This window comes from Paenibacillus sp. J22R160, from assembly GCF_059692135.1.
The window spans coordinates 57,672-115,342 of the sequence record NZ_JCAUAU010000022.1; the positions used below are offsets into that span (position 1 = coordinate 57,672).

48 protein-coding genes and 1 riboswitch (2 of these 49 cut by a window edge) are annotated in these 57,671 nt (G+C 49.9%); of the genes, 6 read left to right on the forward strand and 42 right to left on the reverse strand.

All coding sequences use genetic code 11. The annotated features are described in order from the left end of the window. Nucleotides 1-4,195, reverse strand: the 5' portion of a protein-coding gene (locus tag AC58UW_RS28205; protein WP_497423884.1) for an S-layer homology domain-containing protein. Its footprint begins 1,223 nt before the window's first position; only the first 4,195 of its 5,418 coding nucleotides appear in the window; its start codon is at nt 4,193-4,195; its stop codon lies beyond the left edge, outside the window. A 30-nt stretch (nt 4,196-4,225) separates the two neighbouring features. After that, a complete protein-coding gene (locus AC58UW_RS28210) occupies nt 4,226-5,410 on the reverse strand; it encodes a HupE/UreJ family protein (RefSeq protein WP_497423885.1) in 1,185 nt (394 codons plus the stop codon). A gap of 308 nt (nt 5,411-5,718) precedes the next feature. On the opposite strand from AC58UW_RS28210, the gene AC58UW_RS28215 reads away from it, so the two are divergent. Beyond that, entirely contained in the window at nt 5,719-7,869 is a 2,151-nt protein-coding gene (locus tag AC58UW_RS28215) for a helix-turn-helix domain-containing protein (protein ID WP_497423886.1), read from the forward strand. Nucleotides 7,870-7,904: 35 nt separating this feature from the next. Here the strand turns inward: AC58UW_RS28215 and AC58UW_RS28220 are convergent, their stop codons facing one another. Both AC58UW_RS28220 and AC58UW_RS28225 read right to left on the reverse strand, forming a co-directional pair. Beyond that, nucleotides 7,905-9,299, reverse strand: a complete 1,395-nt coding sequence (locus AC58UW_RS28220; RefSeq protein WP_497423887.1) for an ABC transporter substrate-binding protein — start codon at nt 9,297-9,299, stop codon at nt 7,905-7,907. Between the two features lie 86 nt (nt 9,300-9,385). Beyond that, a complete protein-coding gene (locus AC58UW_RS28225) occupies nt 9,386-10,471 on the reverse strand; it encodes a DUF3048 domain-containing protein (protein ID WP_497423888.1) in 1,086 nt (361 codons plus the stop codon). A 491-nt stretch (nt 10,472-10,962) separates the two neighbouring features. Here AC58UW_RS28225 and AC58UW_RS28230 point away from each other — a divergent pair, with 491 nt between their 5' ends. Then, nucleotides 10,963-11,376 carry a thiol-disulfide oxidoreductase DCC family protein gene (locus tag AC58UW_RS28230; protein ID WP_497423889.1) on the forward strand — a complete coding sequence of 138 codons (414 nt, stop codon included), beginning with the start codon at nt 10,963-10,965 and terminating at the stop codon, nt 11,374-11,376. An 11-nt stretch (nt 11,377-11,387) separates the two neighbouring features. Here AC58UW_RS28230 and AC58UW_RS28235 read toward each other — a convergent pair whose 3' ends face one another. Further along, nucleotides 11,388-12,188, reverse strand: coding sequence for a DODA-type extradiol aromatic ring-opening family dioxygenase (locus AC58UW_RS28235; protein ID WP_497423890.1), 801 nt, complete (start codon nt 12,186-12,188; stop codon nt 11,388-11,390). Between the two features lie 409 nt (nt 12,189-12,597). Next, entirely contained in the window at nt 12,598-13,644 is a 1,047-nt protein-coding gene (locus tag AC58UW_RS28240) for an N-acetylmuramoyl-L-alanine amidase family protein (protein WP_497423891.1), read from the reverse strand. 45 nt (nt 13,645-13,689) lie between these two features. Here AC58UW_RS28240 and AC58UW_RS28245 point away from each other — a divergent pair, with 45 nt between their 5' ends. Beyond that, nucleotides 13,690-13,818 carry a hypothetical protein gene (locus tag AC58UW_RS28245; protein ID WP_497423892.1) on the forward strand — a complete coding sequence of 43 codons (129 nt, stop codon included), beginning with the start codon at nt 13,690-13,692 and terminating at the stop codon, nt 13,816-13,818. A gap of 76 nt (nt 13,819-13,894) precedes the next feature. On the opposite strand, the gene purD is transcribed toward AC58UW_RS28245, so the two are convergent. The 12 genes from purD to purE form a co-directional block, all read right to left on the reverse strand. Beyond that, the gene (gene purD, locus AC58UW_RS28250) at nt 13,895-15,154 is read right to left on the reverse strand and encodes a phosphoribosylamine--glycine ligase (protein ID WP_497423893.1); all 1,260 of its coding nucleotides are present in this window, start codon (nt 15,152-15,154) and stop codon (nt 13,895-13,897) included. A gap of 72 nt (nt 15,155-15,226) precedes the next feature. Continuing rightward, nucleotides 15,227-16,774 carry a bifunctional phosphoribosylaminoimidazolecarboxamide formyltransferase/IMP cyclohydrolase gene (purH, locus tag AC58UW_RS28255; protein WP_497423894.1) on the reverse strand — a complete coding sequence of 516 codons (1,548 nt, stop codon included), beginning with the start codon at nt 16,772-16,774 and terminating at the stop codon, nt 15,227-15,229. 427 nt (nt 16,775-17,201) lie between these two features. Continuing rightward, entirely contained in the window at nt 17,202-17,813 is a 612-nt protein-coding gene (gene purN, locus AC58UW_RS28260) for a phosphoribosylglycinamide formyltransferase (RefSeq protein WP_497423895.1), read from the reverse strand. Then, nucleotides 17,813-18,853: a phosphoribosylformylglycinamidine cyclo-ligase gene (purM, locus tag AC58UW_RS28265; protein ID WP_497423896.1), complete on the reverse strand. Its 1,041-nt coding sequence runs from the start codon at nt 18,851-18,853 to the stop codon at nt 17,813-17,815. Before purM ends, purN begins: the two co-directional genes overlap by 1 nt. Nucleotides 18,854-18,916: 63 nt before the next feature. After that, nucleotides 18,917-20,449 (reverse strand): amidophosphoribosyltransferase, encoded by a 1,533-nt coding sequence (gene purF, locus AC58UW_RS28270; protein WP_497423897.1) that lies wholly within the window; start codon nt 20,447-20,449, stop codon nt 18,917-18,919. Further along, nucleotides 20,434-22,677, reverse strand: coding sequence for a phosphoribosylformylglycinamidine synthase subunit PurL (purL, locus tag AC58UW_RS28275; RefSeq protein WP_497423898.1), 2,244 nt, complete (start codon nt 22,675-22,677; stop codon nt 20,434-20,436). Before purL ends, purF begins: the two co-directional genes overlap by 16 nt. Further along, nucleotides 22,655-23,350 carry a phosphoribosylformylglycinamidine synthase subunit PurQ gene (gene purQ, locus AC58UW_RS28280; RefSeq protein WP_497423899.1) on the reverse strand — a complete coding sequence of 232 codons (696 nt, stop codon included), beginning with the start codon at nt 23,348-23,350 and terminating at the stop codon, nt 22,655-22,657. Before purQ ends, purL begins: the two co-directional genes overlap by 23 nt. Nucleotides 23,351-23,377: 27 nt before the next feature. Further along, complete coding sequence (gene purS, locus AC58UW_RS28285; protein WP_145668805.1) at nt 23,378-23,617, reverse strand: phosphoribosylformylglycinamidine synthase subunit PurS; 240 nt, start codon at nt 23,615-23,617, stop codon at nt 23,378-23,380. A gap of 323 nt (nt 23,618-23,940) precedes the next feature. Beyond that, complete coding sequence (locus AC58UW_RS28290) at nt 23,941-24,831, reverse strand: phosphoribosylaminoimidazolesuccinocarboxamide synthase (RefSeq protein ID WP_497423900.1); 891 nt, start codon at nt 24,829-24,831, stop codon at nt 23,941-23,943. A gap of 33 nt (nt 24,832-24,864) precedes the next feature. Continuing rightward, nucleotides 24,865-26,160 carry an adenylosuccinate lyase gene (gene purB, locus AC58UW_RS28295; protein ID WP_145668810.1) on the reverse strand — a complete coding sequence of 432 codons (1,296 nt, stop codon included), beginning with the start codon at nt 26,158-26,160 and terminating at the stop codon, nt 24,865-24,867. 26 nt (nt 26,161-26,186) lie between these two features. Continuing rightward, nucleotides 26,187-27,362 carry a 5-(carboxyamino)imidazole ribonucleotide synthase gene (purK, locus tag AC58UW_RS28300; protein ID WP_497423901.1) on the reverse strand — a complete coding sequence of 392 codons (1,176 nt, stop codon included), beginning with the start codon at nt 27,360-27,362 and terminating at the stop codon, nt 26,187-26,189. Next, nucleotides 27,359-27,844: a 5-(carboxyamino)imidazole ribonucleotide mutase gene (gene purE, locus AC58UW_RS28305; protein WP_127455578.1), complete on the reverse strand. Its 486-nt coding sequence runs from the start codon at nt 27,842-27,844 to the stop codon at nt 27,359-27,361. Before purE ends, purK begins: the two co-directional genes overlap by 4 nt. A 136-nt stretch (nt 27,845-27,980) precedes the next feature. Beyond that, nucleotides 27,981-28,082, reverse strand: a riboswitch (purine riboswitch). 309 nt (nt 28,083-28,391) lie between these two features. Between purE and AC58UW_RS28310 the strand changes: the two genes are divergently transcribed. Beyond that, nucleotides 28,392-29,486, forward strand: coding sequence for a stalk domain-containing protein (locus AC58UW_RS28310; protein ID WP_497423902.1), 1,095 nt, complete (start codon nt 28,392-28,394; stop codon nt 29,484-29,486). A 98-nt stretch (nt 29,487-29,584) separates the two neighbouring features. On the opposite strand, the gene AC58UW_RS28315 is transcribed toward AC58UW_RS28310, so the two are convergent. The 6 genes from AC58UW_RS28315 to AC58UW_RS28340 form a co-directional block, all read right to left on the reverse strand. Then, on the reverse strand, nt 29,585-29,857 hold the full coding sequence (locus AC58UW_RS28315; RefSeq protein ID WP_497423903.1) for a Fur family transcriptional regulator: 273 nt from the start codon (nt 29,855-29,857) through the stop codon (nt 29,585-29,587). Between the two features lie 63 nt (nt 29,858-29,920). After that, the gene (locus tag AC58UW_RS28320) at nt 29,921-31,390 is read right to left on the reverse strand and encodes a catalase (RefSeq protein ID WP_497423904.1); all 1,470 of its coding nucleotides are present in this window, start codon (nt 31,388-31,390) and stop codon (nt 29,921-29,923) included. A 331-nt stretch (nt 31,391-31,721) separates the two neighbouring features. Beyond that, the gene (locus AC58UW_RS28325; protein ID WP_497423905.1) at nt 31,722-32,636 is read right to left on the reverse strand and encodes a polyprenyl synthetase family protein; all 915 of its coding nucleotides are present in this window, start codon (nt 32,634-32,636) and stop codon (nt 31,722-31,724) included. 175 nt (nt 32,637-32,811) lie between these two features. After that, entirely contained in the window at nt 32,812-33,747 is a 936-nt protein-coding gene (locus AC58UW_RS28330) for a polyprenyl synthetase family protein (RefSeq protein WP_497423906.1), read from the reverse strand. Nucleotides 33,748-33,765: 18 nt separating this feature from the next. Beyond that, a complete protein-coding gene (locus tag AC58UW_RS28335) occupies nt 33,766-34,404 on the reverse strand; it encodes a response regulator (protein WP_497423907.1) in 639 nt (212 codons plus the stop codon). Beyond that, entirely contained in the window at nt 34,401-36,722 is a 2,322-nt protein-coding gene (locus AC58UW_RS28340) for an ATP-binding protein (RefSeq protein ID WP_497423908.1), read from the reverse strand. The genes AC58UW_RS28335 and AC58UW_RS28340 overlap by 4 nt, the downstream gene beginning before the upstream one ends. Before the next feature lie 495 nt (nt 36,723-37,217). Here AC58UW_RS28340 and AC58UW_RS28345 point away from each other — a divergent pair, with 495 nt between their 5' ends. Further along, a complete protein-coding gene (locus AC58UW_RS28345; RefSeq protein WP_497423909.1) occupies nt 37,218-37,652 on the forward strand; it encodes a hypothetical protein in 435 nt (144 codons plus the stop codon). A 21-nt stretch (nt 37,653-37,673) separates the two neighbouring features. Next, entirely contained in the window at nt 37,674-37,844 is a 171-nt protein-coding gene (sda, locus tag AC58UW_RS28350) for a sporulation histidine kinase inhibitor Sda (protein ID WP_497423910.1), read from the forward strand. Between the two features lie 248 nt (nt 37,845-38,092). Here the strand turns inward: sda and AC58UW_RS28355 are convergent, their stop codons facing one another. The 18 genes from AC58UW_RS28355 to AC58UW_RS28440 all read right to left on the reverse strand — a co-directional run. After that, entirely contained in the window at nt 38,093-39,082 is a 990-nt protein-coding gene (locus AC58UW_RS28355) for a Rieske 2Fe-2S domain-containing protein (RefSeq protein ID WP_497423911.1), read from the reverse strand. 12 nt (nt 39,083-39,094) lie between these two features. Next, on the reverse strand, nt 39,095-40,246 hold the full coding sequence (locus AC58UW_RS28360; protein ID WP_497423912.1) for a BMP family ABC transporter substrate-binding protein: 1,152 nt from the start codon (nt 40,244-40,246) through the stop codon (nt 39,095-39,097). Nucleotides 40,247-40,254: 8 nt separating this feature from the next. Next, complete coding sequence (locus AC58UW_RS28365) at nt 40,255-40,740, reverse strand: (2Fe-2S)-binding protein (protein WP_497423913.1); 486 nt, start codon at nt 40,738-40,740, stop codon at nt 40,255-40,257. Further along, entirely contained in the window at nt 40,733-43,027 is a 2,295-nt protein-coding gene (pucD, locus tag AC58UW_RS28370) for a xanthine dehydrogenase subunit D (RefSeq protein WP_497423914.1), read from the reverse strand. The genes AC58UW_RS28365 and pucD overlap by 8 nt, the downstream gene beginning before the upstream one ends. After that, nucleotides 43,011-44,009 (reverse strand): FAD binding domain-containing protein, encoded by a 999-nt coding sequence (locus AC58UW_RS28375; RefSeq protein WP_497423915.1) that lies wholly within the window; start codon nt 44,007-44,009, stop codon nt 43,011-43,013. The genes pucD and AC58UW_RS28375 overlap by 17 nt, the downstream gene beginning before the upstream one ends. A 180-nt stretch (nt 44,010-44,189) precedes the next feature. Then, nucleotides 44,190-44,840 carry a nucleotidyltransferase family protein gene (locus AC58UW_RS28380; protein ID WP_497423929.1) on the reverse strand — a complete coding sequence of 217 codons (651 nt, stop codon included), beginning with the start codon at nt 44,838-44,840 and terminating at the stop codon, nt 44,190-44,192. Continuing rightward, nucleotides 44,834-45,835, reverse strand: coding sequence for an XdhC family protein (locus AC58UW_RS28385; protein WP_497423916.1), 1,002 nt, complete (start codon nt 45,833-45,835; stop codon nt 44,834-44,836). Before AC58UW_RS28385 ends, AC58UW_RS28380 begins: the two co-directional genes overlap by 7 nt. Nucleotides 45,836-45,867: 32 nt before the next feature. Beyond that, the gene (gene ggt / locus AC58UW_RS28390; RefSeq protein WP_497423917.1) at nt 45,868-47,463 is read right to left on the reverse strand and encodes a gamma-glutamyltransferase; all 1,596 of its coding nucleotides are present in this window, start codon (nt 47,461-47,463) and stop codon (nt 45,868-45,870) included. Then, nucleotides 47,457-48,701: a pyridoxal-phosphate-dependent aminotransferase family protein gene (locus tag AC58UW_RS28395; protein ID WP_497423918.1), complete on the reverse strand. Its 1,245-nt coding sequence runs from the start codon at nt 48,699-48,701 to the stop codon at nt 47,457-47,459. Before AC58UW_RS28395 ends, ggt begins: the two co-directional genes overlap by 7 nt. After that, complete coding sequence (locus AC58UW_RS28400) at nt 48,688-49,980, reverse strand: M20 family metallo-hydrolase (RefSeq protein WP_497423919.1); 1,293 nt, start codon at nt 49,978-49,980, stop codon at nt 48,688-48,690. Before AC58UW_RS28400 ends, AC58UW_RS28395 begins: the two co-directional genes overlap by 14 nt. Further along, nucleotides 49,973-51,370, reverse strand: coding sequence for an allantoinase (locus tag AC58UW_RS28405; protein WP_497423920.1), 1,398 nt, complete (start codon nt 51,368-51,370; stop codon nt 49,973-49,975). The genes AC58UW_RS28400 and AC58UW_RS28405 overlap by 8 nt, the downstream gene beginning before the upstream one ends. A 48-nt stretch (nt 51,371-51,418) precedes the next feature. Further along, on the reverse strand, nt 51,419-51,775 hold the full coding sequence (uraH, locus tag AC58UW_RS28410) for a hydroxyisourate hydrolase (protein ID WP_497423921.1): 357 nt from the start codon (nt 51,773-51,775) through the stop codon (nt 51,419-51,421). A gap of 3 nt (nt 51,776-51,778) precedes the next feature. Then, a complete protein-coding gene (pucL, locus tag AC58UW_RS28415; RefSeq protein ID WP_497423922.1) occupies nt 51,779-53,242 on the reverse strand; it encodes a factor-independent urate hydroxylase in 1,464 nt (487 codons plus the stop codon). A gap of 177 nt (nt 53,243-53,419) precedes the next feature. Further along, entirely contained in the window at nt 53,420-53,545 is a 126-nt protein-coding gene (locus tag AC58UW_RS28420) for a hypothetical protein (RefSeq protein WP_497423923.1), read from the reverse strand. Between the two features lie 58 nt (nt 53,546-53,603). Further along, the gene (locus tag AC58UW_RS28425; protein ID WP_497423924.1) at nt 53,604-54,089 is read right to left on the reverse strand and encodes a nucleoside deaminase; all 486 of its coding nucleotides are present in this window, start codon (nt 54,087-54,089) and stop codon (nt 53,604-53,606) included. A 22-nt stretch (nt 54,090-54,111) separates the two neighbouring features. Continuing rightward, entirely contained in the window at nt 54,112-55,041 is a 930-nt protein-coding gene (locus tag AC58UW_RS28430) for an ABC transporter permease (protein ID WP_497423925.1), read from the reverse strand. Between the two features lie 54 nt (nt 55,042-55,095). Then, nucleotides 55,096-56,217 (reverse strand): ABC transporter permease, encoded by a 1,122-nt coding sequence (locus AC58UW_RS28435; RefSeq protein WP_497423926.1) that lies wholly within the window; start codon nt 56,215-56,217, stop codon nt 55,096-55,098. After that, nucleotides 56,214-57,671: the 3' portion of an ABC transporter ATP-binding protein gene (locus AC58UW_RS28440; protein WP_497423930.1), read on the reverse strand. 51 nt of this gene lie beyond the right edge of the window; the window shows 1,458 of its 1,509 coding nt (coding positions 52-1,509); its start codon lies off the right edge, out of view; the stop codon is at nt 56,214-56,216. Before AC58UW_RS28440 ends, AC58UW_RS28435 begins: the two co-directional genes overlap by 4 nt.

A 57,671-nucleotide genomic window follows, 5' to 3' on the forward strand; every position in this document is an offset into this window, starting at 1 on the left:
GGCTGAACTCGTCTTTACCAGGATGTTCGTCCGGTTCATAGAAGTTGTAATCGTCTAAATGAGGCGAATAAGTCTTCATGTTGATTTTGCCATGTGCCAAATCAAATTGCATCAATCGCATATACCCAAGTCCGCCTTCAGGCGCGCCCTGGTAGTCCGCCAACATTTGATACACATTGCGGTCTGGAACGCCGTCATTGTTATCGTCGATTGGATCGACTTTCAGCTCAGCGTCGTGATAGTGACCGGATAGAGCGGCAATTACGTTCTTATTCGGCTTAATAACACGTTCGAACACTTTTTCCGCCATCGGTGCGCGGTTATTAGAAACGAGCATGAATTCATGGAAGTTCAGAATCGCTTTGCGGTTCGGATACTTTTTCAACACTTCGTTGATCCAATCAATCTCTTTGTCTCCGTAACCCCAGCCCATGTAAACGACGATAAAATCGTTACCATTCGAGGAAACTAAATCATAGTGACCGCGGTTGTTATCATAAGATTCGCCGTAGGTTGGTTGGTTTTTGAAACGATCCTCGCCAAACCACTTGTCGTAATAACTATAATCATTGTCTTGGTGGCCTACGTCATGGTTACCTGCAAGCACCCCGTAAGGAATTCCTGCCGTTTCCAAAACTTTCATATCTTTATCGGCCTCAATCCATTGGTACTCTTGGTCGGCATTATCGACGATGTCGCCGGTATGAATGACGTATTTGATTTTATTATCTTCTTTGTGATCGGCGATCCATTTTACCATTTCTTGATAGACATAAGGAAAGCTCTTGGAATAGTACTGCGTATCGGACATCCACACGAAAGAGAAATCATAGTCGTTACTAGGGGCTTGATCCTGTGTGATGGCAATTTCGTCCTGCACCATCACTTGAATTTTCCCTTTATTGGCATAATCACCGGCTAGAACATTCGCTTTCAGTTCGAAGTCCTCTTTGCCCGCGATAACGGTCTTCAGAGCACTCCACTCCAGCTTGCTTGGACTCCATGCGTACAGAGAGACTTTGCGGCCTTCCAGGGACTTCCCTTTCCAGTCAATGACGACTTCGTCTGTGCTTTGAACGGCAGGGTCTAACGCAATCTCAAAACGTTGGTAAGGGAACTGCTCGACAGCATCATCGGTCAGATAGTTGCCATCAACGCTGCTGATTTTGCCATAATCTTCAGGTGTCATAGCCGCTTCAGTTGCAGGTTTCTCCTGCTTCGGAGGCTCTGTATCCGCAGCGCCGCGATAGCCGCTGAACGTTTCCTGTGTGCTTGCATCGTATTTGAAGCCTTGATTGAACGTAACTTTCAAGTCGTCGTTCATCGGATCGCTTACTTTTACGCTAAGTGAAGCTGAGTCCTTCAAGCCAAATGCGCCTTGACTCGGAGCGATCAGTACAGGCATATCTGGTGCCTCGTTAGGCACTTCGAAATGAATGGTTACTTCCTTCACATTACCAACTTTATCCGTAGCCTTTACATTGAAAACATGCGCTCCTCCCGGCAGTTGTGCGGATGAAGTAGCCATCGGCAGCGTGATCGGCTGCTCGTCTAGTGTGGCCTCAACCTTGTCTACACCAGCTAATGCATCCGTTACGTTCGCATCGATCGTGAAGCTGCCACGATACATTTTCCCTTCCTCAATGGAAGGCAGCACAACAGGAGCTGTATTATCCACCTGCACGTTGGAAGTAACCGTACCGTACGTGGTACTACTGACCGTAACCTGATGTTTACCATCACTCATTAAAGTCGTGTTCCAATCATGCGCTTTGGAAGCCAGCTGAGTCGCCGGAACGACGAAGTTGAAATCGATCACCGGTGACAGACCGGAGGAATCCCCGATTTTGATCACCTTGTTAGGATCCTTATATTTCGTGTCATATACCACCGTACCGTCAGCAAAAACGAGGCGTACGTTCTTCACTTCGAAATTGTCTTTATTCTCTGCGGGCCGGTCATCGAACGGTGAAGCCTTGGAACCAGCACGAATCTGGAACGCGTTGCTGCCTTGTTTGAGCCGCTCGGCCTTTAGTGGAATGGATAGTGTTTTGTAGCTATTAATCGGGTCTTGGAAAATCGAGAGAATTTCCTGCCCTTGGGTAATCCCATTTTTGAAATAGTAGTTCACGCCCATCACTTCAAAAGCGAAGAAGGCATCATGCTCCACGGCATGATAAGTCGATTGTGTTATCTCGCTGCCGTCGATGGCCAGTTTCAGACTGTCTGGATTAACGCCCTCGCCTGTCCCTTTCAACACTTTCGTACGCGAAACGACGTCACCGTCTTTCACATTCAAGCGCAGGCTTGAATGGTCCGAGCCACCTTGAATCTGAACACGCTTCGTCTGAGTGACGGTCTCATTCGTGCCGTCGGAAGCTGTGAAATAATAGTCCAGGTAAGAGTTTCCGATAAGCTCAGGCGAATAAATCATATAATGGTACAACGTATCCGCGAAGCTTTCTTTCAAGTACCTCTTGTTGTATTGGGACTGCTTGTCTGTTTTATAGTAGAGGGCCACTGTTTTAAGCGTCGTTTCGTCCTTGGCCTCCCCGATGATTTCGAGATCTAAAGCTTGATCAATCGTACTCTCTTTGGTCAAATCTTTGAGCGTAGGCTTCAAGGTATCCGGAGTCACTTTGACAGTTTGAGGCGGAACCTGACCCGGCGTGATGGCTCCCGGCGTAGCTGCAGCCGTGCCTGCGCTGGTTTTGACCATCGTGTTGCCGCTCGTTGGGAACTTATAGACAATCCCTTTATCGGCCTTGGCATCACCGTTAACATAGTAGGAAGCTGAAAGCTCGATACCTGTATTCGTAGCGATGACAAGTCCACGATTAGCACCGTTCGCCATCCCGTCGCTGTGGACGCGTACGATGTTGGTGCCTTCAACTAGGTTCGTGCCATAGTTGGCATTGAAGTCGGCTACCTTCGAGTTCTCGTTCTGGTTGTTGATGACCCAGAAGACGAGCGTGCCCTTCGAAGGAATGAGCATGTCCTCTTTATCGGCAGGCCAAGGAACATCCGCATCTGGACCCGAGTCTGTGTAACGGTAGACTACTTTATAGTCTTTGAAATTAATCGTTTTATCCGTGTTGTTGTACACTTCAATAAACTCGTAACCGTCCGCCGAACCCACATTCGTGGAATCTGCCACAACTTCGGTCACCATAAGCGGTGGAACTTTCGAATAGTCGGTCTGTTCCATCGCGACCGCAACACTATATACGCTAGACCTCACGGTGCTGAAACCGTCATCAGCTTGGATATAGTATTTCATCTGGCTTTCAGTCAGATTCGCTTTTGGAATGACAGCTTGATACTGGTTGCTTCCCGTAACGGTCATCGGAACCGAGTCATAGTTTGTTTGTGAAGCCATTTTATAATAAACCGCAGTGGCTACAGTTTCGCTCTGCTCAGCATTTGTGATTTGCGTTTGCAGCACCAAATCTTTCTTCTGATCCGCTTGTGTAACCGGTGTATGGTTGATAACCGGAGCTTGTGAGAACATCCGCGGAACGGACGGGACTTGCGTAGGGTCTATAGTCCCCGGGGTCGCGTTCACTACAGCCGAGCTATACATGACCATACTTTTCGAACCGTTGGTCGGATAGCGATAGAAAATTCCTTTGTCCTGAGCCGTTTGGCTACCGTCCTTATAGCTCGCAATAGAGATATCGCTGCCCGTTTTTTCCTGAATAACCAAATCCCTTGGAGAGGTATTATGCATCCCTCCTCCGCCTTCCACACGGTACAGGTTGACATCCATTTGCAGGTTTGTTTGGAAGTTTGAATTAAAATCATTTGCATTTAGCCCTTTGTTCTTCGCATTCATCACCCACAGAACGATGGACGATTGGGCGGGAATCGGCATGATGCCGCCAGGATTCCCATTCTGATACGGCGCCCAGACCGTATCCGCACCGGAGACTCGGTAGACCAGATTGTACTGGTTAAAATCAAGCGTTTGATTCGTATTGTTGTATACTTCAATGAACTCATAAGCATCGGCACCGTCAAAATTTGCTGTATCCGGAACAAGTTCCGTAATAAGCAGCTTTGGCACTTTGGCATAATCCACTGCGCTTACTTGTACCGCGCTATCTTCTGCGGAAGCCATCGGTGCGAGCATGCTGAACATCATACCGGCTACAGTAACGCCGGATATCCATCGTTTGAAACTCTTTTTAACCAACTTGACAACGTCCCCTCATCATAAAAAATTTTATTGGCTAATAATGCGTTCAATCAACCAGTAAAGCCCGAACACGCCAATGATCCCCGAAGCGTATTGATTCCATTTAATTTGCCAAGGCAAACGTTTAATCCACAGGAGCACTGGAATCACAATCGCTACGACGACAAGCTGTCCAATTTCTACCCCCAGGTTGAATGAAAATAAAGGAAGAGCCATATGTCCGGACAACGTTCCTCGCAGCACCTCGGCGAATCCGAAACCGTGCACAAGTCCAAACAACAACGTGACAATCACGCGCGCACTCTCTTTTCTCTTCCATATATTCTCTACAGCAATATACAGAATGCTAAGCGCAATTAAGGGTTCGACAATTTTCGGAGAAAGATAAGCGACCTCCAGAGAAGATAGGACTAGCGTAATGCAGTGACCTATTGTAAAGGCTGTAATCAATCGCACAATTTTCCATACTCTTTGCTCAGCAGCTAGCAGCAGGCCAAGTACGAACAGCATGTGATCAAGCCCCGACCAGATGTGCTCCATCCCCATGAGGACGTAAGTCTTGAGCGTACTCACCCAAGAAGTCGCCACCATATTCACGGCTGGCTTCGCATCAAGGGCTGCAGGTGCTGCCACTGCTGAAGGATTCCCCGCAGCTGCGCCCGGACCTTGAATCTGCACAATATAATTTTGACTGCCAAGTACCTGCTGGATGGTTTGTCCACCGACCTGAATCGTGGCATAGTTGCTATGGTTTACATCGATCCCGCTGTACCAGAAGAAATTGTACTGCATCAGATATTGCTTCACAGGAGCAGAGAATTTATATCGGATATCCATGCCGATCATTTCCATCGTAGCTCGTTTCTCATGCTTTACTGCGGTAATAACCCCTGATCCAACTTTCCCGTCTCCCGTTACGATAAGCCCGTCATCAACAACCTTCGTTAGAGCCTCAATGGAACTCGACAATTGTTTATCGCTGATCTTGTCGCCCCCATCCGGTTTATCCGGGAAAATATGAACAAAGTCGCTCTCCAGAATCGACAGGTGGTATTGTATCGTATCCGCACCAACCTTGATATCGGAATACCCTGCCGAAGACGCATGAGCTCCCGCCGAGCCGGCTAAGGTCATGCATACGACTACCGCTAAAGCGAAAGCAAAAAAGCTCTTATAGATGTTGGTCACGGTTCTATCACGCATGTATTTCATTTCGTTCCTATCCCCTCATTCATCAGCTGATCTTGTTCATTCGAACCTTAACTTGCCTCTCCTTCCCATGAGCCTCGTTTGCTACCTGCCCATCATATCCGGGGCGCATCACCTTGCCTATACACATGATTTTCGATACTTTCCCATTGTTTCGATTGTATTTTTAAGCTTTTATGAACCCCCTAATCAGTAAAAATGCAAAGCTTCCAAAAAAAAGCCCATACCCTTACCAGGGATAATGGTCTACAATTAAAGGTATATAACTCGCCGGAAGTCAACAGCGTAATAATTAAAGGGGCCTGCGACTTATGACTATTTTTTCGATAAATAAATCACTTTTTCGACATGTATTGACAAGCTTCATCGTTCTGATTTTGATCTTCTCCTCTTTTAGCCTACTCATCTTTTGGATGCTAAAAAGCCACCTTCGCAGCGAGATGATCGAACAGAATCACCTCACTTTGCAGAAAGTGGCGGAACGTTATCAGTTTCAGTTGGATAAAATCAGAGAGGCCCTTTTCAAACAATTCACTGATAAAGATGTCATTACCCTTAACAATCAGGTGATTCTTAAGAAAGATGCCGAGGCGCTGACCACTCGTCCCATTGTTTTGGACATCCAAAGTATCGTAGGTGATTCTGAACTTTATTTGGATAATATGATCCTTTTGTTTCGTTCTTCAAATCTGGCCGTTAATAAATTTGGTCCGGGAATGAATGAAGAATTATTTGCAAATCTGTATGCCAGTAAGCCATACCCGCTTTCTTATTGGCAGTCGCAGTTTCAACGTACAGAGAATTTCGTGCTTCATCCGGCCGCAGACTTTGGGGCTACACAAGCTGATCCAACGTCCAAAACATTGATTCCTTATTCCATCAAGCCATCACTGGCTGATAATATGTTGATCGCCATGATCGACGCAGACCGTTTGCGGGACGCGATTCTCAAGGAAAATCCTACCCTGGATTTAACCATTGTGGGGCCGGGGCAAGACCTCATTTATCAGACCAACCGTAGTGGTAATATGCTGCCAGAATCGTTATTGTCACCTCCGCCAGCTGAGCGTGAGTATGTGCTAGAAAACAAGATTTATTATGTCGATTATTATAATGAAGACAACATGCATTTCATCATGAGGGTTACCAATCCTGATTTCGCTGCCAAAATCCTTCGTTTGGATAATATCATGATCATCCTGCTTGGCATTTCTATCTTCATCGCATTCGTTGTCTCGATCTTTTTCAGCAAACGGATTAATCATCCTGTACGCCAGCTGCTGAAGGAAAAAGGCCAAATTCAGAAGGAACTGAAGGAACAACAGTCCGAGCTCACCAACTATCACTTCATCAATAAGTTGAAGAATATCAATCTTGAATCGGGTGAATGGCCGCACATCCAGGGTACCGAGGAAACCTATACCATCGTCCTTTACGAGCTTCGCTTTCGAGCAGCCGCTTTTGTAGAAGTCCCGCTGAGCAAGGAGCAAATCTCACAGTCGGTTGGTGCGCATCTCAAACAGTTTGCGGAAGAAACCATTCCTGGGTCCCGTACCTTTCAGATTGAGCATCATCAGTTTCTATCTGTTTTTCCCGGCAATGAAAGGGATCGCATTATAGCTATGCTTGAACAGTTGAAGCAGGTTCTGGACCAGGATAGACGCTACTGTTTAGTAACAGCGGCCGTTAGCTCTGCATTCGAACATTCGATCCAGTTCGGGTATGCCTACCGCCAAGTCAATGAAATGGCTCTGCAAGCCAGACTGCTGAATGAAACGCAAACGATAACCGAGTTTCGCTCGGAACGCTCTGCTTATGTCTTGACTCTTACGCAGGAGCAGGATCTGACCGCAGTTCTGAAGGCAGGCAAGGAACAGGATACGCTGAATCTCTTCCTTCCTTGGTTAGAGGAGCTTGACCACAATGAAGCGTCTGTAGATGTGTTTAGGAACATGACTCTTGCTGTGACTGACAAGGCCAAGATGGTGCTGGAGCATTACAAAGTCCAAACAGAAGTCTTCTGGCAGCTTAAGCCCCTCCTGCTTCAATTAGAAGAATGCTGTACACTCGATGAATATAAAATAACCTTTCAGGCTTATTTCCGCGCCGTTACTCAGATTATCCGCGAGAAAAAAGAAGCCAACGATCCCATTGTTGACCGTGTTCTGCGTGTGATTCATGAGCAGTTTGCTGAGGATCTCTCCCTTGATGTGCTGGCCGCCCAGCTGAATTTAAGCACTTCCTACCTCTCGACGTATATTAAAGAGAAGACGGGTGCTAACTTCATGGAACATTTGCATGACCGAAGAGTGAGTAATGCGAAGGAATTGCTGCATTCAACCGATTTGAACATTCAAGAAATCAGTATTCAAGTGGGTTATCGCAACATCTCTTCGTTTAACCGGATGTTCAAAAACCGGACAGGCTCATCCCCGGGCGAATACCGAAAAACAAAGCTATAAGAAAAAAGCACCCCAAATCGGGGTGCTTTTCTTGTTTATCTCAACACTTGATTATACGCTGCTATTTTGGCATTAATTTCGGCTGCTGCCGCATCAAGTGCTGCCTGTGGCGACTGTTCGCCGCCGAGTGCCTGGTTGATGGCCTCCTCCGTAAGCTTCCTTGCGTCGGGGTATACACCAAGAACGCCGCCTAGCGTCGCGTTATTTAACTTCGAAGCGTTATGCTGATCGATTGCTGTCTTGAACTGCGGGTATTTCTTCATATTTTCCTGCACAATCGGCAGCTCATACGTTTTCTTCGTAATTGGAAAATAGCCCGTATTTACGTGAAAAATGGCTTGTTGTTCAGGTTCTGACAAATACTTCATGAACGTCCAAGCAGCCTGCTGCTCTTCCCCGGACTTACTGTTCATGATCCAGTTGCTGCCCCCTCCAACGCCTACGCCGCCACTCGCCGTCTCGGCTGGTTTGGGAAAGAAGCCTGTCCCGACTTCGAACTTGCCTTCAACCGAATCCAGGATATCACGCAATGCAGCTGTTGTATCGAAAATCATTGCCACCTTACCCTCGGCGAACGCTTTCTTCGAGGTATCCCCTTTACCTGCCGAGTAGATAGCTGCATTGTTGTCCACTAGGTCCTTCCACCAAGCAAGCGCCTTAACGCCCTCTTTGCCATTCAACTGCCAAGCGGTAGCTAATCCATCACGGCCATTGCCGTAATTAACTAACTCCGCGCCTTGATTGGCAGCAAACTGTTCCATAAACCAGCTGTGTGTACCAAAATAAGCGCCTGTAACGCCGCCTTTTGTCAGCTTTGTCGCCGCTTTCAGAACATCCTCATACAACACCGGCGGCTTCTCAGGATTCAGCCCAGCAGCAGTGAACAAATCTTTGTTGTAGTATAAGATCGGATTGGATGCATTAAAAGGCATCGAAAACAGCGTACTGTCCACTGTATAGTAATTGATAATAGCTTCATCCATTTGGGACGTATCATACTTCTCCCGATCGATAAATTGCTGAATCGGCGTAATGGCCTTCGAATCGATCATAAATCGGGTCCCAATGTCATACACCTGTGCCATTGTAGGGGCAATGGTTGAACCGATAGACGCTTTCAACTTGGTCAGACTATCATAATAAGACCCCTGATAGACGGCTTCTACTGTAATATCCTTATGCGACGCATTGAAGGCAGACACAAGCTTGTCCACCACTTTGCCATTCTCGCCGCTCATCGCGTGCCACCAGACGACTTTCGTAACCCCAACCGTCGATTCCGAGACGGCTTCTGCAGCCCCCGCCTTGGTTCCTCTAACACCGCTTTGGTTCCCCCAAATTGTATAGCTAATTCCGAAAATGCCAAACAGCAGCAAAATAAATACCGTATAAATGGGTACTGAAACTTTACGTTGAAATTTATTCTTCATGATATTCCCCCCCATGACTTTTAATCATAGGGGATCAATGTATGAACATGATTATTGGAATGTTAAGGGATTGTTAAATTTGCTGTTTACTCCATCTTAAGAGCCGTTCCCTCCGGCACGATCTGCACCCACGTATTGCCCGGCAGCAGCGGCACTTCTTTGTCATCTTCCGCGTAGGCACGCAGCATGCCGTTCTTGCGTTCCCAAGTAATCTGCTGGGATTTGCCCTCTTGCAGGATGACGCCTTTTCCGGGGCCGAACACGTCTACCTCACGGCGCCCTTCTTTGTCTACGATTTTGTGCTTGCTCTCCAGCACGAGGAGATTTTTGGCTTGCAGCTGCTTGCCCGTCTCCTTGTCGAGATGCGGCTTGCCCTCCATGCTGCGCATGTACACGCCTTCTGCTGCATTATATTCATAGGAAGCGAAATACCCTTGAAGATAAGGGATAAGAATATAATGCACGGCAGCGCCGGTTAGTTTACTTTGACCATCATCCTTGGCAAAAGTGAGCAGCGGTCCGTTCCACTCGGAGCGGAATTTGTGCGCTTCGGCACCCTTCTTCATTTTATCCACAGAGGTATAGAGATTGTGCGGAGCCTTGCGTTCCGTCGAACGCCAGTAGTAAGCGCCATCGCCATAGACCTCGTCAAGATGGGATAGCTTGCGGCCTGCCATCATGTCCATCGCTTCCTGGCTCCAACCAGCGTGAACGATAACCGCATCCAGCGCATCGCCGATCTCTACAAAATAAGGCCGGATGCTGCGCACGGGACCAATCGTTGTGGCCTCGTGGCTTTGGAACACGGAGACGAATCTAGTAATCTCGCCTTCTGCGAGAATTTCGTAGACGATGTCAGCCTGATCAAGGCCCGTTTGCGGCCTGGCTTGCGGGGCATTTTCGACCATAACCATGAAAGGACGGCTCTTCACTTCTTTGGCGGAAGGAAGTCCAGTCAGCGGGAATTTGTAGGGTTGCTCCGTTTCTACGGCTGTGGCCGCGGGCTTCGTGGCTGGCGTTGAAGCAGATGGCGTTGCTGCTGCGGTGTCTGGGATCGTCGTTGGCAAGGAGGCAGGCGTATCGCTGCAGCCGACAATGGTTATGACAGAGCAGCCGAGGACGAGCCAGGCGCTGAGCGTTCTTTTGCGGCGGGATAGGGACAATGATTTCATCAATAGGCACCTCTTCTCTTCATCTATTGTTCTATGAAATGTATATGCTAGGTTAGAGAGAAATAGAAGACTTTTTGAGTCGCGAATCGGATTGGCTGTGACTGGCTTAGCGGTGGCTGGATGCGCGTCCCTCGATAATTCGGTATAGTAGAGGAGGAAAGATGTGGTGGCGGCATGTTGCCGGCCAACATCATGTAAAAAGTACAGTAAATTTCGGTGATTACCCCCCATTTGGCGGAAAGAGATGCAAAACATACATCTCTTTGTATGAATCTGGGGCATGTCGGGCCCATTTGGCTGATTTACATGTACAACATGCAGGTATTTCTCATCAACATGCCAATGTGTGCAAATTTGCTGTACTTTTTACATGATCCGTTTCGGGCTACGCGTCCGGTGAGGAGAACCTAGCTGGCCAAGCAGCCAAGCGCAGCTGCAAGACTCATGCGGGGCCACCGCAAAGTCGACATACATCAAAGGAGGCATCGCCCATGACCAAGCCGATTGGCGGTACGGCCATCATTCTGTTCGACGGCGTCTGCAATTTATGCAGCGGAGCCGTGCAGTTCATCCTGCGGAACGACCCGAAGGGCCATTTCCGCTTCGCGTCCTTGCAGTCGGCTGCCGGGCAAAAGCTGCTGGAGCAGCATCGGCTGCCTACGGACAATATCAGCACCATTGTGCTGATCGAGGACGGGCGCGCCTACACCCGCTCGACGGCGGCGCTGCGCATAGCCCGGCGGCTGCGCGGCGCTTACCCGCTGGCGTATGCGGCCATCGTCATTCCGGCTCCGCTGCGGAATCTCGGCTATGCCTACATCGCGCGCAATCGCTATCGCTGGTTCGGCAAGGCCGAGCACTGCATGCTGCCGAAGCCTGAGTTCAAGCAGCGATTCCTCGAGTAGCGCCGCAGCGCCTAATCCAGGAATCGCTGCGGCTTTTTCAAGCCGCCGAACATCCAGCAGCATAGGCTGAGCGAGCCCATTTGGAAGCTGTGATGCAGCAGCTTCGCTCGGCGAGCGCCATCTGCCGCACCCAGTGCCAGCAGCAAAGGCGCAAAATGCTGCGGCGTCGGCACCGCCACTGCCGGATGGGGCGCTCTTTCGTCGTACCTCACGAGCACCTCAAGATTCCACGTTTCGAGCTGCTCTGCCAGCCACTCATCGAATTCCACTGCCCACAGCTGAGGTACCGGATTATTCCGGTCCAGCCGGTGCAAATTGTGCACGGTGCCGCCGCTGCCGAGGATGAGGACATCCTCCTCTCGCAAAGAGCCAAGCGCCGCACCGATGCGATAATGCTCTTCCGGCGTCAACTTCGGATTCACGGAGAGCGCCACCACTGGAATCTGCGCATCCGGGTACATCATGTACAGGGGCGCCCATACCCCGTGATCCAATCCTCGCTCATCATCCAACTCACAGCGGATGCCTTCCTCTTGCAGCAGCTGCTGAATATGCAAGCTCAGCGTCAAATCGCCTCTAGCTGGGTACTTAATGCTATAAACCTTCTCCGATGCTCCCGAAACATCATAGATCATTCCCGGATGAATCGCTGAGCTGATCGTCTGCACAGGGCTCTCCCAATACGCGCTGAACACGACGACCGCTTTGGGCCGCGGTATGCTCGTCGCCAGCTTTTGCAAAAACTCGGTGTAAGCATGCTGCTCAATAGCCAAATTCGGTGTTCCATGTGCGATAAAAAAGGCAGGCAGCATGACAAATCACCCCTTCGTCCGGATTGGAAACATTTTACCAATATTCTACAGTATTCTCTACTGTAGCGAAATAAAACCCGCGGATCGTCATCCGCCAGGTCTGTTTTGTTAAGGTTCGTTGGATGAAATCCAATGAATGCACGATTCTGAGGCTTCAATCTTACTTTTCGTTGGACAGAATCCAACGAAACTTAGAAATATCGCCTTTTTGAGCCGTAAAAAGATTACCCCATTGGATTTAGTCCAATGAAATCGAGGTTTAAACTGCCACATCCGTCTTTTCGTTGGATTTACTCCAATGAATCCTCTCTGGGAGGCCGAGGGCTGATGGACTGTGGGCCAGGGTGGCTAGTGCGCTGTGTGGCCAGGTGGCTGATGGACTGTGTGGCCAATGTAGCTGGTTGGCTGACTATCGGGTGGGCGAGTGAGCTTTCAAGAACTGCTCAATGCCGTCAGCAATACCGACGGCGAGCTTTTGCTGGTACTCGCCCTCCGAAAGCCGCTCATCTTCTTCCGGATTGGTCATGAAACCGAGCTCAACCAGCACCACCGGCACCTTGGACCAGTTAAATCCGGATAGGTCGCTGCGCGCCGACAGCCCTCTGACGGACGTCCCTGTCGCCGCCTTTAGCTGCTCGGCAATGAAACCGGCAGCTTGCCGGCTTTCCGCTGCAATTGGCTTTAGCGAAGCAACGCTAGCCGACGGATACAAGACCGAAAACCCGCTCGCTTTCGGCGAGCTATCCCCATCCGCATGGATGCGTACAGCCAGCGCTGCGCCGGCCTCATTCGCCATATCCGCGCGCTGCTTGTTCGAAATATCAACCTCGTGCGACTCACGAGTCATCGCAACTTCGATGCCTCGCTTCACCAGCTCGGCCTTGATTAACTGCGAAACCTCCAGGTTCAGCACATATTCCGGTTTCTTCGTACGGACGCCGACGGTGCCGGAGCTGACCTTAGGTTTCACTTCTCGCGTATCCGGGCCTACGGCCTCGGGCGCGTTGTTGCCGTGACGCTGATGCCCTGGGTCCAGCATCACCAGCTTGCGCCCCACAGCCAGCGCTTCCACTGGCTCTGGCTCTAGATCTGGGGCCAGCTCACGCACCGCTGGTCTCGGCACTTGCACCGCTTGCTCCAGCTCACGCACCGATGGCGCCGGCACTTGTATCGCTGGCTCCGACTGCTGCATCACCGGTGCCGGCCCCTGCACCGCTACCGCCGTCGGCTCAGGCGTCGGCGCAACCGCCGCAGCTACCGGCGGCACGCTTACAGCCGGCGTTTCCACCGCCGGCAAGCTGTTCGCTAGCCCTACACCAGCCTGCTCGCCGCAAGCAGCCAGCAAACCAACCAGCAAGACCAACACACCCATGGAGACCAACTGCATCGCCCTTTTACCCACAATCATCACACCGTTCTCCCCTATCTGTTCATTAACCATGCATGAAACGCACAACCACAGCCAAAACTATTCGAAAGGCACATCCAAGGAGGCAATCGCATGAACACCCTCTGGAATTTTCTCGTGAATCACTGGTTATCGTTGGCGCTCATCGTCGGCGTTCTCCTAGCCATCTGGTATGAGTTCAAAAATAAAGACAAGTATATCCGTGGCGGGAAAGATAAATAACAGCTCTCCCCTTCCCCTGCAAAAAGCAAAAACACAGCCCTTTCCCGCAAGAAAGACACTGTGTTTTTTCATTGTTCTATTTCAAAGCTTTCATCGCAATATCCGTCCGGTAGTGCTTCCCGTCAAAATGAATCCGGTCGGCATCCGCGTAAGCCTTCTGACGAGCTTCGATAATATCTTTGCCGATGCCGGTGATCCCTAGAACGCGTCCGCCATTCGTCACGATCTGTCCGTTCTCCAAAGCCGTTCCTGCGTGGAACACCAAGGAATCCTGCACGTTCTCGAGCCCTGTAATCGGCAAACCTTTCGGATAAGGCCCCGGATAACCGCCGGAAGCCACGATCACGCAAACCGCTGCGTCCTCGCTCCACTCGATCAGCTGCTCAGCCAACGTTCCGTTGTTAATAGCAAGGAAAATATCAAGCAGATCGGTTTTGAGGCGAGGTAAAATAACCTGCGTCTCTGGATCGCCGAAGCGCGCGTTGAACTCGATTGTTTTCACACCGTTCGGGGTCAAAATCAGACCCGCATAGAGCACGCCCTTGAACGGTCGGCCTTCTTGGACCATTGCATCTGCAGTCGGCTGTACAATGTTAACAAGCGCTTCCTGCACAATGGACTCAGGGATATGCGGCAGCGGTGAGTACGTGCCCATTCCGCCCGTATTCGGCCCTTTGTCATCATCATAGACAGGCTTATGATCCTGCGAAGGCACCATTAGACGAACCGTAGAGCCGTCCACGAAAGCAAGCAGTGACATCTCTTGCCCCGTTAGAAACTCCTCAATAACCACGCTCGCGCCGGATTTGCCAAATACTTGATCCACCATAATATCGCGAAGCGCCGCTTCCGCTTCTTCCATCGTTTGCGCAACAGTCACGCCTTTACCAGCAGCTAATCCATCCGCTTTGATCACGATTGGCGCTTGTTGCGAACGCAAGTAAGCAAGAGCCGGCTCATAGGCGCCAAAAGTTTCGTACGCAGCTGTAGGAATGTTGTATTTTTTCAGGAGCTCCTTCATAAATACTTTGCTTCCTTCGATAATCGCCGCATTCGCTCTAGGTCCGAACGCTTCAATCCCTTTGGACTCCAAGTGGTCGACAAGACCTGCCGCCAGCGGATCGTCAGGAGCGACCATAACAAGGTCAATCGCCTGTTCCTTCGCAAACGTGCTGATCTCTTCGAATTGAAGTTCCGTAATCGGCACACATTCCGCTAACCCCGCAATACCGCCGTTCCCCGGTGCGCAGAAAAGCTTGCTAATTTTCGGGCTTTTGCTCAGTGCCCATACAATGGCATGCTCGCGCCCGCCGCGTCCAATAACTAATACACGCATCTCTTTGTCACCAGTCCCTCTCATGGGGAATGCCCACGGTCCGCACTCGAATCGTGAGCATTCTCAGTTGTTTTAGTGTTTGAAGTGGCGAACGCCCGTCATGACCATCGCGATTCCGTTCTCGTTCGCTACGCGAATGGACTCTTCATCTTTGATCGATCCACCCGGTTGGATAACCGCTGTGATACCTGCTTTCGCAGCCATTTCAAGCGTGTCGCCCATTGGGAAGAAAGCATCGGAGGAAAGAACTGCGCCTTTCGACTTGTCCCCAGCTTGCTCAATCGCAATTTTCGCTGCACCTACACGATTCATTTGACCAGCGCCAACACCAACCGTCATGTCGTCAGCGACAAGTACGATGGCGTTAGATTTAACGTGCTTAACGACTTTCCATGCGAAAAGCAGCTGTTTCATCTCTTCTTCCGTCGGCTGACGCTCAGAGACAACCTTCAAATCTGACTCTGTCAGTTGGTAAGCATCGCTATCTTGCACGAGCATGCCGCCTTCAACGGTTGTAACGATAGGCTCAGCCTTGCGGCCAGCGATGTTATCTAAGCCGCTTACTTTGAGTAGGCGGATATTTTTCTTTTTAGAAAGGATATCAAGTGCCTCTGGTGTAAAATCAGGCGCAATGACGATTTCCAGGAAAATCTCATGCAGCAATTGCGCTGTTGCTTCGTCAACCGCACGGTTAGCTGCTACGATACCACCGAAGATGGACGTAGGGTCAGCTGCGTACGCCTTTTGGTAAGCTTCCAGCACGTTCGTACCGATACCAACACCGCAAGGATTCATATGCTTAACTGCAACAACGGCAGGCTCGCTGAATTCCTTAACGATTTGAAGCGCAGTATTAGCGTCATTAATATTATTGTAGGAAAGCTCTTTGCCATGAAGCTGTTCAGCCGTAGTAATGTTGCCGGCAACCGCATTCGGCTTGCGGTAGAACGCCGCGCTTTGATGCGGGTTCTCACCGTAGCGAAGATCTTGCATTTTCTCGTAAGTGACTGTGTAACGCTCTGGGTAAGGCTCGCCCATTTGCTTGGACAAATAGTCTGCAATCAAGGCATCGTAAGAGCCCGTGTGACGGAACACTTTGGCTGCAAGTTGTTTGCGCGTGTCAAGTGTTGTATCGCCAGTCTCTTGTACTTCTTCAAGCACCTTCGCATAGTCAGCTGCATCGACAACAACGGATACGAACGCATGGTTTTTTGCCGCTGAACGAAGCATGGTTGGCCCGCCGATATCGATGTTCTCGATGGCGTCTTCGTAAGAGACGTTCGGCTTTGCGATCGTTTCAGCAAAAGGATACAAGTTCACGACAACCAGATCAATATAATCCAGGCCGAGCTTCTTCATGCTCGCTTGGTGCTCTTCGTTGTCACGAACCGCTAGAAGACCGCTGTGAACAGCCGGATGCAGCGTTTTGACGCGGCCATCCATGATCTCAGGGAAGCCTGTAACCTCGGAAATACCGATAACCGGCACTCCTTTATCCTTCAACAAGCTTTGCGTACCGCCAGTAGATATAATCTCAACGCCCAACTTCGCCAGCTCGCTTGCGAACTCAACGATCCCCGTTTTATCGGACACGCTGATCAGTGCTCTTTTGATTGCCACGGTTCTTCCTCCCAGAAATGAATTTATTTAACGTTGTAAACTTTCTTAAAGCAGCCCATTCTCACTTTCAGCCGCCCCTGATCCACAAACTAGCTACTCCAACTTCCCGCATCCTCATCACATAGATCATGTAAAAAGTACAGCAAATCGATCCACTATCGGCGCAAAATAAGAAACACCTGCAAAAAGTACAGTAAATTTAGCGGAAATTCCTCGTATCTACCGAAAATCCGGAATTTTGATGTACTAAATACATCAAATCCCATCGAACAGCCAAACCGCTCACATTTTGCTGCACTTTTTACATGTCTTTCGCTCAGCCGCACAGCAAGAGCCGCCTCAGCATACTCTTGCCGCCCGTAAGCTCCGCCGTACTGCGCTTGGGGCCAATCGCCGCCATCCTGCGGCCGTCCAGCCCAAGCCCCACCTACACCCGAATACCTACCCTGCGGCCATCTATGCTCACGCGACCCTCGCGCAGAGAGCGAATAACCTGCGGCAGCAGTACGTGCTCAGCCGCTTGAATCCGCTCTGCGAGCGATTCCGCAGTCTCGTGCTCGTGGATCTCCACGGCGCGCTGCGCAATAATCGGGCCGGAGTCCAGCCCGCCGTCCACGAAGTGCACGGTCACGCCTGTTTGCTTCACGCCGTACTCGACGGCTTGTTCAATCGCGCGTACGCCCGGAAAGGACGGCAGCAGCGAAGGATGCACGTTGATCATCCGGCCGAAAAACGGCTCAACCAATACGTTCGTGATGATGCGCATGTAGCCGGCCATCACGATTAGATCAACTTGCCGCTCCTGCAGTTCTTTAAGTATTAGAGCTTCATAAGCCTCTCGATTGGCATATTCCTTGGGACGGAACGCAAACACAGGCACTTTCGCTTCCGTTGCGCGCTCCACCACGTAAGCTTCCGGACGATCACAGACAAGAAGCTCGATGCTGACATCAAGCTTCCCCTTCTGTACCTGATCTACAATGGCTTGGAAATTCGTACCGCTGCCCGAAGCAAAAATCGCTACTCGATAAGGCTGCATTACACCTCAGCTCCTTGGAATGTGACGACACGCTCGCCTTCAGTAACAACGCCTAGACGGTAAACTTTCTCGCCTTGCGCTTCTGCTGCGGCAATCGCTTTCTCTGCATCATCCGCATTCACGATAATAACCATCCCGATCCCCATGTTGAACGTGCGGAACATATCGTTGTTCGTTATGCCGCCCTCACGCTGCATCAAAGAGAAGATCGGCAGAATCGGCCATGAGCCGTATTGGATATCCACGTTCACACCGTCAGGCAGAACACGCGGAATATTTTCGATAAAGCCGCCGCCTGTAATATGTGCCATACCTTTGATTGCTACGTCTTCCAGCATCGCCAGAATCGGCTTCACATAAAGCTTAGTAGGCTCTAATAGCACGTTGCCAAGCTTATCGCCCAGTTCTTCCACATGCCCTTGAAGCGTGTACCCCTTCTCTTCCAGCAAAAGCCTGCGCACAAGAGAGAACCCGTTACTGTGCACACCGCTTGAAGCCAGACCTAACACTACGTCTCCGGGACGGATTGTCGTACCGTCGATGATCTTTTTCTTGTCGACGATTCCAACCGTAAAGCCGGCAATGTCATACTCCCCTTGTGCATACATGCCAGGCATTTCCGCCGTTTCGCCTCCGATGAGTGAGCAGCCAGACTGCGCACAACCGTCAGCGATCCCTTTGATAATAGCTTCAATTTTCTCTGGAATTACCTTGTCACAAGCGAGATAGTCAAGGAAGAAGAGCGGCTCTGCGCCTTGAACAATAATATCGTTCACGCACATAGCAACCGCGTCGATCCCAATCGTATCATGCTTATCCATTGCAAAAGCAATCTTCAGCTTCGTGCCCACGCCGTCCGTACCAGATACGAGCACAGGCTCCTCATACTTGTCTTTGTTCAAGCTGAATAGCCCGCCGAAGCCACCGAGATCCGTTAACACTTCAGGACGGAAAGTCCGTTTGACGTGTTTTTTCATCCGTTCTACTGCTTCGTTACCCGCCGCGATATCGACTCCGGCCTTTTTGTAAGCATCCGACACTTCGCAACCACTCCTTATATTTGTCTATATATATTGGGAGGCCCGAAGGCCTTCCCCTATCCTTTAATCGCAAGCACAACCGACCTTCGTAACATCCACGATTTCCGTCGGGTACGTATTATCGAAGCAAGCTGTACAGTACCCGCTTTGGGAACCGGCCGATCCTTGACCAATGGAATCGAGCAGCCCTTCTTTGGTTAGAAAATGCAGGGAATCCGCATTAATCGCCTTACGAATTTCCTCGATAGAGTTCATCGCAGCAATCAGCTCTTTCCGATCCGGTGTATCAATGCCGTAGTAGCATGGATTCATGAAAGGCGGCGAAGAAATCCGCACATGCACTTCCGTAGCGCCAGCTTCCCTAAGCAAATTAACAATTCGAAGGGACGTTGTCCCACGAACGATGGAATCATCGATCATTACAACACGTTTGCCTTCAACCACTTTGCGAACAGCGCTCAGCTTCATTTTGACACCTTGCTCACGAAGCTCTTGGCTTGGAATAATGAACGTCCTGCCCGTATAGCGGTTCTTGATCAGCCCCAGCTCATAAGGAATACCCGTTTGTTCAGCAAAACCAATCGCCGCAGAGATACTTGAATCCGGCACGCCTGTCACCACATCAGCATCGACGAAAGCTTCCATCGCCAGCTTTTTACCCATCCGCTTGCGCGCGGAGTGAATGTTCACGGTATCGATGTCGCTGTCCGGACGAGCAAAGTAGATATATTCCATCGCACAAATCGCGCGTCGGCCGCTCTCCGTGAACTGCTCGGAACGGAACCCGTCACGATCCAGCACGATGAGTTCGCCTGGCTGAACATCACGGAAATACGTAGCTCCCACCGCATCGAAAGCGCAGGACTCGGAAGCGAACAAGTAGGAATCGCCGAGGCGGCCGATCATGAATGGACGCAAGCCGTTGGGATCGAGCGCAGCAATCAGTTTATCTTTGGTGATAATCAGGAAGGCGAAACCGCCGATGACTTGCGTCAAAGCGTCTTTCACCGCATCCACGATATCATCATGCTCAGAACGGGCAATCAGATGCGCTAGAACTTCTGTGTCGCTTGTCGTTTGGAAAATCGAACCCTTACGCTCAAGCTCACGCTTGATGATATTTGCATTATCCAGGTTGCCGTTTGTCGCAATCGCAAGGTCGCCCTCACGATATTTGAACACCAGCGGCTGTGCATTCGCCAGCTTGCTCTCGCCTGCTGTGGAATACCTTACGTGCGCAATCGCAGTGGAACCTGTCAGAGGGGACAAATTCTCATTCGTAAATACCTCTTTCGCAAGTCCCATCCCGCGATAATAGTTAAACTTGCCATCTTCTACCGTACAAATACCAGCGCTTTCCTGTCCACGGTGCTGCAAAGCATGAAGGCCATAGTAGCATAGAGAGGATGCTTCGGAATGACCATACACCCCGAAAACACCGCACTCTTCATTCAGCTTATCAAACAATCCGCCATGGCCGCCTACACCTTCGTTGAAGTACTCCCCTGTCCAAAGCTCATGCTGCTGATCCCCCAGATTAACCAGGGGAGCCGCAGGCAGCTTTAGGGCCTTGGATTGTTTTATGCCATTAGACATGGAATCGCATCCTTCCAGACTTTCGCCAGCTCGTTTACAGAAGACTGGAGACGCTGTTCGTTGTTGATTTTAACAGTTAGTTCTGTACCCGTAACCGTTCCGATTTCTTGATAAGGCACTCCTTGCGAAGCAACCCAGTGCTTAAGGGCATCCGCTTTGTCCGGGGAAGCACTTAGCAAAATACGGGATTGGGATTCGCTGAACAATGCGAAATCAGCACGAAGCTCGGACGCTACGTTGACCTCAGCGCCTACGCGGCCGCTGATGCAGCTCTCTGCCAAAGCAACAGCCAAGCCGCCTTCGGACAAGTCATGCGCAGAAGCGACAAGACCTTCTTGGATCGCTTTAAGCACGGCGTTTTGAAGGCGTTTCTCTGTCGCTAAATCCAGCTCAGGAGGACGTCCTTCGGTTACGCCATGAATCACATATTGGAATTCGCTGCCGCCGAGTTCTGCTTTCGTCTCGCCGAGCAGGACGATGATGTCGCCTTCTTTTTTGAAGCTTTGTGTCGTGATGTGGTCGATGTCATGCACTAGACCTACCATCCCGATAACTGGAGTTGGGTAGATCGCGCCTTTGGCGTTCTCGTTATACAGAGAAACGTTACCGCCGATAACCGGCGTATCCAAGAAGCGGCAAGCTTCTGCCATACCATCTGTGGATTTCTCCAGCTGCCAGAAGATCTCAGGCTTGTCCGGGCTGCCGAAGTTCAAGTTATCCGTGACAGCAAGCGGCTCAGCACCGGAGCAGACAACGTTACGTGCCGCTTCAGAAACAGCGATCCGTCCGCCCACTTCCGGATCCAAGTACACATAACGTCCGTTGCAGTCGGTTGTCATCGCAAGACCTTTGCGCGTGCCGCGAATGGTCACAACCGCTGCATCCGAACCCGGACGCACAGCTGTATCCGTACGAACCATGTAATCATACTGGTTGTAAACCCACTCTTTGCTCGCTACCGTCGGGGACGCGAGCACCGATTTCAGCGCATCCGTCAGCTTCGTTACCTCTGGGTAACGCGTTGTGTCGATCGCTGCGTTTGCTCCATAATAAGCCGGAACCTTGCTCGGCTTATTGTAAACCGGGCACTCGTCGACGAGTGCGCCTACCGGCATGTTCGCCACGACTTCACCGTGGTGAATCAGCTTCAGGTAACCGTCGTCGGTTACCTTACCGACTTTCGCGCAGTGCAGACCCCAGCGCTCGAAGATGCCCTTAGCTTGCGCCTCATGCTTCGGCTCAACAACGAAAAGCATGCGCTCTTGCGACTCGGACAGCATCATTTCATAAGCTGTCATGCCTTCTTCGCGCTGCGGAACTTCATCGAGGTAAAGCTCCATGCCGTTGCCGGCTTTACTTGCCATCTCAGCGCTGGAGCAGGTAAGCCCCGCTGCGCCCATATCTTGAATGCCGAGCACGATGCCGGAATTGATTAACTCTAAGCACGCTTCCAGCACGAGCTTCTCCATGAACGGATCGCCCACTTGTACCGCTGGACGCTTCGCTTCGGACTCAGCCGTCAGCTCCTCGGATGCGAATGTCGCACCGTGGATACCGTCGCGGCCCGTTGCCGGACCCACGTAGAACACAGGGTTGCCTACACCTTTGGCAACACCGCGTTGGATTTTGTCGTGGTCGATGAGACCCACGCACATCGCGTTAACGAGCGGATTACCTTCGTAGCTCTCGTCGAACATCACTTCACCGCCAACTGTCGGAATCCCGATACAGTTACCGTAACCCGCGATACCGGATACAACGTGCTCGAACAGGTATTTCACGCGGTCATTTTGCAGCTTGCCGAAACGCAAAGAGTTTAATAAAGCCACTGGGCGTGCGCCCATGGAGAAAATATCGCGAATAATACCGCCCACACCTGTTGCCGCACCTTGGTAAGGCTCGATAGCGGAAGGGTGGTTATGACTTTCAATTTTGAAAACTACCGCTTGGTTGTCCCCGATATCTACGATCCCTGCGCCTTCGCCAGGTCCCATCAGAACGCGAGGTCCTGTAACTGGGAATTTGCGAAGAACCGGTTTGGAATTTTTGTAAGAACAATGCTCGGACCACATCACGCTAAATACGCCGATCTCCACATAGTTAGGATTACGTCCAAGGAAGCCGCAAATTTTGGCAAACTCTTCATCCGTTACGCCCATTTGCTTGTAAATTTTCTGTTCCGCGATTTGTTCGGCTGTTGGTTCCTTAGCGGATAGCTGCTGCGTCATGTTTTTCCCTCCAAGCACTTAGAATTGATGTGAACATTTTCTTGCCGTCTGCGGAGCCCAGAATCTCATGAATGGCGCGCTCCGGATGGGGCATCATACCTACAACATTGCCTGCTTTATTGCTAATTCCTGCAATATCGTCAACCGATCCGTTCGGGTTAGCCCCAGCTTCATAACGGAAAACGATTTGATTGTTTTCTTGCAATTCTTTCAAAGTAGCCTCGTCACAGTAGTAGTTGCCTTCGCCGTGTGCGATCGGAATATTGATAAGCTCGCCTTCGGCGTAATCGCGCGTGAAGGCCGTTCTGTTGTTTTCCACTTTCAGAATCGTCTCGTGGCAGCGGAATTTCATGCCGTTATTGCGCAGCAAAGCGCCTGGCAGCAATTTAGCTTCCGTCAAAACCTGGAATCCGTTACAAATACCTAGAATGTACTTGCCTTCTTCCGCAGCTTTAGCCACAGCTTTCATCACGTTCGTAAATTGCGCAATCGCTCCGCAACGCAGGTAATCCCCATAAGAGAATCCGCCTGGTACGAGGATGCAATCATATTTGGACAAATCGTCCGCCGTATGCCATACATAATCAACCGGTTGTCCGATCGTGTCCTCAACTGCTTTGAAACAGTCGATGTCACAGTTAGATCCCGGAAATACAAGAACCGCAAAATTCATGACGTTTCCTCCCTCTCCTGGTCTCTATTACGCCAACTCGTAGCGGTAGTCTTCAATAACCGTGTTCGCTAGCAGCTTCTCGCACATGGCTTTCACGCGTGCTTCTGCTTCTGCTTTGTCAGTCGTGCCTAGTTCAAGCTCCAAATATTTCCCAATACGCACTTTCCCAACTTCGTCAAAACCCATGGAATGAAGCGCTCCTTGTACCGCTGTTCCTTGAACATCCAATACGTTCTGCTTAATCGTTACGTAGACCGTTGCTTTCATTTCTTAATCTCCTCCTTGTATGTGCTTGCATCGTTTCAAACCTTGCAATCCCGCTTCCTCACTTACGTTGTCCGGAATCCGAATACCGCAACTTAGCAGTCCCAAAAGACTCTTAACTTTCATTCATTCAACTAAAATGGGAATTTAAGAGCCTCTACAGACCCTTATTTTTCGTAAAACGAGCTTTTTGCCCGATTATCGGACGAGTACGAGCCCCTAAAGACTCTTATTTCATTTAAAATGTGCCAATCCGGTTGAATAGAGCCCCTAGAGACTTCTATTCACCCGTCATAAGTCCGGAGGAACGCATCCAGCTCAATTCTTTAATCGACTAAACGGTGCAAAATCTCTTTGTATCGGTTCGCAGTCTCTTTCACGACAGACGCTGGAAGCTCATCCGGCTCACTGTTTTTGTCCCAACCAGAACCCGCCAAGTACGTACGAACTGGCTCCTTGTCCATGGAATCAATCTCGATATCCAAGGCATATTTATCTTCCGACCAATAACGTGAGGAATCCGGCGTGAAAATTTCATCAATAATAATCAGTTCACCTGCATAAAAGCCGAATTCAAACTTCGTATCTGCTAAAATAATGCCTTTACGCTCACAAATGGAATGAGCCAGCGAATATAGCATAATGCTGCGCTCTTGCAGCGCGTACGTCAGCTCTTCGCCAACTAGCTCAATCATTTGCTCGAGGGAGATGTCCTCGTCGTGACCTACATCATTTTTCGCTGCCGGGGTGAAAATAGGGTCCTGCAGACGTTGGTTCTTGCGCAATCCTTCAGGCAGCTTGCGGCCGTTGATTTCGCCGGTTTTCTCATACTGTCTCCAGCCGTTGCCTGTGATATATCCGCGAACGACGCACTCGATGGAGATGCGTTCCGCTTTTTTCGCCACAATAATACGCTCTTTCAGAAGCTCTCTCGCTTCCGCATCCGGAATAACGTCTTGAAGCAGCTCGACATCCGTGTGAACGATATGATTCTTCATATAACCGCTCGTTATATCAAACCAGTACTTGCTGAGCGCGTTAAGCACATAGCCTTTCTCAGGAACGCCAGGCTTCAAAATGTAATCAAAAGCTGAAATCCGATCCGTAACGACGATCAGGAAGTGTTCGCCCAAATCATACAGCTCACGTACTTTGCCTTTGTGTACAAGAGGCGCTTTTACGAGTTCAACTGCTGAATCAAGGATTTTACCTGTCACAGACAACCCATCCTTTCTCTCCCAAAGTGCCTTCTATTTCAGACCTAAACGGTCAAAGATTGTAGCAACATGTTTCAAATGCCAGCTTGGATCAAAGCAATCCGCAATTTCAGCCGGGCTCAAAGCTTCCGTGATTACCGACGCGCTCTCAACGATTTCGCGGAATGAACGCTGCTCTTCCCAAGCTTGCATCGCTCTAGGCTGAACTGTATCGTAAGCTTGCTCGCGGGAGAAGCCTTTGTCGATCAGCTTCGTCATGACGCGGCCAGAGAAAGGCACATCGTATGTGCTGCGCATATTGCGTTTCATGTTCTCAGGGAACACCGTCAAGTTTTTGATGATGTTGCCCAGACGGTTCAGCATGTAGTTCAGAAGCTGCGTGGCATCCGGCAGGATGATACGCTCAACGGAGGAGTGCGAAATGTCGCGCTCATGCCAAAGCGTCACGTTCTCGTAAGCGGAAACCATATGTCCGCGAATCACACGAGACAGACCGGAAATGCTCTCGCAACCAATCGGATTGCGTTTGTGCGGCATCGCGGAGGAACCTTTTTGACCTTTGGCAAACGGCTCTTCCACCTCGCGGAACTCACTCTTTTGCAGGGCGCGGATTTCAGTCGCGAATTTGTCCAGGGACGTAGCAACGAGCGCCAGAGTAGCCATGTACTCGGCATGACGGTCACGCTGCAGCGTTTGTGTGGAAATCGGAGCTGCTTTCGTGCCGAGCTTCTCGCACACGTATTGCTCTACGAACGGATCGATGTTCGCGTATGTGCCTACTGCGCCAGAGATTTTACCGAATTGTACGCCATCAGCGGCAAAACGGAAACGCTCCAGGTTACGCTTCATTTCCTCGTACCAAAGCGCCATTTTGAGTCCAAACGTTGTCGGCTCTGCATGCACACCATGCGTTCTGCCCATCATGGCTGTATCTTTATGTTCAATCGCTTTATTGCGAAGGATTTCTATGAAGTTCTGAATATCTTTGTCCAAAATCTCGTTGGCTTGTCTCAGCAAGTAACCAAGTGCCGTATCTACAACGTCTGTTGAAGTTAAACCGTAGTGAACCCATTTGCGCTCAGGCCCCAGTGTCTCGGATACCGCTCTTGTGAAAGCAATAACGTCATGACGTGTTTCTTGCTCGATTTCGTAGATGCGGTCGATGTTGAAGCTTGCGTTCTCGCGCAGCACTTTCACATCTTCTTTGGGGATTACGCCTAGCTCAGCCCAAGCCTCGCAGGATAAAATTTCAACTTCGAGCCATGCTTGAAACTTATTTTGCTCAGTCCAAATGCTCGCCATTTCGGGGCGTGTATAACGTTCGATCATTTTGCCGTTCCTCCAATAATTATCATTTACTTACTTTCCCAAATGCGTGTGCGTTCTATCCAAGTCAGTGCTTGCTCTACATCACTTGTTAGCAAATTAATGTGTCCCATCTTGCGTTTCTCTTTTGCTTCCTTTTTCCCGTAGAGATGAACCTTGGCGCTAACGCCTAAGTCCACAGCCTCCAAGAAACCAAGCTGGTCGATCTGGCCGTTAAGCGGTTCGATATGCTCGCCAAGCAGATTCACCATAACCACTGGGGACAAAAGCTCCGTCGAGCCTAACGGCAAGTTGCATATAGCTCGAACATGCTGCTCGAACTGCGACGTACGGCACGCTTCCATCGTGTAATGACCGGAATTGTGCGGACGCGGTGCGAGCTCGTTGACGTATAACTGTCCGTCCTTCGTGAGGAACAGCTCTACGGCGATCAATCCGATCACGCCAAGGGATTCAGCGATTTGCGTTGCCAGCTTCTCGGCCTCTTGCTGCACTTCCGCTGGAATGCGGGCAGGTACGATGGATTGATGCAGGATGTTATGTACATGTATATTTTCCGCTGCAGGGAATGCCTTCACTTCACCGCGAGGGCTTCTGGCTGCAATAACGGATAATTCTTTATCAAAATGAATGAATTGTTCGAGAACGAGCTCTGTTTTGGCCCGGCTAAGCGTTTCGTAGGCTTCCTCTACTTCATCCAAAGAGCGGATGACCCATTGGCCTTTGCCGTCGTAACCGCCGGTTGCCGTCTTGAGCACGCACGGAGTGCCGAACTTGATGACTGCGTCTTTCAGCTCTGCGGCGCTCTTGATTTCCGCATAAGGAGCAACCGGAACGCCAGCAGCCTCAATGGCTCTCTTCTCGCGAAGACGGTGCTGAGTCGTATATAAAAGCTCGCTACCCTGGGGAACATAGGATTCATTCATCAGAATGCTAGTTACGTGAGCATCAACGTTCTCGAATTCGTAAGTGATCACATCGGATAACGCAGCAAGCTTCCGCGCCGCTTCGACATCGTCGAAGTTCGCAAGAATCTGTTCATCTGCGACTTGTCCGCATGGCGCATCCTCTGTGGGATCGAGCGTTACGAAGCGATACCCCATGTTGCGACCGGCCAAGGCCAGCATGCGGCCTAATTGCCCACCGCCCAAGACACCGATCGTGCCGCCGGGCTTGATGACCTTACCACCTGTTGCCTCTGTCATAACAGGTCACTGCTTTCCATCACGGTTTGCGCAATGCGCTCGCGGCGGGCTCTGACCTTCGCTTGCAGCTCAGGCTCGAAAGCGCCTAGGATTTGCGCAGCCAGAAGGCCTGCATTCGTTGCGCCTGCGTGCCCGATCGCCACCGTGGCAACTGGGATGCCGCCCGGCATCTGCACGATCGAAAGCAAGGAATCAAGACCGTTCAGCGTCGATGTTTTGACTGGAACACCAATAACCGGAAGCTCCGTTTTGGCTGCTACCATTCCTGGTAAATGCGCCGCTCCGCCTGCTCCGGCGATAATGACTTGAATGCCGCGGCCTGCTGCTGCGGCTGCATATTCGAACATCAGATCTGGCGTTCTGTGCGCGGAAACCACCTTTTTCTCATAAGGCACTCCGAGCTCTTCCAACATGTCGCATGCGTGCTTCATCGTTTCCCAATCCGACTGGCTTCCCATTATGACACCAACACGTACCGTCATCACTAACCCACTCTCTATTGTATGGTAAATATGGTAAAACCCTTAAACCCAAAAAATGCCCAGAGCTAGAATACATGATTCTATCCGCTGGACAGCAAAAGAACCGAATGCAAAAAGACCATCATCTTCCTATGGTTCCCCTCATTCGCTTCCTCGTAGTCCAAAAATTCATGGTTTTTGGGTAGAAACTTTCAGGCCTTATCCCTGATTTTATACGAGTTGATTCGACATTTTCAATTAGTGCGGCTTCATTTCCCGCTTCCCTAGTTTACTACCAACTAACGTGTCATGTCAATTTCAAAAAACGAACAATTTTCGGGTAAATCTTTTGAATAGTTCGTTTTTGGACCGATTTTTACCATAAAACACCGGTTTGAATCTGGATTCTGTTTTCAACCCTCCCTTCTATGTTAGACATATACGGAAATGGGGTAAAATGGAGAAGGCCATGCTCACATTATTTTCGACAAATCCGAAGAATCTCACAAACTTTTTCGCGCAAATATCGTCTAATTATATAGATGATTTCATAAAGGAGAGAGTTCAAATGAAAAAGACGATGTTCTCAGCAAAAATCGCATTGGCTACAGCCCTGCTAGTCGCTGCAAGTCCAGCTCTTCTCCCGCAGCAGGCAAGCGTGTATGCACAATCGGGTAGCGCTGATTTCAGCGTACAGCTCGCAACGATTAACATTCAGATCGATGATCAACTGCTGAGTGTGCCTGGCGGCAAATCGAAGGATGGCGATACTTATGTCGGCCTCGCTTTTCTTAGCAAGCAGCTAGGCTTGACGACTTCGTGGGATGCAGCGACCAAAACCGTCACCGTCAGCGGGCCTAACAAGATCATGAGCATGCAAAATCAAAGTACGCAGTACGCGCTGAATGGTCACACCTTCTTCGAGCCTTTGCCTCCTGTCATTATCGACGGAACTACCTACCTGCCGCTTCGCCTGCTTCTGGAGCAGATGGGTTACAAGATCGGTTACAACGATGAAAGCCGTGTCGTGAGTATTTCTAAAATCAAAGAAAACGAGCTTACGCTGACGAATAAGTCCGAGTCGCAAACGAAGACCGATAACCGGAGCATCAGCCTGCAGTATCCGCAGATCGAAGGTTGGGCGAATACCGCTGCGAGCGCAAAAATTAATACATTCATCCAAAATGAGATAGCGAAATATCGAGCCGCAGCCATCCAGCAATTAACCGATCTTACCGAGGAGAGCAGCGATTCAGCGCCTGATTTTCCGAATACGTTCGATGTGAATTATCAGATTACTTATAATCAGGACCATAAGCTAAGTCTCTATTTTATTGTTTACACATTCTCTGGCGGTGCACACGGGTTCTATTCCTGGGATGCCCACACGTTCGATCTCGATACAGGGAATGAACTGACGCTTAAACAGGTGACTTCGAATAACACCAACTACAAAACTATTATCAATCAAGAGATAAAGAAGCAGTTGAAAGCGAATGATTATGAGCTTATTGAGCCGTTCGAGTCTATTCGTGACGATCAAGGCTTTTATATAAAAGATGACACCGTTGTCGTTTATTTCGGGCTCTACGAATACGCCCCTTATGCGCTAGGTATTCTCGAATTTCCGATTCCGCTGTCTGCTTTTACAGCGCGTAAATAGACATAGCAAAGCGCCCCAGTGGCTACCCGAAGCTGTGAGAGAGCTTCTTCGTAGCGAGTAGGGGCGCTTTTCTGTTCCTTTATTTTAGCTGCTAGTGATTATGAACTTAACGCAGCTTCATACCGCATGGAGCTTCCGATCACGGCCAGCTCTTTCACCAAACCCAGCTGCTTAAACACATGCAGTGAGCTGTTCACCGTCATGGCATTGATCGTCGGATATTTGACGACTAACGCTTCACAAATCTCTTTGACCGTTGTGTAACTGCCCTGGTCATATAGAAATTCCAATAACGCGTACCTCTGCGGGGTTAGGGGGATGTTTTTGGCGCGCATCCGCTGCAGCGCTTGGTTCAGATCATGCTTTGCCATCATGGAAACCTCCTCTGCGATTTTTCATTGATAGTCTATGATTACGGGCGCACGTGTGCGCTCTTATCGGTTCAAATGCTGCAAATAACCAGAAATGTCCACGTTCAGGCCACTTGCAAGGGCCTCGCCTAGTTTGGCGTCAGCGCGATAGAAATTGCAGATAGCCAGCAGCTTCGATTTCTCATGAACGGAAGAAAGGTCGCCGACCAGATTGGAAATGAAATTCGCCTGCTCCTGCTCGCTGAAGCTGCGGAATGTATCTCCGGCTTGGGCAAAATCATTCGTTTTGGCAATTTTTTGCCGGGTTGCATGGCCTTGAAGCGGCGTGGAGCTATCTCGGTACTCCGGCGCCTCCTTAGGAGCATCTGCATGACGCGTCGGCTCGTAGTTCACGCTGCCGGACCGCGGCTTCATTTGCATAGCTCCGTCGCGCTGATTGTTACGTACCGCAGCATACGGGCAGTTCACCGGAATTTGCAGGTAGTTAGGCCCCAGCCTGTGTCTTTGCGTGTCGGGATAGGAAAACAGACGCCCTTGCAGCAGCTTGTCCTCGGACGGTTCAATTCCTGCTACTAGCACACTCGGTGCGAAGGCAGCTTGCTCAACCTCGGCGAAAAAGTTCTGCGGATTGCGATTCAGCGTCATCGTCCCTACTTTGTGCAGAGGAATGATGTCTTCCGGCCATACTTTCGTCGGATCTAGCGGATCGAAATCGTACGCATCCAGATCCTCCGGCTGGAGCAGTTGTACATGCAGATCCCATTTGGGGAAGTTGCCGCTAGCAATGGCATCATACAAATCTCTCGTGGCATGGCTAAAATCTTCTCCTTGCACGACGGACGCTTCCGCTTTAGACAAATTGCGTACGCCTTGATGCGGCTTCCAATGATACTTCACATACACATAATTGCCAAAGGCGTTAATCCATTTGAAAGCATGAACGCCAAAACCGTTCATCCCCCGGTAGTTAGCCGGTGTGCCATAATCCGAAAAGACCCAGGTCAGCATATGTGTGGACTCCGGTGTGAGCGACATGAAGTCCCAGTAGCGGTCCGGTGTCTGCACATTCGTATCAGGCGCTGGCTTCAGGGAGTGCACCATATCTGGGAACTTCATCGCATCGCGGATAAAGAAGACCGGAAGATTGTTGCCGACCAGATCGTAATTGCCTTCTTCCGTATAAAATTTGACCGCGAAGCCCCGCGGATCACGCGCCGTTTCCGGTGAACTCTGCCCGTGAATAACGGTCGAAAAGCGAACGAATACCGGTGTTTCTTTGCCTTCTTCACCGAGGAACGCCGCTTTGGTGTAACGGTTCATCTCTTGCTCAACCTTAAACGTGCCGAAAGCTCCCGCTCCGCGCGCATGTACGACACGCTCCGGAATGCGCTCCCGGTCAAAATGCGCAATTTTCTCAAGTAGATGGTAGTCCTCCAGAAGCGTAGGTCCGTGCTGGCCCGCTGTTCTGGAGTTCTGGTTGTCGCCTATCGGTGCGCCCTGATTGGTCGTTAAGTAATTGTGGTTCTTACTCATGTACAACTCCTCCTCACAGTGAGAATAATTTCTATTTTATAATAATTATAATATAGTATTTATTTTATTTTAAATGATAATGATTGTCAACGAATCTTTGAGCCGCACCTTTACGCCCGTCCTTGCCCGCTTCTGTCTGTTAAATTGCAGGTGAAACTACCGTTATTTCGAAACAATTTCGAGGATTCGGTAGGTTTACATGGAATTTCTCCCGTTAATATAAAAAAGCCGTTAAACCCAATCGCACATGCGATCGAATCTATCGGCTTTCACATCTATTCCTGCGTCAATCCAGCAAGTTGCGGGCCAAACACCTTCGTTTTGTGCTGCTTTATCCTTCCTCGACGACAAAACCACCGTAAGTCACTTCCCTGAATCTTTCCTTCCAAGGAGAAACAGCTTGCAGATTCTCATAAATCTCCTCCGCTTTTTGAACACACACCGACTGTACCACTCGTCCATACTCCAGGCATCCAGAGTCCGTGATCATTTGAATAAACGCTTCCTTCTCTTGCAGAAGAACATCCGACGAAATTTTCCCCTCATAGTATTCCTTCAATGGTGTAAACGTTTCGTCCTCGACGGATAGCAAATACAAGATAGGTAACGTCAGCTTCTTGCCGTACAAATCATTCTTTACATCAATGCGAACGATGTCGCGTAAATCATTCTGAATTTGATGAATAAGCCCGATGCAATCGGCCAACTCATGAAGCTGCTCGATTGTCTCCCGCGGGGAATCTACCGTCATATATCCCATAAAACACGCCAAGCGGAACAGAGAGCCGGATTTCTCCTGCGTCATCACCAGATAATTGTCAACCGTCACAGCCGCATTCACTACATCCTTGTGCTGGCCGTTAATCGAACGAGCGATGATCCTCGTGACCTCCACCAACCATTCCGACTTAACCTGCAGATGCCCCAACTCTCCAACGAATCCCATTAACAGCGCCAGAACTGCATTCAAAGCCTCCGCTTGCGAGCATTGCATCCACGGTTTATCTTCCTGATCCTGATCTTGCAGATCGTCCACAATGTCCAGGATTAAGTTGGCCAACTCGGCGAGTGCCGCGTAGCGGTCAATATCCGGTGAATCCCCACTGAGCATATAATGCGTGCAAAGCGTAACCTTCGCCCAAGCCCCATTCTCTTTCTCTTTATCCGCAATAAAGGACTTCAAAAGCTCATTTAAGCCCTTCACCTCAATGTACTCGTCCACCAATCGAATCATATGTTCTTTCACGCTTTGCCTCATGCTCCATTCGCCTCGCTTCTGTCTCTTATGTTAAAGAATGGAAAATTCAGTAAAACTGCAGAGAAGACCGGTAAAGGCATTATGCCTTACCGGTCTTCCATCAATCATTCACATGTCCTATATGTACATAGTAGAATACATTTTCTTTTGGTGTCAATGAGGACTACCCGCTAAGCCGCTCCTCATTTAGATAAGCACCGTAAGTAACTTCTCTTAACTTCAACTTCCAGTGAGAGAGCGCTGGCAGCTTCTCGTAAATCTCTTCCGCTTTTTGCAAACAAATGGACTGAACAACACGAGAGTACTCCATACAACCGGAGTTCACGATCATTGACATGAAGGCTTCTTTATCATGCAAAAGGACCTCTTTCGTAATTTTACCCTCATAATAATTCTGCAAAGAACGGAAAGCTTCATCTTCTATAGCGAGCAGATACAGAATAGGCAGTGTTCGCTTCATTTTATACAAATCATTCTTCACATCATATCTGATCAGATCTCGCATATCATTTTGAATCTGATGAATGAGTCCAATACAATCGGCAAGATCGTTCATCTGCTCAATCGTCTCCTGTGAACAATCCAGCGTCATATGCCCCATGAAGCAAGCTAATCGGAACAGAGATCCTGACTTTTCTTGAGTCATTAGCAAATAGTCATCAGCCGATGTTGCAGCATTCATCACGTCTTTGTACTGCCCTTTAACCGATCGAGTAATGATCTGCGTAATTTCTATTAACAATTTTTCATTAATCTGCATATGTCCTAATTCACCGACAAAACCTAAAAGCATAACAAAGATTGTGTGTAAGCTATCAGCTTGCGAGCATTGCATCCATGGCTTACCATCTTGGTCCTGGTCTTGTATATCATCAATAATGTCAGAGATTAAGACGATAAGCTCCGTCATAGCCGCATATCGCTGAATATCAGGTGATGATCCTCCAAACATGTAGTGGGTGTAAAGTGTAATTTCCCCCCATGTTCTATTTTCTTTCACCTTACTAATAATGAATGACTTGAACAATTTGTTTAAATCATCAGCACGAATATAGTCATCCACAACCCGGTACAAATGCTCCTGAATATTACTTTCCAATCTACCTCCACCTTGCCTTTATGCATAATATTTACTTTTGATAAACTTTTCCATCGCTTCCGTCCTAGATTTAACGCCTAACTTATCATAGATTTTCCTTAAATAGTTATCGACTGTTCGTTTGCTCATATAAATTTGTTCCGCTATTTGTTCGTGGGTGGCTCCCTTGACCAACATACTTAACATATGAACCTCTTCATCAATGAGCATAAAACTTTCCTGATCATGCTGATGCACTTCCAATAGCTGCATCTGGTGGAAATACGCTATAGGCATCATCGTCTGACCTTCCAAAATGCAATTAACCATGTTAACTATCGTGCGTTCACTTGACTCTTTGGATAAGACACCACTTACTTTAATCTCAATTAATCTATTAAAAATGCCTTTTAGTTCAACCCCGGTAAAAATAACAATATGTATGTGTGGATATCTGCACTTAATGGCTGCTGCGACTTCTGTACCTGTTTGGTCAGGAAGCTGATAATCAAGAAAAACAAGACCAGGTCGATACGTTTCTATTTGCTCCAAACATTGTTTAGCATCACTCGCAACACCAACAACCTCAATACGATCTATTTGTTCTAACAATGCTTTTGTTGCCCGTGCAAATAGTGGGTGATCATCTACTACTATTGTTTTGACAACCTCACTCATGCAGGAATGACCTCCCCAATCGGAATCCTTATCTTAAATGTCGTACCGATTCCTTTACCTGTCGTTATATCCACATGGCCCCCCATATGCATGATTCTGCTTTTCATTTGTTCGATTCCCATGCCAGAAGCGCCGATCTCTTTCTGAATTTCTGCCCGATACCCACTGAAGCCAACACCATCATCCTCATAGTTTATGTAAAAATAATGTTGGTCTTCTTCGATTGTAAATAATACCTTGCCCGCTTGGGAATGTTTTTTTGCATTATTTAGCAATTCTTGCACGATTCTAAAAATATGCCGCTTTGTTGGTAAATCTTTATCTTCAATGACTGAAACGGAGCCTATTTCTACAGAAAGCAGGAATGGCGTTGTATAAGACTCCTTATCGACATACATTTTCAGAGTCTGAATCAAACCTATCTCTTTTAGCAAATGGGGATTCAGTTCAAAACAACTCTGGCGCAAACTCGCATTAATCATATCGACAAAATTATTCATACTATGAAGTTGTTCCTGATCTGACTTATCCAAATTGCCTTTTTCGGCAATGGCGGATATTCTTCTTTTGAGGAAAAAGAGATCCTGCATCGTCGTATCGTGCAAATCCGTCGCAATCCTCATCCGTTCTTCTTCCTGCAAATCAAACATAAGCTTGCGAAACCATTGAATATCATGCGCATTTGTTTCATGAGGAAGCTGAGCTGCAAACTGTTGAAGGTTTAACGTAAGCTTACGAATTAAGTGCACATTTTCCAAACTGACTTCCAGATAGGAGGTAATGAGTTGAAGCCACTGCTTCTCTTCCCTTGAAAGATACGTGTTTGTTTTCTTCCGCGTCACAACAAGGTAACTGGAATATGATTCGTGATTGTTCATCTCAATGCTTGTATAGTTGGAGGCGACCATTAAAGTATTCATATCAACATGCCGCCGAATTTCTTCACTATCTACTTCCCCTTCATAAATAATTTCCACTTCATTTTTATACTGAAAAACAATGGCTCCGCCAGTGACCTGCAAGGTACTAACAATATCTACAAGCACCATATCTTTTAATTCTCGAAAGCTTGAAATTGTACCCAAATTTTTAGAGATTTTCTTCAAAGCGCTCTGTAGAATATGCTTCCTTGGAAATAGAAAAGGTTCTAGTTTGGTAGTCCAATACTCTGCGGCATACAAGGCTAATGTTATTAAAAACATAGAACCGCCAAATATGTATAACACTTGTTTTTCGTCCGTTATCTCAGTAAATAGTGAGACATATAATCCTGTAAAAAGTGTAACAGGAATAATGGCTAGCAGACCGGCAAACATGATACGCCTGATCACGAGTCCAAAATCGTATAACTGATTAGAAGCTATTAAATACGCAAATGAAATAGGGAAAATTAGTAGAATCCAATTGGTATATATGGCATTTAAAATTTGTTTTCCAATTAATATTTGCGGTAAAAATGAAAAACAGATAACAGGCAAAAAAGAAACAATCCATGATAGCCATACACTTTTAACTATGCTTGATAAATAAGATTGCTGTTTCCTGACTTTAATAAGTTGGTTAGTTAACAGATACAAATTTAGAAAGAAACCAAGAACAAAGAACAATAGCGTGAATGGGCCACTATAATTGTAAGCATCATAGGATAATGAAGGAATAAAATAAGCAACTTTCATGAAAAATGCAACAATAATAATTCCGTATAAATATTTTAATATCTTTGTGGATAGATCCAATCCGCCCTTTTCTTTAAAGAAAACAATTAAAAATTGCAAAAACACTACTGGCATTAACATCATAAAAGTAGTGATTAATAGTTTACCAATTACATCGCCTCTAATTGAGGCTCCCAGGCTCATAAAAATGATTGAACCGCAAAGAAACACAACCGCTAACAGTCTTGCTGATTTTGAGAATGACATCTTGGTAAGTAGAACAAAAACCATACTTAAACAGATAATTTCCTCAATTAATGGGAGGATCTCATAAAATATATTACTTTCCGTATATAACTCTACTTCATGTTTATTGCCGTTTCTTATTACTACAAGCTCTCGGGCTTGCTCAATTGTGTGCCATTTTCGTATTTGATAAAAATCCCCCGGTGATTCTCCATCGACGCTTAGAATAATATCACCTTTCCGTAGATCCTTCTTAACGGCAGATCCTTCTGGCACCAAATCTTTGATCACCCATTGATTCTGCTGATTAAAGTTAACCTCAATACCTGTATACGGATGAAGAAAAATAATTGTCCAGCACCAGATTTGCATTGTCAGATAGATAATACTGGAGCCTATTAAAATGCTTTTTTTCACTTTATTCACTCCAAAGTTTCATTATTTTGCTATAATACTCATGTAAATGGATTTGATTATAAAAAAAGGAGGGGCAGATGTATGATAAGTATCCAGTTAAACACAAAACTTCAAGAAATCATTCACACAATGAAGCAAACCGATTTTAAGGGGACATGGAATCTTAGCAGTATTCAGTTATCCTCACATGAAGCTTTTGCAATTGAAAAAAATTTAGTGCAACCACGATCATCCAAGAATATATCCATTCAGGACCATTGGACTTAATCTTTCAACCTTATTTTACCAAAATCAAAAAGGATTGTATAACCGGCTTTTAGCTGTTGTACAATCTTTTTTGCATTTCCTTGCACATATTTTACACTTTCGCGCAAAAAGTTTGCATACAATCCCTCATCTTTTGCGGTGTGAAGTCGTGAAACAAATACTATGATAATTAGTATAAATATGGAAATTAATAAGTTGTCCTATTCGGAGATGAGAGGAGATATAGGGATGAGAGATCAAACAATGAATCGATGGAGTACTTATGACCCCTTTTATATCAAACTCGCCGATAAAAAAGTCGTCGACATCATCATCACCCACCATGCGCATAGCCGATATCGCACTCGTCTAGGTAACGAATCGACACAACTCGATGAAATTTATGCGTTTCTGTGGGACAAGTTAAAGTGCGGCAGCGTCGCTTCTTATTACAGGAACGAGGAAGATGTCTATGTGATCGATGATGATTTGCTTTTTGTTGCACAATTCGTTGTCTCTGAGACGGAGACGGATCTGCTAGGCGGCCCTTTACATAAAATGATCGTGATTACCTTCCTCGGGAAAATGAGTGAAAATATAGAGCTGCGTGATCTACGAAGTTACTACACATGGCTGCGGCATACCCGCAGGATGACGTTAATTAAAAATAGAAGAAAACGATGAGAACATGAAAGAGGTATTAAGATGCACTTACACTCACTGAGCCTTGATGGTTTAATTAAGGCTTATTTGGAAGCGATAGAATTAGAGCTTGAGGAAGAATTCATAGATCTTCTCTTGAATGAATTGTTAAGGCGAGAAATCCTACTTGATGGACTTACCGATATAGATAAAGATAATGTTAAAAGGAACTAGAGTCCGCTATTTTAGCAAATATCGCATAAATCACTGTACAGTCGGAACTACAGTCCCTTATTCCCTCAAATTCAACCTCACTTTGCCCAATCTCGCTTATATAGCGGATCATAGTTCCCCTTGGCGTCCAAACAACTCTAAATTGCAAAAATAAAGGACCACAGTTCCCCTATCCACGGCTCACCATACAAAAAAGACTACCAAAAAGGCCTGCCAGCCCCTTCGATAGCCCTCTCATTTAACCACAACTACGACGTCCCGAACGTCACACCCAACTCACGAAGCCGCTTGCGATACGCAATACTTAATCGGTCGGTGTTCAAATGCAGCTCCGCCTGGAGATCTAGCGGAAGCAGTTCCGGCTTCTGATTTTCGACCATTTCACGATCCTGCTCGATCAGCAGATCCTGGAACTGGATGAACATCTCATCCGGCTCCTCATACGCATAGTTCCGCTGCTTAAGCATGAAAGCTTGGCTGCGCTGCTCGGATTCCGGCAGCACCATGAGGAACAAACGGAAGATATGATCCGTATCTCGATCTCTTTTGGTAAAAGCAACACTAAGCGGGCCATACACTTCGTACACGTAACGGCTATGTACCCCACGCCCCGTTCCATCGGGATCGGGCTGGTAGACGACGATTTCCTCCGAGGTGAGGACACCGTCTTCTTCATACACCTGATAATCGCCAATTTCAGCAAAATCACTATCGCCCAGCAGGCCCTCATGAACAAACATGAGGTGGGATACGTCGAGGAAATTCTCGATAATACGAGGTCCTGCCGCTTGCAGGGTATACGGCCCCATCCATACTTCTTTGAAGCCTTCCGGGATGTAGGCGCAGATTCTCGGCAACGGGCCTGCTGGCGTCCCCAAGCATACCCAGACAAATCCGTTCGCTTCGATACATGCGTAGACGAAGGCTTTCGCTTTCGAGGGAATAGCCCGATTGGCAGGCAGTGAAGGAATACGCGTACACGTCCCGCAGCCGTTATAAGACCAGCCGTGATAGGCGCAGACGAGCTCATTTTCCTTCACTTTGCCGAGCGAGAGCGGCACGCCCCGATGAATGCACAAGTCTTTGAAGGCGTGAACACCGTCAGAGGTGCGGAAAACGGCCACTTTCTCCCCCAGTACAACAACAGGAGCCGGTCGATCCGTCAGCGCCGACGACAACAATACCGGATGCCATTCATCAAGAAGAGTCCTATCTTGTATCGTCATCGTCCCACACACAACCTTTCCTCCTTATTTCGGAATGACACCTTTAATGCCCTTAACAAACCAAGTTGTCCCTAGGATTTCTTCATCTGTCATCTTTTTACCCTGTTCATATCGGACTTTTCCGTCTTGATCGACAATTGGACCTTGGAACACATCGAAGGTTCCCGCTAGAATCTCCTGCTTTTTCTTCTCAACAAGCTCCTTCACGTCAGCCGGCACATTTTTGCCAAGCGGTGCCATTTCCGTGATGCCTTCCTTCATGCTGCCGAAGTATGCTTCCGACTTCCAAGTGCCGTCCATGACGCTTTTCACAGCTTTCACATAGTAAGGGCCCCAATTCCATTTCGGGTTGGAAATGTACGTTTCCGGCGCAAATCGACCCATGTCGGAATCGTTGCCGATGCCCCAAACCTTGCGCTCAGCAGCCGCTTGAATACCCGCAGGCGAATCTTGATAGGCAGCCAGCACATCAACGCCTTTATCCAGCAGTGAAATTGCCGCTTGCTTTTCTGTTGCCGGGTCAAACCAGGTATTGCTCCAAACGACGGAAACGTCTACGTTCGGATTCACGCTCTGTGCACCTAAGGTGAAAGCATTAATGGTGTAAATGACTTCTGGAATTGGGAACGCGCCAACGTAGCCCATATGATTGTTTTTCGTCATTTTGCCGGCGGCCATGCCGACGAGGTAGGCGCTTTGATACTCGCGTCCCATGTACGTGCCCATGTTAGGCAGTGTTTTGTAACCTGTGGCGTGGAGGAATTTCACATTCGGGTGCTTTTGCGCCACGTTATACATCGGGTCCATGTAGCCAAAAGAGGTCCCGAAAATGATATCATTTTTCTGTGCCAACTCTTCGAAGACCCGCTCCGCATCTGGGCCCTCGGGAATATTTTCAACTGTAGTCGCTTTGATACCCAGCTCTTTCTCCATCATCAAACGGCCTTGATCATGCTCATAAGTCCAACCTCCGTCACCGGGCACTCCGATATAAACAAAGGCGACTCTCGGCAGCTTTTTCTCTGTTGATGAAGGAGTTGTGCTTGCGGTCGAAGCTGGCGCAGGTGAGTTTGCTGGCGCTGTCGTGGTGCTCGTCGTTGATGTGGGTGAACTGGAGCAAGCGGATAGGATCATTAGGAAGACAGCAGTTAAGGACAACATCAATTTTCTTGGCATTATGGCTTCTACCCCTCTCTTTTTATCGACAAACCACATCGTTCTACCGCTCTGAAAATCCCTTCGTAACCAGTACAGCGGCATAAATTGCCGCACAGCGCTTGCTCGGCCTCCGCTCTCGTTGGGGCGGGGTTAATGGCCCACAAGGCCGTTAACGTGACAACCATCCCTGCGGTACAATAACCGCACTGCAGCCCTCCTTCCTCTAACATGGCTTGTTGAACAGGATGCAGCGTCTTCCCTTCGGATATCCCCTCAATTGTGGTCACCTGCTTGCCTGCCGCTTGATAAGCCATTAATAGACACGCATTTACCGGCTTCCCATCAAGCAGCACCATGCAGGCGCCGCATCGTCCAATCTCACAAGAAACTTTGGTTCCAGTCAGACACAAGTCGTCTCTTAAAATATCTGACATCCGCTTGGAAGCAGGAACCGGAATGGCAATTTCCTTTCCGTTAATGGCGCATTCGAGCACATACGTTGTATTAATCAATGGCCTCCACCCCTTCTAACCAATCGATGGACTGCACGATGTGTTCTGGTGAAATCGGCAGCCGGTTCACCCAAATGCCGGTTGCTTGCCGAACCGCTGCCGTAATCGCCGGCGCCAGTCCGACGCTGCCGATTTCGCCTACCCCGCGTGGGCCGAATGTATCGCCCTCAGGTAATTCTTCAATCGCTTCTACTCGGATTATTTGCGGACTATCTCGAAAAGTTGGAATCAGGTAAGTATCCAAATTATGCCTCACATAGGAGCTCTCCTGCATAGCGGCGTCCTCCGTTAACGTAAAGCCCAATGCCATTACGCTGCCTCCTTCGATTTGACCGAGGAAGCCCATCGGATTAATAACTGGCCCTGCTGCAATGACGTGATCGGTTTGAACCACCCTCACCCGCCCTGTCAGCATGTTCACTTCCACCTCCACGACAGCAGCTGCGTAGGAGTACAAATAATGCGCCCCGACCTGCCCCGCCGGTGTCGTCGGGTAGTCAAATGCGGTCTGCGCCAGTAGCGGTTTCGCTGCCTGATCGGCAGCCGCCGCCAACTGCGCATACGTCACAACCGGCCGCCCCGACCCATCGCCACTGCGATGGAGTCCGCCTGCGCCGGTTGTCAGCTCCTCCGGCGCGAAGCCGCCAAGATCAGCAGCCTGCTCTAGCAGCGCCTGCACGAACGGCGGCTTCAGCCGCTGCAGGGCGCGCCACATCATCGTGGTGGCGCGGGACGCCGTGCTCGAGCCGCTGCTCGGCACGCGGTCGGTATCGCCGATGACGATGCGGATGTCATCGGCGGCGCAGCCGAAGCAGTCCTGCAGCATCAGCGTGAGTGCTGCGTAAAGCCCTTGCCCGAACTCCTCGAAGCCGAAGGAGGCCTGAATCTTGCCCTCCGGCGTGAGCTCGAGGCGTCCGCTGGAGTGATCCGGGATGCCGAGGCCGAGGCCGGCGCCGTGCATCACCATCGAGGCGCCGACGCCTCGGCGCAGCCACGGCTCCTGCGTACTCGCCTGCGGCTTGCCCCGCTTCGCCCAGAGCGGCGACTCCTGCGCCTTGTGCCACACTTGGCTGGCACCTTCGGTCGGCACAATCTCCTGGCCCATCGGCCCGGGGTCGCTCGAAGCGCGCAGGTTCAGCTTGCGCAGCTCCCAAGCATCCATCCCGAGCTGCTCAGCCAGCCGCTCGATCTGACTCTCCACGGCAAAAATCACCTGATTGCCGCCAAAGCCCCGAAACTCCCCGGATACGCCGTTATTCGTATAAACACTAGTCCCTTTTACATCTATATGAGGAATCGTATAAGGCCCTATAGCATGTTCAGTTGCAAAGTTCAGTACCTCACAGCCCAACGTTGCGTATGCGCCTGTATCTGCAAGGATACTGACCTGGTGTGCGATAAGATGTCCATTTGCATCTGTACCTGTCTTCATGGTGATTCGCATCGGATGCCTTTTGATCCCGGCAATGACCGATTCCCTGCGGGAATTGTGCATTTTGATGGGAGCGCCTGTCATAAGCGCAAGCAAGGCACCGAATGGCTGTACATTCAGCTCATCTTTACCGCCAAATGATCCACCGATCGGACTGGATACTACGCGAATCTGCTCTTCTTCCATGGCAAGAATACGGGCAAGCTGCATCCGATCCTTATAGCCATGCTGCGTTGGCGAGTACACCGTCATTCGGCCATTTTTTTCCGGAATAAATAGGCCGCCCTCCGTTTCCATGTACGTATGCATTTGCCTCGGGGTGTAGTACGTATCCTCTACGATGTGTGCACACTTCGCAAAAGCAGACTCCGCTTCACCTTGCTTCAAATGCGTTCGATGCAGCAGATTGCCATCGGGATGAAGGAGCACCGTCCCGTCATCCAGCGCCGTTTCTGGATTGTCTACAACTGGCAGCGGCTCATATACAACTTCTATTAAACTAAGCGCGTACTCGGCGATCTCCTCCGTATCCGCTGCTACGGCCGCCACAGCATCACCAATGTAACGGACACGTTCATGGCACAGGACAGGCTGATGCGGGAAAGCAATGCCGAACAAATTCATGCCCGGCACATTCTCCGCTGTTATAACGGCGCGAACACCTCCGGTCGCTTTGGCTTTGCTCGTATCTATGGAAAGTATCCACGCATGCGGGTACTTGCTGCGCAGCACTTTCCCATGCAGCATACCCGGTGCGGTTAAATCCGTAAGGTATTGGAGCTTCCCAGTGACCTTCTCTTCTCCATCGGGACGAATGATCCACTTTTTCGCGTACGTATCACGACCTAGGAGCATAGGCTCCGCCCCCTTTTCGCCAAACTTTATAGCACTCAGAAACGATGAGATTCGCCGCCGTCATCTTCCGATAAGCAACACCTGCGTAATCATCAGCTACAGCCTCGAACCCTTCAGACACTCCCTTATGCAAAGTTTGCAGGACCTCCTTGGATAAAAGCTTACCGGTGACCGCGTCCTCGAGTTCGGTGAACCTCGCCGGAATAGCGCTTCCTCCGCCTGCACTCAAAGCGATAGCGACAATGGTTCCGCCTGCATCCATCCTTAAACTGCCGGCAACCGTTACAACGGATGGGGTAAACGCCTCTCTGCGGCCCACTTTCAAATAAAATTCATGGGAGCGCCCCGCATCCTGATCGATTTGCTCTTCATTGATCTGCCCCACGTTAGTCTGCTGCTCAGCATCCGTCTGCTCTGCCTCAGTCTGTTCCGTTCCAACCTGCTCAGAAGCTTGCACCACAATCTTTGTCATCATTTCATAAGCGTTAAAATGCTTGCTGTCCAGCCACACTTTTAGCGGCAGCATGCGCTCTTTTTGCCCATCCGACCAGCCCACCTGAGCATCCATAACCAACAGAACTGGAATAAGATCTCCAGTACGGGTTACTACATTGCCTCCGATTGAAGCTAAATTTCGTACGGAAGGCGCTGCAATCTCGGAACAAGCTTGCACTAAGAGTCCGCATCGCTGCCTCATCAGCTCATTTTCCATCAAATCTGATAGGCAACAGGCTGGCCCTATATGAACATGACCTAACGTGTCAATGGTTAAACCCGAAAGAGCAGGAATGCGCCCCAGACTAATCAAGTGCTGCGGAGTCGGCGAAAGGCCATTTTCCCAGCGTGTGCGCAGCCATGTGCCACCTGAGATCAACACCGAATTGTCTCCCCATTGATGTTTTAATTGCATGGCTTCCTCTACGCTCGTCGGCTGCCACACCGAAGGCTGCTGCTCCGGCAGCTGGTACAAAGGAACTGACATGAACAAAACCTCCTCAGCGTAAACTGAACCGCTGTTTTCACAAATTATCCGTAGTTAAATTAGATCAACTATAAACAATTTCCAAAAACAGAGTCAACTAACTTAACATCATTTTGTGTTTTTGTATAAAAAAATAGCGCATCATTAGTAACAATGCACTTTTAGCTACTTTTATGTTATTTAAATTGACATGAAGTGATCAGCAAATAGCTTTTTTGCCTCCTCATATCGTTCTGCAGTGTCTATGTCCATGAATGGCAATTCGTTTGCCTCAATAATACGTCCCCGATACAATGGCGAGCGAAACAGGGAACGCGCTCCGACATCCCCTTCCAAGGAAGCTGCGGCCTGCCACATGCCCGGTCCCATAATTAGCGGAGGTTTCGGCTGACCTTTATCCCCACTGGCCATATAATCCTCCCCTGCATGCTCATTGAACGCATTCGTAAGGCCACACAGCATAGCTCCATTGATGAATGGCTGATCCGCCAACAGAACCATAACCCCCTCTGGGCCAAGCCCCATGGCCGCCTGAACACCCGTGCGCAGCGAATGTGCCATCCCTCTTGCTGCATCTGGACAGACGGCAATATGGCAGCGGCCCAGCGCCATATGTGCGCGAGCAGATGCCGGAAGCCAATCCAAGGAGTCGCCTTCGCGAACGACAACAACCACACTGCATAGCTCCGAATTCAGCGCTTGCTGAAGAGCAACTCCGCCTAGCCGAACACCTTCAGCCAGTTCTAAGGACATCTTCGATGTCCCCATTCGCCTGGAGCTGCCGGCTGCTAGGTAGACGCCGACGACCTTTCGCTTCCTGGCGCTCACCATGGGCGGCACCCTTGGATATCTCCTGATCTGACGGAGGAGCTCCACTCTTCATTTGCGCGTACACCTCGCTTTATACGAATCAATTCCGCTACGATGCTGATGGCATTCTCAACTGGACCTTCCGAGCCAATGTTCAAGCCAACGGGATAATGCACCCAATCGGGTCGTTCCGCACCATCCAGCAGTCTCTCCGATCGCGAACGCGAGCCCATAATGCCAAGGTAGCGCAGTCGCAACTTTATTGCTTCCCGCACGAAGTCAGCATCTTTATCGAACTGATGACTCATGACCACGACATAGTCGTCAGAGGTCAATCTTAACTTTTTAACCAGCTCTCCTGGAAAAGCTGCAACCGTCTCCGCACCGGGAAACCGTTCCTCCGTGCAGTAGGATTCGCGCCAATCCGCGACCACCACGCGAAAGCCGCTGCTTACAGCGAGCCCCGCAAGCGGAATAGCATCTTGGTTAGCCCCAAAGACAATGACTCTAGGCTTAGGCTTGAAAGTGTAGATATATGCATTAGACAACGAATTGCAGTCAATAGAAGAAACCGCCTTATCTACACAGCACAACTTATACTTCGTATCGGAATACCCCTCCGTAAAAGAGCGTGTAAGTTGTATAACTTCCCCGCGATCTACAGCCGCTTTGGCAGTCAGGAGATGAACAAGCAGCTCGCCGGTCACTGACTCCAGCAGAATGCGAATTAACCCGCCGCACCCAATTGTTTCGCCCCACCCGAAGTCATCGGCAGGCCGCATGTCATACTCAATCATTTGCGGCTTCCGTGATGCCTCGACAAGGGGCACATAGCCGGATAGATCGGCTTCCAGACAGCCGGGGGAGATGCTCCCGTACAAGCTGCCATCGGCCAACAGCAGCATCATGGCTCCTTGCTTACGGTAAGCATGCCCTTCCACATGAATGACCGTCGCCAGCACAGCTGACTGTTCGCATTGCTTTATCGCTTCTAAAATGTCGTAGGCTTCCATCATTCAGCGCACCTCGCTTATATGGCATCATGGTCTTACCAGCCGATTGCTAAACCGTCACCTCGCGGATCCGCAGCTCCGCTCATAAAACCCATCTCATCAATGACAATCCCTTGCGCTTGCCCCATAAGGCCATCCCATGCTTTCACTGGCTCTACCCGATGTCCCCATCTTTGGAGACGGGCATACACGTCATCATCCAGACGATGCTCAAGCTTGAGAGCATCTCCGTCTTCCCCCCACGTGCGTCCGTAGACCCAACGGGGCAGTGCTATAGCTTCTTGAATCGTCAGTCCATAGTCCAACACGCCAGTCAGAATGGAAAGCTGCGTTTGCGGCTGACCCTCCCCGCCTTGGGTGCCATATAACATGTAGGGCTTACCTTCCTTGCTGACAATAGCCGGCATTAACGTGTGGAACGACCTTTTTTGGGGTTCCAGGACGTTCGCGCAAGCAGGGTCCAGCGAGAAGAAGGAGCCCCTGTTTTGCATAATAATCCCCGTATCCCCCGGCACATACGCAGCGCCAAAGTCGAAATACAAGCTTTGAATAAAGGAAACGGAATTCCCCGCCTCGTCAACCACAGCCGCATAAGCCGTATCTTGGCCGATTGCCGGAGATAAATGCTCACTTGCCTTAAACGGCTCTTCTTCTATCGCCTGCCAGAGCTCCTTGGCATAAGCCTTGGACAGCAGACGCTCCAGCGGAATTTCCCGAAAGTTCGGATCTGTCAAATACAGATCACGGTCTTTAAACGCCTTTTTAATAATTTCTGACATGATGTGATAAAAGTTGGCTGAAGCTCTGGGAACCGCGCTTACCTCAATATTTTCTAGCATATTCATCATCATTAGCGCTGTGAATCCTTGCGAGTTGGGTGGCATTTGATGAATCTCATATCCACGGTACGTGGCAGAGAGCGGTTGTACCCATTCTCCGGCATGACTCTCGAAATCTTCCTCCTGCAGCAATCCGCCGTCCCGCTGCAGACTTTCCACAACTGCCTTCATGACAGCGCCATTGTAGAAAGTATCCCGGCCATCCTGCCCAATCTGGCGCAGCGTCTCAGCCATCTCTTTCTGAACCAGTCGATCTCCTTCTTTCAAAAGCTCGCCGCCAGCCATATATAACGCGCTAAGCTGTTCAGAGGACCGAATGAACGCTTCATCCTTCTTCATCCAGAAGCGTAAATTCCGTGAAATCGGAAATCCCTTCTCCGCATAGGCAATTGCGGGTTCCAGCAGCTTCTCCCAAGGCAGTCTGCCGAATTTCTCCCACACCTGCCACCAGGCGTCGACCATGCCCGGCACCGTGATCGCGCTCAGAATCCCTCTCTGCGGAATCGCTTGCAAGCCTTTGGCCCCGTATAATTCAGGTGCCGCCAACGCAGCAGACTTCCCGCTTCCGTTGAAGCCCGTATAGGTACCTGTTGCTGCATCATACATCAGGAAGAACGCATCTCCGCCAATGCCCGTCATGTGCGGGTATACAACGCCGAGTGTCGCGCTAATCGCAATCGCACTGTCAAAAGCATTGCCTCCCTGCTGCAAAATAGCGCTCCCCACACTGCTAGCCAAATAATGAGGCGTTGCAACCATGGCACGTTCCGCTCGCGGCATGATGTTTAACATGGCTGTTCCTCCTCCTTACGAGCATATTGATTAAGGGCCGCTTGCAGCGCTGCACCAACGTTCACTTCGGCTCTGTGCCAGAGGAGAACAGCCTCCAGCGCACCAAGAACATGGAGCACGTTTTTTTGATTACAACTAAAACCCATCGTGCCGATTCGCCAGATTTGACCTTTCAGCGGCCCAAAAGAGCTGGCAATCTCAATCCCGAATGTATTCAGCAGCATGGAACGTACAGACTCGCCGTCCATCCCATCCGGAATACGGATGCAGGTTACGACCGGCAGCTTACAGTCAGGGTCCCCGTACAGCGTAAGCCCCATGGCTTGCAGGCCGGCGACCAGCGCAGCTTCATGACGCCTATGACGACGGTAGCGTTCCTCCAGCCCCTCCTGCAGGACTAGGCGCAGCCCTTCGCGCAAAGCATAGAGCATGGATGTCGCTTCCGTATGATGATTAAGCCGCTTCGAGCTCCAGTAATCCTGCAGCATGCCGAGGTCAAAATAGTTACTCGCCACAGGCTTCAAGTTAGAAACAGCCGCCCCTTGCTCGCGCAGCCCCCGCTCGATCGTTTTGCGTCGTAACACTTTGGCTTCGACTCGATCATTATAGGTAATCGGCGACATCCCCGCTGGGACGGACAGGCACTTCTGCGTCCCGCCGATGACAGCATCGAGCTGCCAAGCATCCGTATGGACCGGGACACCGCCAATTGTTGCTACTGCATCCACGACAAGCAGCGCATCTACTTCCCGACATGCTGCGCCAATGCCATCCAATGGTTGGATGCAGCCCGTGGACGTTTCGCCGTGGACCATCGCGACGATGCTCGGCTTTTCCCTTTGGATCGCGTCTATGATCTCTTTTGTGTCGAAAACAGAACCCCACTCCCGCTCCAACATAAGAACCTCTGCGCCGCAGCGTTCAGAGATTTCCACAAGCAGATGACCGAAACGCCCATAAATAGGAACAAGCACCTTATCTCCTGGTTCAATGACACTTATAAGTACAGCTTCAATGCCGGAACGCGATGTGCCATCTACCGGATAAGCCCATTGATTGCTCGTTTGAAACACATCGCGAAGCATTTCCATTGTTTCATTCATCAGTTCTGTGAATTCCGGATCGAACTGCCCCAGAATCGGATACGACATTGCACGAAGCACCCGTGGGTCGACCTCAACAGGTCCGGGGGTCATTATGGTTCTCAGCGAGGGCGATAAGTCCTTATAGAATTTCATCTGCTTTTCCCCCATAGCCATATTGGTACAACACGTGAACCAGTGTGTGAAATCCGGCGATCAGATCATCCGCTTCCGTAAATTCCTCAGGACTGTGGCTTATACCGCCGACACTTGGCACGAAAATCATCGCTGACGGACATATCGGTCCGAACAGCTGAGCATCATGTCCTGCGCCGCTCGGCAGCCGCATATGCTGAAATCCGCCGGCTTCACAGGCAGCCTCAATTTCTTTCCAAATGCTTTCCTGCATAGCGACCGGCGAAGCATGTAAATTTTGAACCGTCTCTATAGTAAGCCCTCTTCGCATCGCGATTTCTTCGAGCTTTGTTAGCAATCTTACACAAAATGTACGCATCTCCGGCTCGTCAGTATGCCTAATATCTAGTGTGAACTCCACTTCTCCAGGCACCACATTCGAGGTTCCCCGCTTCACTTCCAAACGCCCCACAGTAGCAACAAGCAGGTCTCCTGCCTCAAGTGCCATCTGCTCCGTTAGCACTACCATTTCTGCTGCTCCCGCAAGCGCATCCTTGCGCATCTTCATCGGCGTTGTTCCCGCATGATTGCAGCTGCCTGTTACCTGTACGGTCAGTCGAATTTGGCCAACGATGGCTGTTACAATGCCGATTTGTTTCTTTTTATAGGTTAAAATAGAACCTTGCTCGATATGAATTTCGATATAGCCGCCAATTAATTCGCGCTTGGCCGGATACTGCTGCCCATTCGCTGTGGCATCAAAGCCTGCTTGCCGCATCGCCTCAAGCAAAGTAACGCCGCCCTGATCGGTTATCTCCGCCGCAAGCAGCAAGGATCTTGCGCCCGTGACATGCCCTGAGCCCCAGTAGGCCAACGGGAATCGGCTTCCCTCTTCTTCACAGAACGAGACAGCTTCTAATGTCCGCTTCGGTGTCCCGTAAGCTGCTTTCAAATAACCGAGTGCCATCATCGAAGCGATGACACCGAATGCGCCATCGTACTTGCCGCCGTTTTTAACCGTATCGATATGCGATCCCGTCAGTATAGGCTTCGAGTCAGACTGACTACCTGGCAATGTGCCAAATACATTGCCAACCGCATCGAAACCGGCCTCCAGCCCCAGTTGCTGCATTTTGCCAACAATCGCTCGCTGCGCCTGCAGCCATGGGTCTGTATACAGCAGCCGAGTCACTCCACCTTCGGCATCAGCCCCGTACGAGGAAAGCTCCTCCAACTCCTCAAGCATCCGCACTCCGAATTGGGACAGCAGATCGCGTGAATTCGGTACCCTTTTAGCCACCGACCTCACCTCCAACAATCACAGCACGGCGTAACCACGCGCCATCAGCCGTCTCCGCAACTCCTTCTCCAAGCTCATATACCTTGCTTCCCCGGCAAAATGTCGCCTTCACACGGCACCCAAACGTCCGCCCCACATAGGGACTATGTTTGTGGCGGTAAAGCAAATCATTCACCTGCAGAGTATAGCCTCTGCTCATATCAACCAGTGCGAAGTCGGCATCCGCTCCGACAGCAATCACCCCCTTGCGAGGATACAGTCCATAACGCTTGGCAGGCTCAAGCGACAGCATCCTCGACAGCTCAGGCAGCGGCACATTTCTGCGAAGATGCCCTTCATCCAGCATCAGCTCCATGGAGCTCTGCGCCCCGGAGATGCCGCCCCACGCTTCGAAGAAGTCCCCCTGCTTCATGGAAGTCGGGCATGGGGAATGGTCCGAAGCGAGGATGTCGAGCCGCCCGGCCATCAGCTCCGCCCATAGCCGGTCTTGATCTTCCGCCGTGCGCAGTGGAGGCGCGCACTTCGCAACCGGTCCCAGCTGCACCAAGTCCGCGCTGGTCAGTGCCAAATAATGCGGACACGTTTCCACCGTGACGTCTAGCCCCTTGGCCTTCGCCTCCGTGATGGCCTGCACACCTTCCGCGCTGGAAATATGCACGAAGTGCAGCGGGCAGCCCGTTTGCTCTGCGTAGTACAGCGCACGGTTCACCGCTTCCAGCTCCGCAGCAATCGGTCTCGTTGCGACGAAGTCGAGCGCTCCGCGTCTGCCTTCCGCCTGAGCCTTAGCGGCTCGCCTCGATACGATCTCTTCGCTTTCAGCGTGAAGAGCGAGCACCAGACCCAGGCGGGCGATCTCCTGCATCCCTCTAAAGAGGGTTACGTCGTCCACCTCAGCGAAAATATCTTCCCCTTCTCCGCCGGGACAAGACATGAAAGCCTTGAAGCCAATGACACCGGCTTCCGCCAGCTCCTGCAGATTCCGGGTATTGCCCGGAACCAATCCGCCCCACAGCGCATAATCGACCAAGCAGTGTCCTGCAGCTGCTTCCAGCTTTTGTTCTAAAGCGCTAAGCCTTACAGTTGGAGGGACGCCGTTAAGCGGCATATCGATAAATGTTGTACAGCCGCCAGCTGCGAGAGCTGCCGAACCTGTCGCGAACCCCTCCCAGTGGCCCAGCGCCGGTTCGTTGAAATGAACGTGCGCATCTATCATGCCGGGCAGAATATGCAGGTGCTCCGCCTCGTAAACAGGCGTTTGCTCCGAATATTTGAGGTTTTCGCCTAGCGCAGCAATCTTGCCGCCCAGAATACCGATATCTACATGCCGCACAGCATCCATGAGGACAACGGTACCATTGCGAATTACGAGGTCAAACTGTTTATCATCCATGCGAAATCCTCCCTCGGACGTAGATATAGCCACGCTTTTTACCAATCACTAGCTTCCTCTATATGTGTTATATCCCCATGGCGCGATCAAGAGAGGGACATGATAATGGCTTCCTGCTGCCGCAACGCCGAACCGGATTGGCACTTGATCTAGAAAAGGAGGATCGGATAGAAGGACTCCCGTCTCCCTGAAGTAATCACCGACATGGAAAACTAACTCATAGGTTCCAGCTGCAAAATCTTCCCCGCTTAACATCGGCCCCTGCAACCGGCCGTCCGCATTCGTGACCTCCACGCTAAGAAGCTCTGCCTTTCCCTCTTGAAGACGGTACAACTCAATGCGTACAGCTTGTGCAGGTCTGCCTTGGCTAACATCCAGAACGTGCGTTGTTAGTCCAGCGCTCATAGCTTATAGACCCTCCAGATCACGCTTTGTCATCGAAAAGCCTTGAAATCCATACGGCGGTCTAGGCTCTGTGAACACCTTTCCTTCACCTGCCGTGGCCTGTTCCAGAATCGTTTCCCAAGTCCGGTTATTCGATTCGAACCGAACCTCTTTTAACTGTGGAAACCTAAGTAACGCGCGCTGTCCGATGCGATAGATGAGATTTTGGATCGATGGCGAGTGCTGCTCATGAAAGACAGTATGTGCGATGTCCCGAATTTGTTCAGCAGCAACATAGCGTCCCAGATCCGAGTCGAGCGCATCTTCGACCTCCTCATAGATCCAAGCGATATCTAGGAAAATAAATAGCGGGCGGTCATAAGATTCTGGTAGTGTTGTATACTCATCTCGTACGAAGCCAGCGAATGAACTGCCCTTCACCTTGATTAGCTTCAGATCGGCAATTCCGCCTTCATGCTCCAGAATAGCGATGCCCTCTTCCGTCCGTGTGATCTCAACCTTGGCTGTCGGATGCTCATTTTGTGAATACCGGTAGACCAGATTCCCATTCTCGAAGCCTTGGGCTCCCGGTACCGGCAGCACATCAAAAGCGACTTGGTCGGCCGTCATTTTCACGCCTGTCATCTGAGGATATGTCTCTAGCAGCTTACGGCTTGCGAATGCGAGAAATCCTTCAGCCGTTGCCCCTTCATATTCTCCAGCCTTTCGCAGGATGAAGTTTTTCATGGAGTCCGTTGCCACAACCAGCGTGTTATCCCCTTCTGTAAAAGAAGTGAAAAACTTCTCTCCGCTAACCGCCACCTTGATATTCATCCCAAAAAGTATATTATCTCGTCCCACAAAACCCGATTCAGGTATTAACGTAAGATTGGTTAGCGGCTTTGCGTAGGACCTGTACACCCATACATCGCCTTTTCCGTAGTACATGATTCTCTCAGTTCCGTTCTTCATCGCTTTCCCCTCCGCTTCGTCTACCAGCATTGCCTCTAGGCGAAACCGCCCGATTTTGCAAACCTCCTGTAAAGCCTTGCCCATCTCCTCCTTCACCTCTCGATGAATGCGATGGCTCAGTGCTTCGCGAATTACATCCTTGGTCTGACCCTTGACGGCCATGATGAACGGAAACTGAAAAGCCTCCGTGTACTGCTTGTTAAGCTGGAGAAACTGATCATACTCTTCCGGTGATAACTGGTTAAGACCCGCTCCGGCCTGCTCATTTATGGAGTGATCCGTCATGCGAACTCGTGTTCCCAAATCTGGGTGGGCGCGCAGCAGAGCCAACTGCTCTTCCCGATCCGCGCGCCATACCTCCCTTTCCAGACTGCTGATCAGATCCTGTCTTCCTGCAAAGGGCCTAGCACTCCACGCCCGCTCCGCCACCCAAGGGGAGTGTTCAAACAAAGGGCCTAAGGCCTCGACGAACCCTTTCAGACTCAGTTCATTCACTTCCTGAAGCGTAAGCGCCACTACCCATCACCTCGATGACTATGTAAATGTTATCCATTCTTGATCAAGATTTGTTTCATTGTAAATGCGTCATCCCCATGGGTCAATTTATATGAAAGAAGTTTGTAAAGTTTCATAACATCAGAAACTTTTTTTGTGAAATTGCAAAAAAAGCCGCTAGGGACAAGGAGTTCTTCCCTAACGGCTTTCCTTTTTGACCACTAATTCGCGGTTGTTCAGCGACTCTTTATTGCCTCCAGCGATGTTTTTCATCGCTGCAGTTTCTCCGCTGGGACAGCTGCTCGCTATAACGATGAGAAACATCGTTACAGTTGCGTAAATGCCCTCCCTGCTGGCTCACCCTAATGGGATACTTTATCTTTTACTTCCAATAACCAGCATGCGCCGCAACAGCCTCCGCCTCAATCTCTGGAACCGGTCCGATAACTTGAATCGGTTTACTTCCTCTAGCAAAAATCACACGACACGGCAAATCCAGCGTCGGGTTCTGCTCATCCGCCCCAGTCAATTCAGCCAAGCGCGTCTCCGAAATGCCATAGACGACGCGCCCCACATTGCCCCAATAAATGGAGCCCGCACACATAGCACACGGCTCTGCTGAAGTATACAGCGTGCATGCCCATAGCATTGCCTTGGTATATTTTTTCGAGGCCGCCTCCATCAACGTAGTTTCAGCATGCCCCGTACAGTTGGATTCGGTTATTTCAATATTGCCTTGCTCCAAAAGGATTTCCCCCGTCGGGCCTACCAGCACCGCACCAAATGGGGTATTGCCAGACTTTCTGGCTAACAGAGAGAGTTCAACGCATCTTTTTAAATAGAATAAGTGGTTTTCTGGTTCATTCATCTGCTATCCTCCTCATTTTCGCTTAAAATCTTTGCTCCCTAATGTAGGGCACACCCAGCGCCTCCGGTGCGCCTGAAGGCTTATTGCGGTTACGCCACCCGAGGAACATAAGAACGAGAATGGTTACGATATAGGGAATCATTTTCAAAAAGTAAGAAGGAATATGGCTTCCAATCAGCTGTACGCGGAACCCCAGGATGTCCAGAACCCCAAAGAAATACGCACACACCAAAGCCCGAATCGGGTTCCATCTGGCAAAAATAATAAGCGCCACGGCAATCCATCCGCGCCCGGACGTCATCCCTTCACTCCATGTCGGCGTGTACACAAGCAGCAGATCTGCTCCGCCAAGACCGATCAGCATGGAACCGATGATGATGCAGCCGTAGCGAATCGCGATAACGGGTATCCCCATGACATCTGCGGTTGCGGGATTATCCCCGACAGCTCTCAGGTGCAGCCCCCATGAAGTCCTGTGGATGAACAGATGCATCACAATCACCAACACAAAACTAAACCAAGTAAATAGGTCCATATGGGCAAAAATCTTCCCCAGAAAAGGCACATTCTCCAGCCATGCCAAATGAAGCTTCGGCACCGCTCCGGTCAGCGGATGTCCGCTCACCGGCTTCCCCAGGTATGCGCTAAGACCGGTACCGAAGATCGTCATCGCCAGCCCGCAAACCACTTGATTGGCATGCAGCGAGATACACAGCACCCCATGCAGCAGCCCCAGCAGTCCGCTCACGGCAAGAACACAGAGAATAGCCAAGGCTAAATTCCCGGTATGTATGTACAAAAGACAAGAGGTTACCGCTCCCATCAGCATCAATCCTTCTGCTCCTAGCTGGGTGATGCCAGACCTCTCGATTAGAATCCCGCCCAACACGGCCAAAAGCAGCGGAGTACCCGATGAAATGGCCGAAACAATTAATTGCGTAATGATCTCCATCCCTTTTCAGCCCCTCTCCTTCATCGCCACTGTTGTTGCAAGCTTTTTAGCTATTTAGCTATTGCGACGCATGCGAAATTTCCCAGCCATACCGCCTGCAATCAGGAAAAACAAGATAGCTCCTTGAATCATCGACGAAATCGAGGACGGGAGGCCAATCGTTTGCACGCTATATCCCCCAACAATCAGTCCGCCGAAAAGCACCGACGAAACCACCAGACTAAGCGGATTCAGCTTCGCCAGCCATGCCACAATAATAGCCGTATACCCATACCCCGGAGAAATACCGTACATGAGACGATGCGCCACACCCGATACCTCCCCCATGCCAGCAAGCCCAGCCAGTCCTCCGCTAATGACCATAACAAGCAACACATGCCTGGAAATCCGAATCCCTGCGTTCCGCGCCGCTTCTGCATTCGCTCCAATGAGTCGAAGTTCATAACCCCAACGTGTATAACGAATAACGAACGCATAAAGCAGCACACCGATAATGGCAAAAATGATGCCCAAATGGAGCCGCGAAGCGCCAAAAGTAGGTAAAGATTGCGCTGCAGTGAACATCGGCGAGCCTGGGAAGTTGAAGCCCTTCGGATCTTTCCATGGACCGAATACCGCATAATTCAAGGCGAGCAGTGCCACATAATTCAGCATCAGTGAAGTAATCAGCTCATTGACTTGAAAAAATGTCCTCGGAATCGCCGTCAACAGCCCCCAAAGTCCCCCCGCCGCAATGCTTGCCAACAGCATACAGGGAATTGATAGGTACATAGGCAGATGTGGAAAATAGATCGTTATCGCCGTCGCCGCCATAGCACCAGCCAAAAACTGCCCTTCCGCCCCGATGTTCCACACGGAAATCCGGTACGCAATGGATACCCCCAAGCCGCACAGCAGTAAGGGAATCGCCTTAACCAACGTCTCTGTCAGGCCAAAGGAAGAGCCAAAAGCGCCAGTTAGCATTTTGGCATACACGGTAATCGGGTTCATGCCGTTCAATGAGATAAAAATACCGCAGGCTACCAGCGCTAGAATGATGGATACAATTGTAATCCACCATGGACTTTCACGACCCGCTGGGTCAATCTCCAAACGAAACGGCAGGCGTAAGCCCGGTTCACGCTTGACGACTTTCGCTTCCACCCGAATGGTTCCAGCCGTTTGTTGTTCACTCATCCTGCGTTCTCCTCCTCTGACCCTGCCATTAGCATACCGATGTATTCACGGTTCGCTTCCTCTCGGGGAATATTGCCCACGATGCGTCCTCCGTACATAACTATAATCCGGTCTGACAGCTGCAGCACCTCATCTAAGTCCTCGGATATGAGCAGCACAGAACGCCCCTTTTTCCGCAGGCTCTCTAACAGATCATGCACGCCAGCTGTCGCTCCGACATCGAGCCCTTGTGTTGGATGCACCGCAACCATCAGCTTTGGTTCCAGGTCAACCTCCCTAGCAAGGAGCAGCTTCTGTTGATTGCCACCCGACAGGTAACGCACAGGAGCATCAATGCCCGGCGTTTTCACATCAAAAAGCTCAACAAGCTTCTGGGACCAATTCCGATTGTTCTCTGTGCGAAGCAGCCCTAAGCGCGAGCGTTCGGAGGAGCGGTACGTTTTGAAGAGCAGGTTATCGACGGCTCCCAGACTTCCCGCTAGCCCGCTCTTCATCCGGTTTTCCGGTACGTGGGCCATGCCTTGCTCGATCGCTCCTCGCACAGAACCATTGCGCAGCGGCTTTCCATCGAATCGTATGTCGCCGTCTTTCCATGGGCGAAGACCTGTTAACACTTCCGCGAGTTCCTTTTGCCCGTTTCCAGAGACGCCGGCAACTCCGACAATCTCCCCCGCTTTCACATCAAAATAAAGCCCATCCAGCACCTTACGCCCAGAATCTGCGTAAACGTTCAAACCGCTCACAACTAGCATGGGGTTGCCCACTGACTTCTCCCTCACAACAGTTCGGGCATGTACGCTCTCTTGTCCGACCATTAGCTGTGCCAAATCACGTTCGCTCGTCTCTGATTTCGCCATCGTTGCGATCATCTTTCCTTTGCGCATCACGGAAATATGATCCGAAGCGAACATCACCTCTTTCAGCTTATGCGTTGTCATAATGACGGTTTTGCCTTCCTGCTTCATGCGGTTCAGTGTTTCGAACAACTGCTCCACCTCACCTGGCGTCAGGACCGATGTCGGTTCATCCAAAATAATGAAGTCGGCGCCGCGATACAGCGTCTTCACAATCTCTACCCGCTGCTGCTCGCCGACGGATAACTGCCAGATCGGCCGATCCACTGGAAACGGCAATCCAAAATGCTTCGAAATCGCCTCAATCTCCTCCGACTTCCGAGCTAACCATCCAGGGCCTCTCCAGAATGAGGACGTTTCCCCGAGTACGATATTCTCCGCTGCTGTTAATGTCTGCACGAGCCTGAAATTTTGAAACACCATGCCGATTCCAAGCCGCATAGCATCCTTAGGTGAACGAATGCGCACTTTCTCGCCATGCAAGTGAATTTCGCCATGTGTGGGGCGGTATACCCCTGAGAGCATGCACATCATCGTGCTTTTGCCGGCACCATTTTCCCCGAGCAGCGCATGGATTTCTCCTGCCTTTGCCCGAAAATT

What these genes read in the sequence shown, in the direction of transcription:
- AC58UW_RS28210 (WP_497423885.1), bottom strand. Translation starts at nt 5,410, where the DNA reads ATGAAATACATGCGTGATAGAACCGTGACCAACATCTATAAGAGCTTT.
- AC58UW_RS28215 (WP_497423886.1), top strand. Translation starts at nt 5,719, where the DNA reads ATGACTATTTTTTCGATAAATAAATCACTTTTTCGACATGTATTGACA.
- AC58UW_RS28220 (WP_497423887.1), bottom strand. Translation starts at nt 9,299, where the DNA reads ATGAAGAATAAATTTCAACGTAAAGTTTCAGTACCCATTTATACGGTA.
- AC58UW_RS28225 (WP_497423888.1), bottom strand. Translation starts at nt 10,471, where the DNA reads ATGAAATCATTGTCCCTATCCCGCCGCAAAAGAACGCTCAGCGCCTGG.
- AC58UW_RS28230 (WP_497423889.1), top strand. Translation starts at nt 10,963, where the DNA reads ATGACCAAGCCGATTGGCGGTACGGCCATCATTCTGTTCGACGGCGTC.
- AC58UW_RS28235 (WP_497423890.1), bottom strand. Translation starts at nt 12,188, where the DNA reads ATGCTGCCTGCCTTTTTTATCGCACATGGAACACCGAATTTGGCTATT.
- AC58UW_RS28245 (WP_497423892.1), top strand. Translation starts at nt 13,690, where the DNA reads ATGAACACCCTCTGGAATTTTCTCGTGAATCACTGGTTATCGTTGGCG.
- purD (WP_497423893.1), bottom strand. Translation starts at nt 15,154, where the DNA reads ATGCGTGTATTAGTTATTGGACGCGGCGGGCGCGAGCATGCCATTGTA.
- purN (WP_497423895.1), bottom strand. Translation starts at nt 17,813, where the DNA reads ATGCAGCCTTATCGAGTAGCGATTTTTGCTTCGGGCAGCGGTACGAAT.
- purF (WP_497423897.1), bottom strand. Translation starts at nt 20,449, where the DNA reads ATGTCTAATGGCATAAAACAATCCAAGGCCCTAAAGCTGCCTGCGGCT.
- purL (WP_497423898.1), bottom strand. Translation starts at nt 22,677, where the DNA reads ATGACGCAGCAGCTATCCGCTAAGGAACCAACAGCCGAACAAATCGCG.
- purQ (WP_497423899.1), bottom strand. Translation starts at nt 23,350, where the DNA reads ATGAATTTTGCGGTTCTTGTATTTCCGGGATCTAACTGTGACATCGAC.
- purS (WP_145668805.1), bottom strand. Translation starts at nt 23,617, where the DNA reads ATGAAAGCAACGGTCTACGTAACGATTAAGCAGAACGTATTGGATGTT.
- purB (WP_145668810.1), bottom strand. Translation starts at nt 26,160, where the DNA reads ATGATCGAACGTTATACACGCCCCGAAATGGCGAGCATTTGGACTGAG.
- purK (WP_497423901.1), bottom strand. Translation starts at nt 27,362, where the DNA reads ATGACAGAGGCAACAGGTGGTAAGGTCATCAAGCCCGGCGGCACGATC.
- purE (WP_127455578.1), bottom strand. Translation starts at nt 27,844, where the DNA reads ATGACGGTACGTGTTGGTGTCATAATGGGAAGCCAGTCGGATTGGGAA.
- AC58UW_RS28310 (WP_497423902.1), top strand. Translation starts at nt 28,392, where the DNA reads ATGAAAAAGACGATGTTCTCAGCAAAAATCGCATTGGCTACAGCCCTG.
- AC58UW_RS28315 (WP_497423903.1), bottom strand. Translation starts at nt 29,857, where the DNA reads ATGGCAAAGCATGATCTGAACCAAGCGCTGCAGCGGATGCGCGCCAAA.
- AC58UW_RS28320 (WP_497423904.1), bottom strand. Translation starts at nt 31,390, where the DNA reads ATGAGTAAGAACCACAATTACTTAACGACCAATCAGGGCGCACCGATA.
- AC58UW_RS28335 (WP_497423907.1), bottom strand. Translation starts at nt 34,404, where the DNA reads ATGAGTGAGGTTGTCAAAACAATAGTAGTAGATGATCACCCACTATTT.
- AC58UW_RS28345 (WP_497423909.1), top strand. Translation starts at nt 37,218, where the DNA reads ATGAGAGATCAAACAATGAATCGATGGAGTACTTATGACCCCTTTTAT.
- sda (WP_497423910.1), top strand. Translation starts at nt 37,674, where the DNA reads ATGCACTTACACTCACTGAGCCTTGATGGTTTAATTAAGGCTTATTTG.
- AC58UW_RS28360 (WP_497423912.1), bottom strand. Translation starts at nt 40,246, where the DNA reads ATGCCAAGAAAATTGATGTTGTCCTTAACTGCTGTCTTCCTAATGATC.
- pucD (WP_497423914.1), bottom strand. Translation starts at nt 43,027, where the DNA reads ATGCTCCTAGGTCGTGATACGTACGCGAAAAAGTGGATCATTCGTCCC.
- AC58UW_RS28375 (WP_497423915.1), bottom strand. Translation starts at nt 44,009, where the DNA reads ATGTCAGTTCCTTTGTACCAGCTGCCGGAGCAGCAGCCTTCGGTGTGG.
- AC58UW_RS28380 (WP_497423929.1), bottom strand. Translation starts at nt 44,840, where the DNA reads ATGGTGAGCGCCAGGAAGCGAAAGGTCGTCGGCGTCTACCTAGCAGCC.
- AC58UW_RS28385 (WP_497423916.1), bottom strand. Translation starts at nt 45,835, where the DNA reads ATGATGGAAGCCTACGACATTTTAGAAGCGATAAAGCAATGCGAACAG.
- ggt (WP_497423917.1), bottom strand. Translation starts at nt 47,463, where the DNA reads ATGTTAAACATCATGCCGCGAGCGGAACGTGCCATGGTTGCAACGCCT.
- AC58UW_RS28395 (WP_497423918.1), bottom strand. Translation starts at nt 48,701, where the DNA reads ATGAAATTCTATAAGGACTTATCGCCCTCGCTGAGAACCATAATGACC.
- AC58UW_RS28405 (WP_497423920.1), bottom strand. Translation starts at nt 51,370, where the DNA reads ATGGATGATAAACAGTTTGACCTCGTAATTCGCAATGGTACCGTTGTC.
- uraH (WP_497423921.1), bottom strand. Translation starts at nt 51,775, where the DNA reads ATGAGCGCTGGACTAACAACGCACGTTCTGGATGTTAGCCAAGGCAGA.
- AC58UW_RS28420 (WP_497423923.1), bottom strand. Translation starts at nt 53,545, where the DNA reads ATGTTTCTCATCGTTATAGCGAGCAGCTGTCCCAGCGGAGAAACTGCA.
- AC58UW_RS28425 (WP_497423924.1), bottom strand. Translation starts at nt 54,089, where the DNA reads ATGAATGAACCAGAAAACCACTTATTCTATTTAAAAAGATGCGTTGAA.
- AC58UW_RS28430 (WP_497423925.1), bottom strand. Translation starts at nt 55,041, where the DNA reads ATGGAGATCATTACGCAATTAATTGTTTCGGCCATTTCATCGGGTACT.
- AC58UW_RS28435 (WP_497423926.1), bottom strand. Translation starts at nt 56,217, where the DNA reads ATGAGTGAACAACAAACGGCTGGAACCATTCGGGTGGAAGCGAAAGTC.